General features: G+C 69.0%; 58 protein-coding genes. 29 read left to right on the top strand and 29 right to left on the bottom strand.

Features of this window, described 5'->3' with window-relative positions:
• Nucleotides 1–42 precede the first annotated feature (42 nt).
• The gene (locus PMI14_RS10095; RefSeq protein ID WP_007853558.1) at nt 43–432 is read left to right on the top strand and encodes a hypothetical protein; all 390 of its coding nucleotides are present in this window, start codon (nt 43–45) and stop codon (nt 430–432) included.
• Between the two features lie 71 nt (nt 433–503).
• Here the strand turns inward: PMI14_RS10095 and PMI14_RS10090 are convergent, their stop codons facing one another.
• Nucleotides 504–1,130: an ABC transporter ATP-binding protein gene (locus PMI14_RS10090; RefSeq protein WP_007853551.1), complete on the bottom strand. Its 627-nt coding sequence runs from the start codon at nt 1,128–1,130 to the stop codon at nt 504–506.
• A gap of 101 nt (nt 1,131–1,231) precedes the next feature.
• Here PMI14_RS10090 and PMI14_RS10085 point away from each other — a divergent pair, with 101 nt between their 5' ends.
• From PMI14_RS10085 to PMI14_RS35305, 3 genes are all read left to right on the top strand, one after another.
• Complete coding sequence (locus PMI14_RS10085) at nt 1,232–1,600, top strand: hypothetical protein (RefSeq protein WP_007853544.1); 369 nt, start codon at nt 1,232–1,234, stop codon at nt 1,598–1,600.
• A gap of 316 nt (nt 1,601–1,916) precedes the next feature.
• Entirely contained in the window at nt 1,917–2,825 is a 909-nt protein-coding gene (locus PMI14_RS10080; protein WP_035203162.1) for a transglutaminase family protein, read from the top strand.
• Nucleotides 2,826–2,934: 109 nt separating this feature from the next.
• On the top strand, nt 2,935–3,105 hold the full coding sequence (locus tag PMI14_RS35305; protein WP_007853534.1) for a hypothetical protein: 171 nt from the start codon (nt 2,935–2,937) through the stop codon (nt 3,103–3,105).
• 105 nt (nt 3,106–3,210) lie between these two features.
• Here the strand turns inward: PMI14_RS35305 and PMI14_RS10075 are convergent, their stop codons facing one another.
• Nucleotides 3,211–4,125: a LysR substrate-binding domain-containing protein gene (locus PMI14_RS10075; RefSeq protein ID WP_007853531.1), complete on the bottom strand. Its 915-nt coding sequence runs from the start codon at nt 4,123–4,125 to the stop codon at nt 3,211–3,213.
• Nucleotides 4,126–4,249: 124 nt separating this feature from the next.
• Here PMI14_RS10075 and PMI14_RS10070 point away from each other — a divergent pair, with 124 nt between their 5' ends.
• The 3 genes from PMI14_RS10070 to PMI14_RS10060 all read left to right on the top strand — a co-directional run bounded on the left by PMI14_RS10070 (nt 4,250) and on the right by PMI14_RS10060 (nt 6,908).
• A complete protein-coding gene (locus PMI14_RS10070; RefSeq protein ID WP_007853526.1) occupies nt 4,250–5,248 on the top strand; it encodes a tripartite tricarboxylate transporter substrate binding protein in 999 nt (332 codons plus the stop codon).
• A 5-nt stretch (nt 5,249–5,253) separates the two neighbouring features.
• The gene (locus PMI14_RS10065) at nt 5,254–6,135 is read left to right on the top strand and encodes an N-formylglutamate amidohydrolase (RefSeq protein WP_007853521.1); all 882 of its coding nucleotides are present in this window, start codon (nt 5,254–5,256) and stop codon (nt 6,133–6,135) included.
• An 86-nt stretch (nt 6,136–6,221) separates the two neighbouring features.
• Nucleotides 6,222–6,908 (top strand): glutathione S-transferase family protein, encoded by a 687-nt coding sequence (locus PMI14_RS10060; RefSeq protein ID WP_007853516.1) that lies wholly within the window; start codon nt 6,222–6,224, stop codon nt 6,906–6,908.
• Nucleotides 6,909–6,911: 3 nt separating this feature from the next.
• Here the strand turns inward: PMI14_RS10060 and PMI14_RS10055 are convergent, their stop codons facing one another.
• The 6 genes from PMI14_RS10055 to PMI14_RS10030 form a co-directional block, all read right to left on the bottom strand.
• Nucleotides 6,912–8,318: an FAD-binding oxidoreductase gene (locus PMI14_RS10055; protein ID WP_007853513.1), complete on the bottom strand. Its 1,407-nt coding sequence runs from the start codon at nt 8,316–8,318 to the stop codon at nt 6,912–6,914.
• A 90-nt stretch (nt 8,319–8,408) separates the two neighbouring features.
• Nucleotides 8,409–9,332 carry a LysR family transcriptional regulator gene (locus tag PMI14_RS10050; RefSeq protein WP_007853501.1) on the bottom strand — a complete coding sequence of 308 codons (924 nt, stop codon included), beginning with the start codon at nt 9,330–9,332 and terminating at the stop codon, nt 8,409–8,411.
• 9 nt (nt 9,333–9,341) lie between these two features.
• Nucleotides 9,342–9,674, bottom strand: coding sequence for a DUF202 domain-containing protein (locus PMI14_RS10045; protein ID WP_007853498.1), 333 nt, complete (start codon nt 9,672–9,674; stop codon nt 9,342–9,344).
• Nucleotides 9,659–10,018, bottom strand: a complete 360-nt coding sequence (locus tag PMI14_RS10040) for a YidH family protein (protein ID WP_007853495.1) — start codon at nt 10,016–10,018, stop codon at nt 9,659–9,661. Before PMI14_RS10040 ends, PMI14_RS10045 begins: the two co-directional genes overlap by 16 nt.
• Entirely contained in the window at nt 10,015–11,478 is a 1,464-nt protein-coding gene (locus PMI14_RS10035; RefSeq protein WP_007853492.1) for a sulfatase-like hydrolase/transferase, read from the bottom strand. Before PMI14_RS10035 ends, PMI14_RS10040 begins: the two co-directional genes overlap by 4 nt.
• Nucleotides 11,479–11,500: 22 nt before the next feature.
• Nucleotides 11,501–12,475: a tripartite tricarboxylate transporter substrate binding protein gene (locus tag PMI14_RS10030; protein WP_007853488.1), complete on the bottom strand. Its 975-nt coding sequence runs from the start codon at nt 12,473–12,475 to the stop codon at nt 11,501–11,503.
• Nucleotides 12,476–12,828: 353 nt separating this feature from the next.
• On the opposite strand from PMI14_RS10030, the gene hppD reads away from it, so the two are divergent.
• The 4 genes from hppD to PMI14_RS10010 are packed head-to-tail and all read left to right on the top strand — an operon-like array spanning nt 12,829 to nt 15,713.
• Nucleotides 12,829–13,935: a 4-hydroxyphenylpyruvate dioxygenase gene (gene hppD, locus PMI14_RS10025; RefSeq protein WP_007853486.1), complete on the top strand. Its 1,107-nt coding sequence runs from the start codon at nt 12,829–12,831 to the stop codon at nt 13,933–13,935.
• The gene (locus PMI14_RS10020) at nt 13,932–14,231 is read left to right on the top strand and encodes a 4a-hydroxytetrahydrobiopterin dehydratase (protein WP_007853484.1); all 300 of its coding nucleotides are present in this window, start codon (nt 13,932–13,934) and stop codon (nt 14,229–14,231) included. Before hppD ends, PMI14_RS10020 begins: the two co-directional genes overlap by 4 nt.
• Before the next feature lie 18 nt (nt 14,232–14,249).
• Nucleotides 14,250–15,149 carry a phenylalanine 4-monooxygenase gene (phhA, locus tag PMI14_RS10015; protein ID WP_007853479.1) on the top strand — a complete coding sequence of 300 codons (900 nt, stop codon included), beginning with the start codon at nt 14,250–14,252 and terminating at the stop codon, nt 15,147–15,149.
• A 60-nt stretch (nt 15,150–15,209) separates the two neighbouring features.
• A complete protein-coding gene (locus tag PMI14_RS10010; RefSeq protein ID WP_007853477.1) occupies nt 15,210–15,713 on the top strand; it encodes a low molecular weight protein-tyrosine-phosphatase in 504 nt (167 codons plus the stop codon).
• A gap of 8 nt (nt 15,714–15,721) precedes the next feature.
• On the opposite strand, the gene PMI14_RS10005 is transcribed toward PMI14_RS10010, so the two are convergent.
• Genes PMI14_RS10005 through PMI14_RS09975 form a run of 7 tightly spaced genes read right to left on the bottom strand, consistent with a single transcriptional unit; the run spans nt 15,722 to nt 23,411 of the window.
• Nucleotides 15,722–16,798, bottom strand: coding sequence for an XdhC family protein (locus PMI14_RS10005; protein WP_007853476.1), 1,077 nt, complete (start codon nt 16,796–16,798; stop codon nt 15,722–15,724).
• 58 nt (nt 16,799–16,856) lie between these two features.
• Nucleotides 16,857–17,540: a CoxG family protein gene (locus PMI14_RS10000; RefSeq protein ID WP_007853470.1), complete on the bottom strand. Its 684-nt coding sequence runs from the start codon at nt 17,538–17,540 to the stop codon at nt 16,857–16,859.
• A gap of 39 nt (nt 17,541–17,579) precedes the next feature.
• Entirely contained in the window at nt 17,580–18,797 is a 1,218-nt protein-coding gene (locus tag PMI14_RS09995; protein WP_007853468.1) for a VWA domain-containing protein, read from the bottom strand.
• A gap of 1 nt (nt 18,798) precedes the next feature.
• Nucleotides 18,799–19,707, bottom strand: a complete 909-nt coding sequence (locus PMI14_RS09990) for a MoxR family ATPase (RefSeq protein WP_007853465.1) — start codon at nt 19,705–19,707, stop codon at nt 18,799–18,801.
• Between the two features lie 4 nt (nt 19,708–19,711).
• Nucleotides 19,712–20,503, bottom strand: coding sequence for a xanthine dehydrogenase family protein subunit M (locus PMI14_RS09985; RefSeq protein ID WP_007853463.1), 792 nt, complete (start codon nt 20,501–20,503; stop codon nt 19,712–19,714).
• 12 nt (nt 20,504–20,515) lie between these two features.
• A complete protein-coding gene (locus PMI14_RS09980) occupies nt 20,516–22,903 on the bottom strand; it encodes a xanthine dehydrogenase family protein molybdopterin-binding subunit (RefSeq protein ID WP_007853460.1) in 2,388 nt (795 codons plus the stop codon).
• A gap of 37 nt (nt 22,904–22,940) precedes the next feature.
• Nucleotides 22,941–23,411 (bottom strand): (2Fe-2S)-binding protein, encoded by a 471-nt coding sequence (locus PMI14_RS09975; protein WP_007853458.1) that lies wholly within the window; start codon nt 23,409–23,411, stop codon nt 22,941–22,943.
• Between the two features lie 219 nt (nt 23,412–23,630).
• Here PMI14_RS09975 and PMI14_RS09970 point away from each other — a divergent pair, with 219 nt between their 5' ends.
• Nucleotides 23,631–24,782: a helix-turn-helix domain-containing protein gene (locus PMI14_RS09970; RefSeq protein ID WP_007853456.1), complete on the top strand. Its 1,152-nt coding sequence runs from the start codon at nt 23,631–23,633 to the stop codon at nt 24,780–24,782.
• Nucleotides 24,783–24,789: 7 nt separating this feature from the next.
• Here the strand turns inward: PMI14_RS09970 and PMI14_RS09965 are convergent, their stop codons facing one another.
• Complete coding sequence (locus PMI14_RS09965) at nt 24,790–25,569, bottom strand: TOBE domain-containing protein (protein WP_007853454.1); 780 nt, start codon at nt 25,567–25,569, stop codon at nt 24,790–24,792.
• An 18-nt stretch (nt 25,570–25,587) separates the two neighbouring features.
• A complete protein-coding gene (locus tag PMI14_RS09960) occupies nt 25,588–26,223 on the bottom strand; it encodes a LysE family translocator (protein ID WP_007853452.1) in 636 nt (211 codons plus the stop codon).
• Between the two features lie 128 nt (nt 26,224–26,351).
• Between PMI14_RS09960 and modA the strand changes: the two genes are divergently transcribed.
• The 7 genes from modA (at nt 26,352) to PMI14_RS09925 (ending at nt 32,780) form a co-directional block, all read left to right on the top strand.
• The gene (gene modA, locus PMI14_RS09955) at nt 26,352–27,110 is read left to right on the top strand and encodes a molybdate ABC transporter substrate-binding protein (protein WP_007853451.1); all 759 of its coding nucleotides are present in this window, start codon (nt 26,352–26,354) and stop codon (nt 27,108–27,110) included.
• A 31-nt stretch (nt 27,111–27,141) separates the two neighbouring features.
• Nucleotides 27,142–27,822 (top strand): molybdate ABC transporter permease subunit, encoded by a 681-nt coding sequence (modB, locus tag PMI14_RS09950; protein WP_007853449.1) that lies wholly within the window; start codon nt 27,142–27,144, stop codon nt 27,820–27,822.
• Complete coding sequence (gene modC / locus PMI14_RS09945; RefSeq protein WP_007853448.1) at nt 27,822–28,916, top strand: molybdenum ABC transporter ATP-binding protein; 1,095 nt, start codon at nt 27,822–27,824, stop codon at nt 28,914–28,916. The genes modB and modC overlap by 1 nt, the downstream gene beginning before the upstream one ends.
• Nucleotides 28,917–29,090: 174 nt before the next feature.
• Complete coding sequence (locus PMI14_RS09940; RefSeq protein ID WP_007853446.1) at nt 29,091–30,803, top strand: EAL domain-containing protein; 1,713 nt, start codon at nt 29,091–29,093, stop codon at nt 30,801–30,803.
• Nucleotides 30,800–31,936: a saccharopine dehydrogenase NADP-binding domain-containing protein gene (locus PMI14_RS09935; protein ID WP_007853444.1), complete on the top strand. Its 1,137-nt coding sequence runs from the start codon at nt 30,800–30,802 to the stop codon at nt 31,934–31,936. Before PMI14_RS09940 ends, PMI14_RS09935 begins: the two co-directional genes overlap by 4 nt.
• A complete protein-coding gene (locus PMI14_RS09930; RefSeq protein WP_007853442.1) occupies nt 31,933–32,304 on the top strand; it encodes a DoxX-like family protein in 372 nt (123 codons plus the stop codon). The genes PMI14_RS09935 and PMI14_RS09930 overlap by 4 nt, the downstream gene beginning before the upstream one ends.
• The gene (locus PMI14_RS09925; protein ID WP_007853439.1) at nt 32,301–32,780 is read left to right on the top strand and encodes a DUF2269 domain-containing protein; all 480 of its coding nucleotides are present in this window, start codon (nt 32,301–32,303) and stop codon (nt 32,778–32,780) included. Before PMI14_RS09930 ends, PMI14_RS09925 begins: the two co-directional genes overlap by 4 nt.
• A gap of 7 nt (nt 32,781–32,787) precedes the next feature.
• Here PMI14_RS09925 and PMI14_RS09920 read toward each other — a convergent pair whose 3' ends face one another.
• From PMI14_RS09920 to PMI14_RS09905, 4 genes are read right to left on the bottom strand one after another with little or no spacing between them, the layout of a single operon-like run.
• Entirely contained in the window at nt 32,788–33,609 is an 822-nt protein-coding gene (locus PMI14_RS09920; protein WP_007853437.1) for a molybdate ABC transporter substrate-binding protein, read from the bottom strand.
• A 15-nt stretch (nt 33,610–33,624) separates the two neighbouring features.
• Nucleotides 33,625–34,458: an extracellular solute-binding protein gene (locus tag PMI14_RS09915; protein ID WP_007853433.1), complete on the bottom strand. Its 834-nt coding sequence runs from the start codon at nt 34,456–34,458 to the stop codon at nt 33,625–33,627.
• A complete protein-coding gene (locus PMI14_RS09910) occupies nt 34,455–35,171 on the bottom strand; it encodes a phosphate ABC transporter ATP-binding protein (protein WP_193353619.1) in 717 nt (238 codons plus the stop codon). The genes PMI14_RS09915 and PMI14_RS09910 overlap by 4 nt, the downstream gene beginning before the upstream one ends.
• A gap of 38 nt (nt 35,172–35,209) precedes the next feature.
• Entirely contained in the window at nt 35,210–35,947 is a 738-nt protein-coding gene (locus PMI14_RS09905) for an ABC transporter permease (protein ID WP_007853426.1), read from the bottom strand.
• Nucleotides 35,948–35,996: 49 nt separating this feature from the next.
• Between PMI14_RS09905 and PMI14_RS09900 the strand changes: the two genes are divergently transcribed.
• From PMI14_RS09900 to PMI14_RS09885, 4 genes are all read left to right on the top strand, one after another.
• Entirely contained in the window at nt 35,997–37,109 is a 1,113-nt protein-coding gene (locus PMI14_RS09900) for a substrate-binding domain-containing protein (RefSeq protein ID WP_007853424.1), read from the top strand.
• A 192-nt stretch (nt 37,110–37,301) separates the two neighbouring features.
• The gene (locus tag PMI14_RS09895; RefSeq protein WP_007853420.1) at nt 37,302–37,841 is read left to right on the top strand and encodes a TRAP transporter small permease subunit; all 540 of its coding nucleotides are present in this window, start codon (nt 37,302–37,304) and stop codon (nt 37,839–37,841) included.
• 118 nt (nt 37,842–37,959) lie between these two features.
• On the top strand, nt 37,960–39,501 hold the full coding sequence (locus tag PMI14_RS09890; protein ID WP_007853416.1) for a TRAP transporter large permease subunit: 1,542 nt from the start codon (nt 37,960–37,962) through the stop codon (nt 39,499–39,501).
• A 23-nt stretch (nt 39,502–39,524) separates the two neighbouring features.
• Nucleotides 39,525–40,019, top strand: a complete 495-nt coding sequence (locus PMI14_RS09885) for a hypothetical protein (RefSeq protein WP_007853414.1) — start codon at nt 39,525–39,527, stop codon at nt 40,017–40,019.
• A 44-nt stretch (nt 40,020–40,063) separates the two neighbouring features.
• Here PMI14_RS09885 and PMI14_RS09880 read toward each other — a convergent pair whose 3' ends face one another.
• Complete coding sequence (locus PMI14_RS09880) at nt 40,064–40,516, bottom strand: helix-turn-helix domain-containing protein (RefSeq protein WP_007853411.1); 453 nt, start codon at nt 40,514–40,516, stop codon at nt 40,064–40,066.
• A gap of 118 nt (nt 40,517–40,634) precedes the next feature.
• On the opposite strand from PMI14_RS09880, the gene PMI14_RS09875 reads away from it, so the two are divergent.
• The gene (locus PMI14_RS09875; RefSeq protein ID WP_007853409.1) at nt 40,635–41,840 is read left to right on the top strand and encodes an MFS transporter; all 1,206 of its coding nucleotides are present in this window, start codon (nt 40,635–40,637) and stop codon (nt 41,838–41,840) included.
• A gap of 52 nt (nt 41,841–41,892) precedes the next feature.
• On the opposite strand, the gene PMI14_RS09870 is transcribed toward PMI14_RS09875, so the two are convergent.
• From PMI14_RS09870 to xseB, 5 genes are all read right to left on the bottom strand, one after another.
• Nucleotides 41,893–42,975, bottom strand: coding sequence for a TRAP transporter substrate-binding protein (locus PMI14_RS09870; protein ID WP_007853407.1), 1,083 nt, complete (start codon nt 42,973–42,975; stop codon nt 41,893–41,895).
• A 282-nt stretch (nt 42,976–43,257) separates the two neighbouring features.
• Nucleotides 43,258–44,340: a TRAP transporter substrate-binding protein gene (locus tag PMI14_RS09865; protein ID WP_007853405.1), complete on the bottom strand. Its 1,083-nt coding sequence runs from the start codon at nt 44,338–44,340 to the stop codon at nt 43,258–43,260.
• Nucleotides 44,341–44,512: 172 nt separating this feature from the next.
• Nucleotides 44,513–46,396 carry a 1-deoxy-D-xylulose-5-phosphate synthase gene (dxs, locus tag PMI14_RS09860; RefSeq protein ID WP_007853402.1) on the bottom strand — a complete coding sequence of 628 codons (1,884 nt, stop codon included), beginning with the start codon at nt 46,394–46,396 and terminating at the stop codon, nt 44,513–44,515.
• Between the two features lie 112 nt (nt 46,397–46,508).
• On the bottom strand, nt 46,509–47,453 hold the full coding sequence (locus tag PMI14_RS09855; RefSeq protein WP_007853401.1) for a polyprenyl synthetase family protein: 945 nt from the start codon (nt 47,451–47,453) through the stop codon (nt 46,509–46,511).
• Nucleotides 47,450–47,692, bottom strand: a complete 243-nt coding sequence (xseB, locus tag PMI14_RS09850) for an exodeoxyribonuclease VII small subunit (RefSeq protein ID WP_007853400.1) — start codon at nt 47,690–47,692, stop codon at nt 47,450–47,452. The genes PMI14_RS09855 and xseB overlap by 4 nt, the downstream gene beginning before the upstream one ends.
• A 359-nt stretch (nt 47,693–48,051) precedes the next feature.
• Here xseB and PMI14_RS09845 point away from each other — a divergent pair, with 359 nt between their 5' ends.
• The 5 genes from PMI14_RS09845 to flhC all read left to right on the top strand — a co-directional run bounded on the left by PMI14_RS09845 (nt 48,052) and on the right by flhC (nt 52,639).
• Nucleotides 48,052–49,191, top strand: coding sequence for an aromatic ring-hydroxylating dioxygenase subunit alpha (locus PMI14_RS09845; protein WP_007853398.1), 1,140 nt, complete (start codon nt 48,052–48,054; stop codon nt 49,189–49,191).
• 119 nt (nt 49,192–49,310) lie between these two features.
• Complete coding sequence (locus tag PMI14_RS09840; protein ID WP_007853396.1) at nt 49,311–50,222, top strand: DMT family transporter; 912 nt, start codon at nt 49,311–49,313, stop codon at nt 50,220–50,222.
• Between the two features lie 323 nt (nt 50,223–50,545).
• Nucleotides 50,546–51,448: a sulfurtransferase gene (locus PMI14_RS09835; protein ID WP_007853393.1), complete on the top strand. Its 903-nt coding sequence runs from the start codon at nt 50,546–50,548 to the stop codon at nt 51,446–51,448.
• Nucleotides 51,449–51,696: 248 nt separating this feature from the next.
• Nucleotides 51,697–52,023, top strand: coding sequence for a flagellar transcriptional regulator FlhD (gene flhD, locus PMI14_RS09830; RefSeq protein ID WP_007853391.1), 327 nt, complete (start codon nt 51,697–51,699; stop codon nt 52,021–52,023).
• A 58-nt stretch (nt 52,024–52,081) separates the two neighbouring features.
• Nucleotides 52,082–52,639 carry a flagellar transcriptional regulator FlhC gene (gene flhC / locus PMI14_RS09825; RefSeq protein WP_007853388.1) on the top strand — a complete coding sequence of 186 codons (558 nt, stop codon included), beginning with the start codon at nt 52,082–52,084 and terminating at the stop codon, nt 52,637–52,639.
• A 99-nt stretch (nt 52,640–52,738) separates the two neighbouring features.
• Here flhC and PMI14_RS09820 read toward each other — a convergent pair whose 3' ends face one another.
• Both PMI14_RS09820 and PMI14_RS09815 read right to left on the bottom strand, forming a co-directional pair.
• On the bottom strand, nt 52,739–53,305 hold the full coding sequence (locus PMI14_RS09820; protein ID WP_007853386.1) for a FlgO family outer membrane protein: 567 nt from the start codon (nt 53,303–53,305) through the stop codon (nt 52,739–52,741).
• Nucleotides 53,302–54,081, bottom strand: a complete 780-nt coding sequence (locus PMI14_RS09815; protein ID WP_007853383.1) for a hypothetical protein — start codon at nt 54,079–54,081, stop codon at nt 53,302–53,304. Before PMI14_RS09815 ends, PMI14_RS09820 begins: the two co-directional genes overlap by 4 nt.
• Nucleotides 54,082–54,368: the final 287 nt, after the last annotated feature.

The raw sequence follows: 54,368 nt of genomic DNA, 5'->3' as shown, positions 1-54,368 counted from the left end.
GCCAGCCAGCCATCCTTGCCCTGCCCTGCCCACCGACAAGCCATGCCATTTCCCGAGCCAACGCTTCGCACCGCCGCCCCCACCTGGCTGGCGCCCGTTTTGTTCTGCTGCGCCATCGGCCTTCTGCACGCCCCGGCTTTTGCCCAGGGCGGCGGCGCCAGCAACGCAGCGAAATGCGACCAGGCCGCCCCGGCCATCGAAAAGGCGATCGTCCGCATCCTCAAGATCCCGAAGGCCCGCCTGCAACCCGGCCTGCGCCTGGTGGAAGACCTGGGCGCCAGCGACCAGCGCCTGCCCGGCCTCACCATGCATCTCGAAGACGAGTTCCTGGTCGTGCTGCCGGACGAGCTGGCAGACGGCAGCGGCACGACGATGAAGGCCTATGTGGATGCGCTCCACAAGGCACTGGGCTGCGCTGCACGACGGCAGTAGTGCGCGCCGCCACGCGGGCGGGCGGCCCTGGCCGGGCACGGCCATGGCATGCCCGTGTCAGCGCCCAGGCTTCACCGGTCGGGCAGTGCGATGGTGCTTTGCCAGGGCACGCCCGCCAGCGCGTCGTAGTGCGCGACCACGATGGCCCGGTCCGGCTGCTCCGCCAGGGCGGCCAGGGCCTGCTGCAGGTACTGGATGGAGGGCTTGTCCAGCCCTGCCACGGGCTCGTCGATCAGCGTGAGCGCGGCACCCGAGGCCAGGGCTCCAGCCGTCCACACCTTGCGCCGGGTGCCGGTGGACAGCATCAGGAAGCGCTTGGCCAGGTGCTCCTGCAGGTCGAAGCACTCGATGTGCCGGGCCAGCGCGGCCGCATCGAAGCGCGGGTAGCGGGCGGGCAGCGCGGCCAGCCAGTCCTGCACGCCCTGCTCGTCCAGCGCCCCGGAGCGCGGGTCGCCCCAGAAGACCAGGGCGCGGTAGGCGGCCGGCGCCGCCTGCAGGGAAACGCCTTGCAGCACCAGTTCGCCCGCACCAGCGGCCAGCTCCCCGGCCAGCAGGCGCATGAGCGTGGTCTTGCCGCTGCTGTCGGCCCCCAGCACCAGGGTGGCACCAGGCGGTACCTGGGCAGACAGGCCGTCGAACAGCGGGACTTCGGGGTAGGCAAAGCGCAGGCGGTCGATCTGCAGCAGGGGGGTGGGCATGGATTCGGGTTCCGGGCAAGGCAAGGAAAACGCCGATTCTAGGAATTCGCGCGCCCCGCTGAGACAATGCACGCCCTTTCCCGCCCTGCCCCACTGCCGCCATGCCCCTGAACTACCTGGATTTCGACTACAGCGAAGACTACGAAGGCACGGGCACCTTCGATGCGATGGCAGCCGCCAGCCCGGCGCAGCTGCCGGCCGTGCAGGCCGAGGTCGCGCAGGTGCTGGCATGGGCGCATGTACAGTTCCCCGGCACGCAGGGCCCGGCGGACGAGGGCGGTGAATGGGACTACGACCTCTCTGCCGTGCAGGAAGTGGCAACGCCGCTGGCGCTGGCATTCGACAGCGCCAGCGGCACCATTGCGGTGCATGCGGGCACACCGGCCCCAGCGCGCACCACCGTCACCCTGTCCATCAGCGGTGGCAGCGCCTTTTGCGGCGCCCTGCGCGAGGCCTTCGGGGTGGACTGATCGCCTGTTGCCCACCGCGCGTAAGCGCCGGTTGCAGGGGTGACAGGCGGTCTGCCTACATACAAACCCCTGGCAGGCGCCTACTCTGACAGTGGTGCTGCGGTATGCCGGTGTGGCAGGCCGCGAGCCCTTCCAGAGAGACCCCACCATGCTCGCGCAAGCGTCCTCCATCGCAACCCCTTTCAATCCCCTGGCAGCCCGCCTGCCGTTCGTTGCCGCCAATGGCGAAGCCGGCAACCCGCCTCAGCAGCCACAGCCGGGCGTCTCCCTGCACCCGGCATCAGCCGCCCCCCTGCCTGCCACGGCCGCCCCGTTCATGGCCCATACCAAGGTGCGGCTGGAGCTGGAGATCGAGCTGAACTACGAGATCGACCAGTACGGCGCCGACTTCGTGTTCAACATCCACGCGGCCCATACACCGAGCCAGGCGATCAGCAACGAGCGCCTGGTCATCAACCAGGACGTGCCGCAGCAGATCCATACCGACCCCGCCACCGGCAACCGCTACCTGCGCCTGCACGGCGAGCCCGGGCCGCTGAGCGTGGCCTACTCGGCCACGGTGGACATCAGCCACCACTGCACCGATCCCTCGCAACTGGCCGAAGTGCCGGTTCGGCGCCTGCCGCAGGAGGTCATGGGCTACATCTACCCCAGCCGCTATTGCCAGTCCGACCGCTTGCTGCGCCTGGCGCTCAGCGAGTTCGGTGCCCTGTGGCAGGGTCACAGCCGGGTGCAGGCCATCCGCGACTGGGTGCAAAAGCACGTGGCCTTCACGTCCAACACCTCCAACTCCAACACCTCGGCCGTCGACACCCTGGTGGAGAAGGTCGGCGTGTGCCGCGACTTCGCCCACCTGATGATCTCGCTGTGCCGTGCAGTGAACATCCCGGCGCGCTTTACCACCGGCACGGACTACGGCGCCGACCCGAACCTGGGGCCGCCCGATTTCCACGCCTACGTGGAGGCCTACCTGGGCGACCGCTGGTACCTGTTCGACCCCTCGGGCACCGCCATCCCCATGGGGCTGATCCGCTTTGGCACCGGGCGCGACGCGGCCGACGTGGCGTTTGCCACCATTTTTGGCGGCGTGCGGGCCCAACCGCCCGTGATACGCACCAGGGCGGTGGAGGATGCAGGCCGCGGCTTCGTGCTGCCGCACCACTGCCGCGAGGCCCTGTCCACCGACCACGGGGCGGCTTTTGCCACCCGGTTTGCCGGCAAATAAGGCCTGCAACCACCCTGGTGCGGGCCCGGAAAAACCGCAGTTCTGGGCTTTTGTGCCGACCTATGGCCTAATACGCGTTTTTCCACCAATCTTTTTCCAGAGAATTTCCATGGGCAACAAGATCGTTACCGAAGCAGACCGCAAGCGCACCCCCCGCCCCACGCCCGTGGCTGGCTACACACTGCCCACCGGCGGCCGCGGCCAACGCGTGAGCCTGGAGCGCGGCGTTGCCACGCGCAGCAAGAAGAACCCTGGCAAGCGCTCCAAGAAGGGCGGCTGATCGCCAGATCGCCACGGGTCGGCTGCGGCCGGCACCTTGCAAAAAAGCCCTCTCGCGAGGGCTTTTTGCTTTCCGGGCCGGCTTGCGACACACCCTGGACCCCCGTCACGCAGGCATGGCCGCAATGTCCTGCCGTGCCATCTCCAGCAGCCACTGGCGAAAGACCGGCAGGCTGGCTGCCGGGCGGTGCCCGGGCAGGCGGCACAGGAAGTAGCCGCGCTGCAGGCTGATGGGCAGGTCGAACGGCGTGACCAGGCGCCCTGCATCGAGTTCGGCCCGCACCAGGCAGCGCTGCACCAGCGCAACCCCCATGTCGGCCATGGCCGCCTGGACCAGGATGGACACCTGGTCGAACACCGTCGACAGCTCGGGCTCGGCCCCGGTGGCGCCTGCGGCCCGCAACCACTGCGCCCAGTTGCCGGGCGAGGTGGAATGGGCCAGCAGCGGCTCGGCCGCCAAGTCCGCCGGGTGCTGCCAGCGCTGCCTCGCGGCGCGCGCGGGGTGGCACACCGGCACCACCTCACGGCCAATGACGTAGTCGCACTCCCATCCCGGCCACTGCGCCGGACCGAGGCCCGTAAGGATGGCGGCATGCGGCGTGGGACCCGAAAAATCCTCGTCCTTGCGGTAGGGGACGAAGCGCACGCGCACCTCCGGGTGCCGGGCCTGGAAGTCCGGCAGGCGCGGCACCAGCCACACGCTGGCCAGCGTGGGCACCACGGACAGCACCAGGTCGGTGGTGCGTGAGGGCCCCACGCGCAGCGCCTCGCTGGCCGCCTCGATCGCGGCCAGCGGCTCGCGCACGGCCGCCAGCAATTGCTCGCCCGACTCGGTCAGCTGCATCTGCTGCGCGCTGCGCTTGAGCAGCACCTTGCCATAGTGGCCCTCGAGCCGCGCCACGGCCCGGCTGATGGCGCCCTGGGTCACGCACAGCTCGTCAGCGGCGCGCGAAAAGCTGCCCGTGCGCACCACGGTGACGAAGGCGTGCAGCTCGGACATCGACGGCGAATGCAGGCGCATGGTGCAACCAGGTGGGGAGTTGTATGACCAATGGTAATACAGGAATGCCGGAGTGTCGTTTGCCGCGGGCGGCTGTTCGCCAGAGACTTGCCGGCACCCTTTGGTCACCGAGAGAAACCCCACCATGGCAAGCATCCGCCCCCCTTCTTCCCTCCACCGCAGGGCTGCGTTGCTGGCCCTCGCCCTGACACCGCTGGCTGGCGCGGTGCATGCGCAAGCTGCTTTCCCGGACCGCCCGATCAAACTGATCGTGCCTTTTGCACCCAGCGGCTCCACCGACCTGGCGGCGCGGCTGATCGCCGAATTCGCCGGGCGCGAGCTCGGCCAGCCCATCGTGGTGGAGAACAAGGCCGGCGCCGGCGGTTCGCTGGGCATGGAGCAGGTGGCCAAGGCCCGTGCCGACGGCTACACCCTGGGCATGGCCACCATGAGCACGCACGGCTCCAACGCAGCGGCCTACGGCAGCCGCATGAAATACGACCCGGTGAAGGATTTCACCCCGGTCTCCAACGTGGCCACGGTGCCCAGCGTGTTCGCGGTGAATGCCAATTTCCCCGCCAGGACGATGCAGGAGTTCATCGCGCTGGCCCGTGCCAACCCGGGCAAGTACAACTTCGCGTCCCCGGGCACGGGCTCGCTCGGGCATGCCAACGTGGAGCATTTCTCCAGCCTGGCCAAGATCCAGCTGCTGCACATCCCCTACAAGGGCGCGGGTATGGCGCTCAATGACGCGGTGGCGGGCCAGGTCGATGGCATCACCGACAACCTGCCGTCGGCGCTGCCGCACATCAAGGCCGGGCGCCTGCGGGCGCTGGCCGTGCTCTCGGACACCCGCTCGCCCCTGCTGCCCGACGTGCCGACCTACGGCGACCTGGGCTTCAAGGAAATGGGGGCCGGTGGCTGGTTCGGCGTGGTGGCGCCCGCGGGGACGCCCACGCCCGTGGTCAACCGGCTCAACCAGGCGATCCACGCGGCCATGAAGCACCCCGACTTCATCAAGAAGATGGACGAGGCCGGCGCCACGCTGATCCCCGGCACGCCCGCACAGTTCGGTACGCAGATCCGCCAGGCGCTGGACCGCTATGCCCGCGTGGCCAAGGTCGCCAAACTGACTGCGGAATGATGCACATGGACCTGCACAGCGACGCCCCCACCTTCACCTTGCATGCACCAGTGACGCCGGCCATTCCCCTAGTCTGCGACTCGCCGCACAGCGGCACCACCTATCCCACGGACTTCGGCCACGCGGTGCCGCGCGCCCTGCTGCGCGCGGCCGAGGACACGCACGTGGAGGCACTCTGGCAGGCCGCACCCGAGGTCGGCGCCACCCTGCTGGAAGCACACTTCCCGCGCAGCTACATCGATGCCAACCGCACGCTCGACGACCTGGACCCGGCCTTGCTGGACGCGCCATGGCCCACGCCGCTGGCGCCCGGCGAAAAGACCCGCCTGGGCTATGGGCTGATCTGGCGCAACGTGAACGCCGCCACGCCCATCTACGACCGCAGGCTGTCGGTTGCCGAGGTGCAGGCCCGCATAGCGCGCTGCTACCAGCCCTACCATGCGGCGCTGGCGGCCGCCATCGCGCGGGCGCATGCGCGCTTCGGTGCCGTCTGGCACCTGAACCTGCACTCCATGCCCAACAACGCCTACGAGCGCCTGCAGATCCAGAGCGTGCACCCGCTGGCCGACTTCGTGCTGGGCGACCGCGACGGCACCACCTGTGAACCGGCGTTCGTGGAGCTGGTCGAAAAGGAGCTGAAATCCCGCGGCTACACCGTGGCGCGCAACGACCCCTACAAGGGCGTGCAGCTCATCGCCCGCATCGGCCAGCCCGCGCAGCAGCGGCACAGCATGCAGGTGGAGATCCGCAGGCCGGTCTACATGGACGAGGCCAGCCGCGAGCGCAACGCCCACTTCGAGACGGTGCAGCGCGACCTGGCCGGCGTGCTCCAGGCCATCGCCCGTTACCTGCGCGAGCATGTGGACGTTCGGCAACACGCCCACTGAGTGCAGCGGCGGCTGTTTGGCCGCAGCATCGTGCAGGCGACACTGCCGGCATCGAAAAGACAGGGGACAGGCCCTAAGATCCGGCCATGATCACCGTCCACCACCTTGAAACCTCGCGCTCGCAGCGCGTCCTCTGGCTGCTCGAAGAACTGGGCCTGCCCTACGAGCTCAAGATCTACCAGCGCGACAAGGCCACCAAACTGGCCCCGCCCGAGCTCAAGAAGATCCACCCGCTGGGCAAGTCGCCCGTGATCACGGATGGCGACGAGGTGATCGCCGAGTCGGCCGCCATCATCGAATACCTGGTGGAAACCTATGGCGCGCAGGCCACGGGCGAGCTGGCCCACCTGCAGCCCGCACGCGGCACGCCCGAGTACCGCCAGTGCCGCTTCTGGATGCACTACGCCGAGGGCTCGCTGATGAACTGGCTGGTGATGAAGCTGGTGTTCATGACCATCCCGCGCCAGCCCATGCCCTTCTTCGTCAAGCCCATTGCCAAGGCCCTGTGCGGCAAGGTGCTCGACAAGGTGGTGGACCCGAACGTGAACACCGCCATGGACTTCATGGAGGCCCACCTGGGCAAGAACACCTGGTTCGCTGGCGAGCACCTGACGATGGCCGATTTCCAGATGAGCTTTGCGGTCGAGGCCGCCCTGTCGCGCTCCGAAAAGGCCGGCAATTGCCCGAACCTGCAGGCCTACAAGAAGCGCATGGAGGCCCGCCCGGCCTACCAGCGCGGCATCCAGAAGGGCGGCCCGGTCGTCATGGGCTGACGGCTATTCCAGAATGCGGCCGGGGTTCAGGATGCCGGAAGGGTCGAGCAGCGCCTTGAGGCTGTGCATGAGCTCGATCTCCACCGGCGAGCGGCTGTGGGCGAGGAATTCCTTCTTCACCACGCCGATGCCGTGCTCAGCCGAAATGGAGCCGCCCACACGGCCGGTGGCGGCATAGACCACCTCTTCCACGTCGTGCAGGCTGTCCGACGACGCGTGCGGGCCCGAGAGCACGTGCAGGTTGCCATCGCCAATGTGGCCGAAGAACAGGTGCCGCTGCGCCGGAAAGCGGCGCTCGAGTTCCGCCCCCACCGATTCCACGAAGGCGTCCATGGCCGCCATGGGGATGCCCACATCGAAGGCGGCAAACGGCTTGAGCTGGCCCAGCAGCTCGCCGATGGATTCGCGATAGGCCCAGAGCTTCTTGCCGTCTTCCACCGACTGGGCCACCACCACGTCGGAAATCAGGCCCTGTTCCAGGGCCTCGCCCAGTTCGCGTTCCAGCGCCTCGCGGTCGCGCTCGTCGTTGGCACCCAGGGTCTCGACCAGTACATAGACCGGGTGGAGTGCATCGAAGGGCTGGCGCAGCCGGGTCACCTCCATGGCCGCCTCCAGGTAGTCGGCCCACATCACCTCGAAGGCCGACAGCGCGGGCAGCGCGCGGCGCAGGTCGCGCACCAGGCGCGTGGCCGCATCGAACGAGGGCAGCGCGCACAGCGCCGTATTGGCCGCCGTGGCCCGGGGCGAGAGCTTGAGCACCAAGCGCGTGATCACGCCCAGCGTGCCCTCTGCTCCGATGAACAGGTGCTTGAGGTCCACGCCCGTGGTGTTCTTGGTCACGCGGTTGAGCATGGTCATCAGCCGGCCGTCGGGCAGCGCCACCTCCAGCCCCAGCACCAAGTCGCGCATGGTGCCGAAGCGGATCACCCGGTTGCCGCCGGCATTGGTGGCTGCATTGCCGCCCACCTGGCACGAGCCGCGCGCCCCCAGGTCGAGCGGGAAGGACCAGCCCTCTGCTTCCACCCGCTGCTGCAGTTCCTCCAGCACCACGCCGGCCTGCACCACGGCCGTGCCGCCCACGGTGTCGATGTCCTCGATGGCGTTGAGCCTGGCCAGCGATAGGGCCACCTCGACGCCTGCAGGGGTGGCCCCGCCGGCCAGCCCCGTCAGCCCGCCCTGGATGGCCACGGGCTGGCCCAAGCGGCTGCACGCAGCGAGCACACCGGCCACCTCCTGCGGGGTGCGGGGGAACAGCACCACGGCCGGCACGCGGCGCGGCGCCTCGCTCCAGTCGCCCGCATGGCTGGCAGCCACGCCGGGGTCCAGCACGATCTGGGCGGTTGAAAGAATGCCCGACAGGGCATCCACCAAAGCTTGTACCGGCACATCCTGCCGCGATATCGTCTGCATTGCACTTGTCTCCGTTGAAGTCATTGCACTGTACGGAAAGACAAGCACGCGGAGAAATACGCCTTGCACCCACGCACCATCAGATAAACCTCATGGCAGGGCACGGCCCACCAGTTGGCCCTCGCGCACCATCTGGCCGATGAGTTCCAGCATCGCATCGCGCACCAGGTGGCCGGCTGGCGTCAGCGGCTGCTCCATGGACCAGACCACCGACTGGGTACGGCTCAGGACCGGCTCCACGATGCGCCGGGCCACGATGCCGCGCGCCTCGAACGCCGGGAAGGAATTGCGCGGCATGACCGCGAAGGCCAGCCCGCCGCAGACCATGCTGCGCAGCAGGTCGGAGCTGTTCACCTCGTAGCGCACGTTGAGCGGGCGATCGAGCGCCACAGCCGTGCGCTCGATGAGCTTGCGCAGGTCGTGCTCGCGGTCGGGCTCCACCAGCGGGCGGTCGCCAATCTCGCAGAAGGCGATGTCGCCCGTGGCATCGCCCATCTGCTCCCGGGTGCCAAACAGGCAGAAATCCTCCTCGTAGGCGGGCCGGGATTCGAGTTTGGCCATCTCGGACGCCGTGGGCAGCAGGGCCAGGTCCACGCGCCGCGCCTCCACCAGGGTCTGGGCCTCGCGCGACATGGCGGTGGTCAGGTGCAGCTGCACCTCGGGCGCGCGCTCCTCGATCAGCCGGTACAGAGGCACCACCAGCACGGGCGCCACCGACCCGACGATGCAGGCGCGCACCACGCCGCGGAACTCGGAGGCGGCGTCGCGCACGTCCTCGCGCAGGCGCTCCATCTGCCGCAGGATGGAGGCCGCCCGGTCAAACAGGCGCTGCCCCTCCATGGTGAGGCGCACGCCCCGCGCATGGCGCTGCAGCAGCACCACGCCCAGCTCTTCCTCCATCGCCGCGATGTGGTGGCTCAGCGCCGGCTGGGCGATGTGCAGAGTGGCAGCGGCCGTGGTGATGCTGCCGGACCGCGCGATCTCGACGAAGTACTTGAGCTGGCGGGGGGTCATACCCAGACTCTAATGCAGCAGGTGCCAGGCGACACCCGCCGCCCCCGTGGTGCAGGCCAGCAGCACCAACGCAGCCACCCAGACCAGGCCGGCCGGGTGGGGCACCCGGCCCTCGCAGGCCAGCAGCACGCGGCCGCGGTGCACGCCGTAGCCGTACAGCGCGCAGGCCGCCAGCGCCAGCACGGCGCCAGTGGCCAGCAGCATGGCCGACCCGTCGATCCAGGCGCCGCGCAGCGCCACCAGGGCGTTCAGCAGCACGGCCAGGGCCGTGCGCGTCCAGGCCAGGCTGGTGCGCTCGGGCTGCAGGCCCGGATCGCGCGCAGTCCCTAGCGCGAAAGCCACAGCACCAGGCCCAGCAGCAGCACCGCCACCAGGAACAGGCCGGCCGCCAGCACGGCCAGCGCCGCCGTGGCGGGCAGCGCGCCCTTGCGACGCATGGCAATCTCGTTGGCGCGCCAGCGCCGGTAGGCCAGCACACACAGGGCGGCCGCCAGCGCGCACATCAGCAATGCAACCGCCGACACCAGCAGGCGCGGCTGCAGGTGGGTGGCGAACTGCTCGAACAGCACGCCACCCGCCAGCACTGCGAGGGCGGTACGGATCCACGCCAGGAAGGTGCGCTCATTGGCCAGGGTGAAGCGGTAGTCGGGCTCCTCGCCCTCATGCCGCCAGGCAGGCCCCTTCATCGGGCCTCGGCAGCGGCCAGCGCCTCCTGCGGTACGGGTGTGGCGCCCCCCGCCCCCATGCGCGAGGCCACCTGCACGCCGCCCAGGCGCTCGATCATGCGCAACTGGTCGGCCTTGGCGAGCGCGTCCACGGCCTCGGGGTCGCAGATGGCGCGCAATTCGGCCTCCATGGCCCGCAGCACATCGGCATGGGCGGGATCGCCCGCCAGGTCGGCAAGTTCTTCGGGGTCGGCCTGCAGGTCGAACAGCTCTGGCCGGTGGCGCACGTAGTAGTGGAACTTGTAGCGCCCCTTGCGCACCATGAAGCCGGCCGTGTTGCTGCCGGCGGCGTGGTATTCGCTGAAGACCACGCGCTCGGGCTCGGCGGGGCCTTGCGCCAGGTCCAGCAGCGAGCGGCCGGGCCGGTCCTGCATCTCGGGCGCCGGGTCGATGCCCACGCCCTGCAGGATGGTGGGGAACAGGTCGAGCAGGTCGACCGGCGTCTCGCACACCCCGGGCTGCACGCCCGGGCCCGCCACGAGCATGGGCACACGCACACTCTCCTGGTACAGGGTGGACTTGCCCCACAGCCCGCGCGTGCCCAGGTTGTCGCCATGGTCCGAGGTGTAGACCAGGGTGGTGTCGCCCTCCAGCCCCGCGTCGCGCAGGGCCTCGGTGATGCGGCCCACGTTGTGGTCCAAAAAGCTGCACAGCGCGTAGTAGGCGACGAAGGCCTGGCGCCGCTCCTCGGGGCTCTTGAACTCGCCCTCGTTGTCCATGAAGTCCGCATACGCCTGCACCCAGGGGTGGCGCTGGTAGCCGCTGGCGGGCTGCAGCTTGGGTTCGGGCATCACTTCGCTGGAGTACAGCGCGAAGAACTCCTCGGGCGCGACCAGCGGGAAGTGCGGCGCCACCAGGCCCACGTAGAGCACGAAAGGCTCGTCGGGGCGGGTGCCGGCGTCGCGGATCCATTCGACCGCGCGGCCGGTGACCTCACGGTCGTAGGCCGTGTAGTGCGACTCGCCGGCGCCGATGTGCTCGCCCAGCATGCGCTTGCCGCTGGGGCTGGAAATATAGGGGTCGCGGATGGACGCCCACACCATGCCATGGCCGCCCACCACGTGCATGGGGATGTGCTCCTTGTCGAAGCCGGCGGGGTCTTCCTCGGCCCGGTAGTGCAGCTTGCCGATGCTCTCCACGCGCACGCCCTGGCGCTGCAGCACATGGCCCCAGCCGCGCGGGTCGCCCACGTAGGGCATGGCGTTGTCCCAGTGGCGCGTCTGGTGCACGCGCAGCCCGGTGGCAAAGGCCGCGCGCGCGGGCACACAGATGGGGCTGGGGGTGTAGGCGTCGGTGAAGCGCACACCGCGCGCGGCCAGCGCGTCCAGGTGCGGCGTCTTCACGAAGGCATGGCCGGCACAGCCCATGATGCGGGGATCATGTTCGTCGGACATGATCACGATGACGTTGCGGCGTGGCATGGGTTCGTTGTCTCTCTTCAGGTCACGAGTCTTCAGGTGTGTAGCCGGATGCCTTCACGATCTGGCCCCAGCGTGCATGGTCTTCGCGCAGCTGCCGGTCCAGGGCTTCGGTGGTGGCGGTCTGGGGCTGGTATTCAAGCTTGTGCAGAAGCGAGGCGATCTTTTCGGATTGAATGGCCTCCGTGACGCTCTTGTTGAGCTGCGCGACCAGGGGCGCGGGCGTGCCGGCCCGCGCGAACAGGGCGAAGGTCTCGGTGATCGCCAGGTCGCCGTAGCCCAGCGACTTGAAGGTGGGCACGCCGGGTAGCGCGGCCAGCGGCGCCTCGTCGGAGATCGCCAGGATGCGCAGCTTGCCCGACTTGTGCATGGGCAGCAGGTTGGGCAGCGTGGTGACCACGCAGGGCAAAACCCCGCCGATGGCGTCGGTCACCGCGGCAGAGCCCCCACGGTACGCCACGTGCGCCAGCGGCACCTTGGCGGCCTTGCCCAGCAGTTGGCCGATGAAGTGCATGGCCGTACCCGCACCGGGCGTGCCGTAGGCGGCCAGGGCATTGTCCTTGCGCGCAAGGTCCAGGAACTCCTTGAGCGTCTTCGCCGGGCTGTTGGCGCCCACCGCCAGTGCAAAGCTCATGCTGCAGGCCTTGCCCACGCCGACGAACTGCTTGAGCGGGTCGTACGACAGGGACTTGAAGACGTGGGGGTACAGGGTCAGGTTGCCCATGGGCGTCATGAGCAGGGTGGCGCCGTCGGACGGGGCCGCCACCAGGGCCTCGGTGGCCAGCCGGCCACCGGCACCGCCCTTGTTGTCCACCAGCATGTTGAAGCCATGGCCGCGCACGCCTTCGGCCACGGCACGGGCCACGGTGTCGGCAGCGCCGCCCGCGGCGTAGCCCACGAGCACGCGAATGGTCCTGTCCTGCGCGAAGGCAAAGGGGCTGTGGGCGGCCAGGGCCGAGGCGCCCAGCTGGCCCGCGAACTGGCGGCGGGTGGTGTTCATCGCTTGTCTCCTGTTATGGGGCTTGAGTATGGTCAAGGGATGCGGGCGTGAGAAATACCGTTTCAGCGCGCGAGGCATGCAGAAAATCTGATGCATCACACCTGGGCATGCGCCCGCATGCCTGCACTGCCAGGGTGGCTTTGTGTGTTGGCTCAACAGCGCCCCAAAGTGCAGCAAGCCTGCACAATTCGAGTACTTTTAGCCTTTCAAATGCACTGGATTTGGTTTTTCGCACGAATCAAGCGCGCAATGGCTTCTGGCATGTCGAAATTGCAAGATAACTGCGCCCTGAAATCCCTACAGTCTCCCTATCCCCCGGCCTGAGAGCCGCCCACCGATGATGGAGACGATGTATGAGCGATCTGTTTGACAACCCCATGGGCCTGTGCGGCTTCGAGTTCGTGGAATTCTCCTCGCCCAAGCCCGGCCTGCTGGAGCCGATGTTCGAGAAGATGGGCTTTTCGCTGGTGGCCAAGCACCGCTCCAAGAACGTGCTGCTGTACCGCCAGGGCGGCATCAACTTCATCGTCAACAACGAGCCGGGCAACGCGGCCTACTTCGCTGGCGAGCATGGCGCCGCTGCCTGCGGCCTGGCCTTCCGGGTGCGCGATGCACACAAGGCCTACAACCGCGCCCTGGAGCTGGGCGCCCAGCCGGTCGAGATCCCGACTGGCCCGATGGAGCTGCGCCTGCCTGCGATCAAGGGCATCGGCGGCGCGCCGCTGTACCTGATCGACCGCTTCGAAGACGGCAAGTCCATCTACGACATCGACTTCGAGTTCCTGCCCGGCGTGGACCTGCACCCCAAGGGCCACGGCTTCCAGGTGGTGGACCACCTCACGCACAACGTCTACCGTGGCCGCATGGCCTACTGGGCCGACTTCTATACCAAGCTGTTCAACTTCCGCGAGATCCGCTACTTCGACATCTCGGGCGAGTACACCGGCCTGACCTCCAAGGCCATGACGGCGCCGGACGGCCTGATCCGCATCCCGCTGAACGAGGAGTCGCGCCAGGGCGGCGGCCAGATCGAAGAGTTTTTGATGCAGTTCAACGGCGAGGGCATCCAGCACATCGCCTTGCTCACCGACAACCTGCTCGAATCCATCGACCAGTTGCAGATGGCCGGCATCCCGCTGTTGACCGCACCCAACGAGGTCTACTACGAGAACCTGGAAAAGCGCCTGCCCGGCCACGGCCAGCCCGTGGGCGAGCTGCAGGCCCGCGGCATCCTGCTGGACGGCACGACCGAAGGCGGCCAGCCGCGCCTGCTGCTGCAGATCTTCTCCCAGCCCATGCTGGGCCCGGTGTTCTTCGAGTTCATCGAACGCAAGGGCAACTACCGCGAGGGCTTCGGCGAAGGCAACTTCAAGGCGCTGTTCGAGTCGCTGGAGCGCGACCAGATCAACCGCGGCGTGCTGGACGTGGGCGACAAGGCCGTGGCCAAGGAAACGGCATGAAGCTCACGCCCGAGCAGCTGGCGGCGCAGTTGCCCGCCCTGGCCGGCTGGACGCACGGCGCCGAGCGCGGAGGCGTGCTCACCCGCGCATTCCAGTTTGCCGACTTCGTGCAGGCCTTCGGCTTCATGGCCCAGGTGGCCCTGCACGCAGAGCGCATGAACCACCACCCCGAGTGGTCCAACGTCTACCACCGCGTGTCGGTCACGCTGACCACGCACGACGTGGACGGCATCTCGGCCAAGGACATCGAGATGGCCACGCTGATGAACCGCATCGCCGCAGCCTTCACGGCATAGACGGCCCAGGAGACACACATGCTGCAGCAGCTCAAGGAAACCGCCAAGCACGGCCTGGCGGCCGGGGACGCGCACGCCCCCGAACGGCCCGACTGGACCATCGACCAGGGCTGGGCGAATTACACGCAAGAGGAACACGGCGTGTGGCGCACCCTGTTCGAGCGGCAGTCCAAGCTGCTGCCCGGCCGCGCCTGCGACGAGTTCATCCTCGGCATGCAGGACCTGCCGATCGGGCCCGAGCAGATCCCCGACTTCGAGCAGATGTCCAAGGTGCTCAAGAAGCGCACGGGCTGGGAAGTGGTGGCCGTGCCTGGGCTGGTGCCCGACGACGTGTTCTTCGGCCACCTGGCCAACCGGCGCTTTCCGGCCGGCCAGTTCATCCGCAAGCCGCATGAGCTCGACTACCTGGAAGAGCCCGACGTCTTCCACGACGTGTTCGGCCATGTGCCCATGCTCATGAACCCGGTGATCGCCGACTACATCCAGGCCTATGGCGAAGGCGGCCTGCGCGCCAGCCGCCTGGGCGTGCTGGAGAAGCTGGCACGCGTGTACTGGTACACGGTGGAGTTCGGCCTGGTGCAGCAGAGCGACGGCCTGCGCATCTACGGCGCGGGCATCGCCTCGTCGGCCAGCGAGACGCGCTTTTCGGTCGAGAGCGACTCGCCCAACCGCGTGCGCTTCGAACTGGAACGCGTGATGCAGACGAACTACCGCATCGATGATTTCCAGGAAACCTACTTCGTGCTGGGCCACCTGGACGAACTGCTGGAACTGGCCAAGATCGACTTCGCGCCGCTCTACGATCGCTTGAAGGGCGCGCCCGAGCACGAGGCCGGTGCCGTGCTGGCCGGTGACCGCGTGGTGACGCGCGGCACCCTGGCCTACCACGACGCCAAGCGCGAGAAGGTGCACGCCTGATTGCCGTCATGCGACACTCCTGAACGGCCCCCACGGGGCCGTTCTGCATTGAGGGCACACATGGCACCAACAACACCCGGCTATTCGGTCCTTTTTCTCTGCATGGGCAACATCTGCCGCAGCCCCACGGCGCATGGCGTGTTCCGCCACCGCGTGCAGGCGGCGGGCCTGACTGACCGGGTGCGCGTGGACTCGGCCGGCACGCACAACTACCACCCGGGTGAGCCACCGGACCACCGCTCGCAAAAGCACGCCACCCGGCGCGGCTACGACCTGTCGGACCTGAAGGCGCGGCAGATGCTGCTGGCCGACTTCGAAACGCACGACCTGGTTCTCGCCATGGACTGGGACAACCTGGCCATGGCGCAGGACCTGTGCCCGCCCCAGCATGCCCACAAGCTCCGGCGCCTCACGGAGTTCTGCCTGCGCATGGACAGTCCCGTGGTACCCGATCCGTACTACGGCGGCGCCACCGGCTTCGATGACGTGCTGGACCTGGTGGAGGATGCCTGCGAGGGGTTGCTGAAGCATGTGCAGCGGGAGCTGCAGACCCGCAGCCGCTGAAACAACGGTCAGCGGTTCACCGCACAGACCAGCGGCCCGGGATCGTTGTGCGCCACGTCGCGGTCGTTCTTGGCCTGGGCCACTTCCATCACGCGCGGCAGGGCCACGCCGTTCTTCACGGCCAGGATCTCGGCCATCACGCTCACGGCGATCTCGGGCGGTGTCTTGCTGCCAATGTAGATGCCGATGGGCCCGCGCAGACGCGCCAGGCTGGCCTCGGTCTGCTCGAAGTGCTCGATCATGCGCGCACGCCGTGCCTCGTTGTTGCGCCGCGAACCGATGCCGCCGACGTAGAAGGCCTCGCTGGACAGGGCCTCCAGCAGCGCCAGGTCGTCGAGCTTGGGGTCGTGCGTGAGCGCCACCACGCAGCTGCGCCGGTCGGGCTTGAAATCCACCACCACGTCGTCGGGCATGGCGCTCACCAGGGTGGCGCCGGGCACCTTCCAACCGTGGCGGTACTCCTCGCGCGGGTCGCACACGGTCACGGCAAAGCCGTTGAACAAGGCCATGGTTGCCAGGTACTCGGCCATCTGGCCCGCACCGATGATGAGCATGCGGTATTCGGGGCCGAAGGTGTTGGTCAGCTCCTGCCCGTCCACGGCCAGTTCGGCAGGCTCCGTGGCCATGGCCAGGGACACCGCGCCATCGGCCAGGCGCACCGAGCGGCGCACCAGGCGCCCGGCTTCGAGCGCGGCGATCAGCTCGGCCAGGCGCGCGGGGTCGGGGTCGTATTCGAGCAGCAGCTCCAGCGTGCCGCCGCAGGGCAGGCCGAAGCGGTGTGCCTCGTCGGCCGTGATGCCGTACTTGACGAAGGACGGCGGGCCCTGGGGAATGCGGTGTTCGTGCCCCGTGGCCCCGGCGCGCTCCTGCGCGTAGGCGCGGGTGTGGCGGTCGATCAGGTCGTCCTCGATGCAACCGCCCGAGACCGAGCCCACCACCGCACCGTCGTCGCACAGCGCCATGATCGAGCCCACGGGCCGGGGCGAAGACCCCCAGGTGCGCACCACCGTGGCCAGCAGCGCACGCCGCCCTGCCGCACGCCAGCCGTGCAGGGAGCGCAGCACCATCACATCGAGGTTTTCCATCGTCATCGTGCGTAGATTGTGCCCAAGGCCCGGCGGTTCCGTGCGCCGAGGGATACCGCTAGTTCAGCCACCAGGCCAGCGCGACCAGGGCCACGGCGCCGGCGACCCAGACCCAGACGGGGATGCCGCCGCCCTGGGACTCGGGGCCGCCTGCAGGCTGCAGGCCCGCCCGCTGGCTCGGAACAAAGCCGCTTGCAGGCCCGGCGTCCTCGCCCGGCTGGGTGGGGATTTCGGTGGGCACGGTGTCGGGGGGGTCGGCATCGCTCTCCCCCGCGGCAGGCGGATGGCGGCGCTGCATCTCGTTGTCGAAGCGCTTGAAGAAATCCTCGGCCATCCCCTTGGCGGCGCCGTCGATCAGGCGTTGGCCCAGCTGGGCGATCTTGCCGCCCACGGTGGCGTGTACGGTGTAGTGCAGTTCGCAGCGCTCCTGCGCGCCCTCGGGCGGCAGCGCCTCGAGCCGCACCTGGGCGCTGCCCTTGCCAAAGCCGGCCACGCCGCCCGAGCCGTCGAAGGCGATGGTGTAGCTCTCGGGCGGCACGATGTCCGAGAGCGTGATCTTGCCCGCGAACTTGGCCGAGACCGGCCCGATCTTGAGCGCCATGGCCACGCTGAACTGGTTCTCGCCCGTGGGCTCGATCTTCTCGCAGCCGGGGATGCACAGCTTGAGCACCTCGGGGTCGTTGAGCGCTGCCCAGGCCTGGCTCTGGCTGGCGGCAAGGGTGCGGCTGGCTTGCATTTCCATGGTGATTGATTCCTCGGTGATTCAGTCAGGTCGTTGGCGTCACTGCCGCAGCACGGCCGCCAGGCTGCCGGCCAGGTCCTGCAGGCGGCTCAGGTCGTGCACGGCCAGCATGCCGTGCGCCTCGCGGTGCAGCACCGATGCGCCGCGCGCCGTGGGCGCATAGCCGCCAAAGCGCAGCAGCGGGTTGAGCCACAGCAGGCGCGCGCAGTGGCGGCGCAGCCAGGCCAGCTCCTGCGCCAGCAGCTCGGACTCGCCGGTGTCCAGGCCGTCGGTGATGAGCAGCACCAGGGTGCGCCGCCCCACGAGCCGGCGCGCGTGCTGCAGGCGCAGGGCGCGCAGGCTCTCGCCCATGCGCGTGCCGCCGGCAAAGTCGGCGATGGCGTGGCTGGCAGCCTCCAGCATGGCATCGGTGTCGGCCAGGCGAAAGGCCGGGGTGAGGTCGGTCAACCCCGTGCCGAAGGCGAACACGTCGCGCCGCAGCGCCCCCGCCCTGCGCGGCGCGGTGGCGGCGTGCAAAAAGGCCAGCAGCAGGCGCGCATAGCGCTCCATGGAGCCCGACACATCCACCAGCACCAGCAGCGGCAAGGGCTGGCGGCGGCGCTGCAGCAGCGGCACCTGCAAGAATTCGCCGCCCGTGCGCGCTGCCTGGTGCATGGCACCGGGCCAGTGCGGGCGGTTGCCGCGCGCACCGGGGCGGGTGCGGCGCGCGGCAAAGTCGGGCAGCGGCAGCGGAATGTCGCGCGCCAGTTGCTCCACCAACCGGTATTCGCTGGCGGACAGCTGGTTGAAATCCGCATGGCGCAGGCGCCTGAGGTCGCTGGCGGTCATCGCGGCATCGAAGTCGACCTTGTCCTCCTCGCGCGGCGGGGCCTTGCGCGCGGCGCGCACGGGCGCCAGCGCCTCGCTCACGCGCGGGCGGCGCTTCACGGGCTCGGCCTTCGATTCCGCGCTGGGCAGCATCTGGGCCAGCAGCTTCTGCGCCACGTTGGGGTTCTTGAAGTAGGCGTCGAACAGCTCGCGGAACACCAGGCGGTCCTGCTCGCGGCTCACCAGCACGGCCTCCAGCGCGGCGCTGAAGTCCTGGCGCTGCAGGCCGACCAGCAGCACCGCCTGCTGGGCCAGGGCCATGCGCGCGGCGTCCACGCGCACACCGGCGCGGCGCAGGGTGCGGCCAAAACCCGTGAGGTTGTCGGCCAGCTTGCCGGTGCGCGCATCGCCGAGCTGGGAGGCCGTTGCGGCGGAAGGGGTGGCGGCCATGTCAGCCCGCTTCTTCCACCGGCTTGAGGAGTTCGGCCGCCATGTCCCGCGTCAGCGCGGCCACATCCTCGCGCTGCTTGAACAGGATGCCGGCGGTGTCGGAGACGATCTCGGGGTCCACCACCAGGGTGTCGAGCGCCACCAGCGCCTTGGCCCATTCCACGCTCTCGGCGATGCCGGGCGCGCGCTGGAAGGCATTGGCAAAGGGCTGGCTGCGCAGCCGGTGCACGAAGTCGGCCACCTGGGCAGCCAGGGCCTCGCTGGCGCCGGGCACCTGGGCGCGCACGATGGCCAGCTCGCGCTCACGCTCGGGGTAGTCGAGCCAGTGGTACAGGCAGCGGCGCTTGACGGCGTCGTGCAGGTCGCGCGTGCGGTTGCTGGTGAGCAGGGTGACCGGCGTGGCCGTGGCGCGCACCGTGCCGATCTCGGGAATGCTGACCTGGTACTCGCCCAGGTATTCGAGCAGAAAGGCCTCGAAGGGCTCGTCGGCGCGGTCCACCTCGTCCACCAGCAGCACGGCGCCGGGGGCGGGTGCCTGCAGCGCCTGCAGCAGGGGGCGGCGGATCAGGTAGCGCTCCTGGTAGACCTCGGCCTCGATGTCTCTTGCGCCCCCTGGCTCCAGTTCGGCGGCACGCATGTGCAGCAGCTGGGCCGCGTAATTCCACTCGTACAGCGCCTCGCGCTGCTCCAGCCCGTCGTAGCACTGCAGGCGGATCAGGCTGCGCGCCAGCACCCCGGACAGCGCCTTGGCCAGCGCCGTCTTGCCCACGCCGGGCTCGCCTTCAAGCAGCAGCGGGCGCTGCAACTTGAGCGCCAGGAACACGGCGGTCGCCAGGCGCCGGTCGGCAAAATAGCCCACGCGCTGCAGGGCCTGCACCAGGTCGTCGATGGAGGCCAGCTCGGGTGGCAAGGCGTCAACCCAGCATCTGGGCCACGGCCCGCTGCGTCTGCACGCTGATCAGGTTGGCACGGTAGATGGCGCTGGCGTGGATGTCGGTGTTCAGGTCGCTCGCGTCTACCTTCACCGCGGCGGCCGAAGCCACCGAGAAGTCCTGGTTCAACGCCGCCTCCAGCGCCTGCTGGCGGAAGACGCTGCTGGCGGCACCGGTCACGGCCACGCGCACGCCGGCATCGGTCTGCGCCACGAACACGCCCACCAGCGAGAAGCGCGAGGCCGCCTGCTTGAACTTGAGGTAGGCCGCGCGCTTGGGGATCGGGAAGCGGATCGCGGTGATCAGCTCGCCCTCCTGCAGCGCCGTGGTGTACATGCCCACGAAGAAGTCGTCCGCTGCGATCTCGCGCTGGTCGGTGATGACGGTGGCGTTCAGCCCCAGCACGGCGCTGGGGTAGCAGGCCGCGGGGTCGTTGTTGGCCACCGAGCCGCCCAGCGTGCCGCGGGCACGCACCTGGCGGTCGCCGATGTGCGCGGCCAGGTCGGCCAGGGCCGGGATGGCGGCCTTGACCTCCGCGCTCGCGGCCACGTCCATATGCCGGGTCATCGCGCCGATCACCAGGGCATTGCCTTCGCGGCGGATGCCGGCCAGCTCGGGGATGCCATTGAGGTCCACCACCTGGCCGGGGTTGGCCAGGCGCAGGCGCATCGAGGGCAGCAGGCTCTGGCCGCCCGCGATGGGCTTGCCGCCAGCAGCCGCCAGGCGCGCCGCATCGGCCACGCTGGCCGGGGTTTCGTAGGTGAATGCATACATGGTGTGCTCTCCTCATGCCTTGGCGGATTGGATGGCTTCCCACACGCGGTGGGGCGATGCGGGCATGTCGAATTCCTTCACGCCCAGCGGGCGCAGGGCGTCGAGCAAGGCATTGATCACCGCGGGCGGCGAGCCGATGGCGCCGGCCTCGCCGCAGCCCTTGGTACCGAGCGGGTTGTGCGTGCAGGGCGTGCAGACATGGCCCAGCTTGAACTCGGGGAAATCATCGGCACGCGGCATGGCGTAGTCCATGAAGCTGCCGGTGAGCAGCTGGCCGGTTTCGCGGTCGTACACGCAGTTCTCCATCAACGCCTGGCCGATGCCCTGCACCAGCCCGCCATGCACCTGGCCCTCGACGATCATGGGGTTGATGATGGTGCCGAAGTCGTCCACCGCAGTGAAGCGGTCCACCCGGGTGGAGCCGGTCATCGGGTCCACCTCCACCTCGCAGATGTAGGTGCCGGCCGGGAAGGTGAAGTTGGTCGGGTCGTAGAAGGCCGTTTCGTTGAGCCCCGGTTCGAGCTTGTCAAGCGGGTAGTTGTGCGGCACGTAGGCCGTGAGCGCCACCTGGCCGAAGGGGATTTTCTTGTCCGTGCCGCGCACGCTGAACTCGCCGCCGCTGAAGTCGATGTCGGCGTCGCTGGCTTCCATCAGGTGGGCCGCGATCTTCTTGGCCTTGGCCTCGATCTTGTCCAGTGCCTTCATGATGGCCGCCCCGCCCACGCTGATGGAGCGCGAGCCGTAGGTGCCCATGCCGAAGGGCACGCGGCCGGTGTCGCCGTGCACGATGTCCACGTTCTCCACCGGAATGCCCAGGCGCGCCGCCACCACCTGGGCAAAGGTGGTCTCGTGCCCCTGGCCGTGGCTGTGCGAGCCGGTGAACACCGTCACGCTGCCCGTGGGGTGCACGCGCACCTCGCCGCATTCGAACAGGCCGGCACGCGCGCCCAGGGCGCCGGCGATGTTCGACGGCGCGATGCCGCAGGCCTCGATGTAGCTGCTGTAGCCCACGCCGCGCAGCAGGCCCTTGGCGGCGCTGGCGCTCTTGCGCGCCTCGAAGCCGGCCACGTCGGCCAGCTCCTGGGCCTGGGTCATGCAGGCGTGGTAGTCGCCCACGTCGTACTGCAGCGCCACCGGCGTCTGGTAGGGAAAGGTGGTGATGAAGTTGCGCTTGCGGATCTCGTCCTGCGACAGGCCCAGGTCCCAGGCGCAGCGCGTGACCAGGCGTTCGAGCAGGTAGGTGGCCTCGGGCCGGCCCGCACCGCGGTAGGCATCGACCGGCGCGGTGTTGGTGAACCAGGCGTCCACCTCCACATAGACCTGGGGCGTGGTGTACTGCCCGGCCAGCAAGGTGGCGTAGAGGATGGTGGGCACGGCCGTGGCGAAGGTCGACAGGTAGGCACCCAGGTTGGCGTCGGTGTGCACGCGCATGGCCAGGAACTTGCCGTCCTTGTCCATGGCCATCTCGGCATGGCTCACGTGGTCGCGGCCATGGGCATCCGAGAGGAAGGCCTCGCTGCGGTCGGCCACCCACTTGATGTTGCGGTTGAGCTTCTTGGCGGCCCAGGTCAGGCACACGTCCTCGGCGTACAGGAAGATCTTGGAGCCGAAGCCACCGCCCACGTCGGGCGCGATCACGCGCACCTTGTGCTCGGGCAGGCCCATCACGAAGGCGGTCATCAACAGGCGCTCGACGTGCGGGTTCTGGTTGCTCACGTAGAGCGTGTATTCGTCGTTGGCCCGGCTGTAGGAGCCGATGGCCGTGCGCGGCTCCATCGCGTTGGGAATCAGGCGGTTGTTGACCAGGTCGAGTTTCGTCACGTGCGCGGCGCTGGCGAACACCGAGTCCACCGCCCCCTTGTCGCCGATGGCCCATTTGTAGCAATGGTTGTCGTCGGCGATGTCATGCAGGCCGGCACCAGCCACCTTGCCGGCGGCGGCATCGGCCACATGGACCACGGCGGGCAGCACGTCGTAGTCCACCTCCACCAGCTCGGCCGCATCGCGCGCCTGCTGCTGCGTGAGCGCCACGACCATGGCCACGTGGTCGCCCACGTAGCGCACCTTGCCCTGCGCCAGGATGGGGTGCGGCGGCTCCTTCATGGGCTGGCCGTCGGTGCTGGTGATGAGCCAGCCACAGGGCAGGCCGTTGATGCTGTCGGCCGCCACGTCGGTGCCCACGAACACGCCCAGCACGCCGGGTGCGGCCTTCGCGGCGTCGGTGTTGATGCTGTTGATGCGCGCATGCGCATGCGGCGATCGCACGAACACGGCGTGGCTCTGCGCGGCCAGCACCACGTCGTCGGTGTACTGGCCCGCGCCAGTGAGGAATCGGTAGTCTTCCTTGCGGCGAAGCGATTCACCGATGTGCGGCAGCTTGGAAAAGTCGGAAGCACCCATGGTCTTGTCTCCTGGTGTGTGAGTTCTGGACGGGGGCTCAGGCCGACGCCATGGCCTTCTGGCCGTGCTGGACGGCACGCACGATGTTCTGGTAGCCGGTGCAGCGGCAGATGTTGCCCTCCAGCAACTCGCGGATCTCGCCCTCGTCCGCCTTGGGGTGGTGGGTGCACAGGTCCACCGCGCTCATCACCATGCCCGGGGTGCAGAAGCCGCACTGCAGGCCATGGCATTCCTTGAAGGCCGCCTGCATGGGATGCATGGTGCCGTCGGCCGCGGCCAGGCCCTCGATGGTCTGCACCTCGGCGCCCTGGGCCTGCACGGCCAGCATGGCGCAGGATTTCACCGCGCGGCCGTTGACGTGCACGGTGCACGCGCCGCACTGGCTGGTGTCGCAGCCCACGTGCGTGCCGGTGAGCATCAGGTGCTCTCGCAGCGCGTGGACCAGCAGGGTGTTGGGGGGGACATCAACGCTGGCCGCACGGCCGTTGACGGTGAACTGGACTTGCATCTGGCTGTCTCCTCGGGAGGGTGTTGGCTGGATCTGCAAGCCGCATCTTGGGCCGGGCGCGGGGCCGGATTCCTAGGGTCAACCCTAGCTTGGCGGCGCGCGGCGGCGGATATTCTCAAAATGAAACATGTTGCAGTGCACCGCCCGCGCATCATGCGCACTGCACACCGAAGCACCCCGCAGTGGGTGCACCGGCCCGCCACCCCACGGGAGTCCGCCATGCTGTCCGCCGCTGCTGCCGTCACGCCACCGCCCGACGAGCGCCAGGCCCTGATCGCCCGCGCCCGCACCGCCCTGTTCAGCCAGGGCCAGGTGCCGGCCGCGCTGGGCATCGAGCCCTGGATCGTGCGCTCGTGGCAGCGCTGCCTGGCTCAGGGCCAGTCGCCGCGCCAGCGCGTGGCCTTCGACCAGGTGAGCGCCGCCATGCTGCGCGGCGTGGCCGAACAGCACCGCCACCTGCTGCAGGCCGCACGCCCGGTGCTCGGCCACCTTACGCGCGCCATTGCCGGCATGCACTACTTCGCGGTGCTCACCGATGCGCGCGGCGTGGTGGTGGACGTGCAGGGCGCCATCGACCACCGCGACGCGCGCGTGCATGCCATCGGCCGCGTGGGCATCGACCTGTCGGAAGCGGCCGTGGGCACCACCGCCATCGGCGCCGCCCTGGCCGAGCTGCAGCCCGTGTGGCTGCACCGGGGCGAGCACTTCTTCGATGACAACACCCATTACAGCTGCGCCGGTGCGCCGCTGTTCGACCCCGAGGGCCGCTGCGCCGGCATGCTGGACCTGACGGGCGTGGACGTGCCCGAGCGGCCCGAACTGCGCCACCTGGTGGACCGCTCGGCCCGCGCCATCGAAGACGCCCTGCTGCTGCAGCGGCCCCATGCACTGCTGCTGCGCCTGAACTGGCCCGGCAGCACGCTGGGCGGCGAAGGCGATGGCCTGATGCTGCTGGACGCCGATGGCTACATACAGGGCAGCAACCGCACGGCGCGCCAGCTGGTGCCCCAGCCGCTGCGCACGCCGGGCACCCGCGCCCATGCCAGCGAGCTGCTGGCCCTGCCCTGGGCCCTGCTGTTCGATGCTGCGCAGCGCCAGAATGCGGGCGCCGCGCCGCTGGACCTGCCACTGTGGTCGGGCCTGCGCCTGCAGGGCCTGGCGCTGGCGCCCCGGCAGGGCAGTATCCTGCGGCCCCTGCTGCCCCCCACGCCGGCGCCTGCCGTGGCGGCGGCACCGCTGCGCGCGGCGGAAACCGCGCTCATCCGCCAGGCGGTGCAGGAGGCGCGCGGCAATGTGGCCGAGGCGGCGCGCGCCCTGGGCATCAGCCGGGCCACGGTGTACCGCAAGTTGGGAGCCCCGAAGGGGCATTGAGTCGCGCTCAGCCCTGGGCCAGCGCGATCACCACAGCGTTGTCTTCCACGACCAGCAGCACCCGGCTGCCGGCACGCAGGCCGCTGTCGGGGGCAGCAAAGCCCACCATCTGGATGCCCCCGTCCAGCTCCGCAGACACTTCATCCCCCGACTCCCCCCGCACCACGCGCACTGCCCTGGCGGGCAGGCGGCAGATGCCGGGTTCGGCCGGCAGCATGTCTTTGCCGGCGCGCTCGACACGCACCGCCGTGGCCTTGCACAGGGCCTGCACCGCCAGGCCGGGCGCAAGGCCCAGCAGTTCGACACTCTCCAGCGTGATGCGGGCGCTGAGGAAGGCCACCTCCTCACCCTCGGCCCGCCCCAGGTGCACGCGCACGATCTGGCCCAGAGGCTCCAACCGCTGCACCGTGCAGGGCCACTGGTTGCGCATGCTGGTGCGCACCGACAGGCGCGCCGCCGCCGGGCCGGCGCGGCCTTCCCAGCGGGCCAGCACGGCGCTGCGCGCTTCGGCCATGGCGTCGGCGGCGGCCAGCAACTGGTGTCCGGCATCGGTCAGTTGGGCACCGCCACCGCCGGCACCGCCCACGGCACGGTCCACCAGGGGCGTGCCGGCCAGGTTGGTGAGGGTGTCGAGCGCCTGCCAGGCGGCCTTGTAGCTCACGCCGACGGCGCGCGCCGCCTGCGAGATCGAGCCGCCCGCGCCGATCTCGCGCAGGATGGCGATGCGCTTGTCGGCCATGTCATGGCTGAGCGCGCCCGCAAAGGAAACGGGAGGGGTACCGGGCATCGGGGCGCGGTGCCTTGCCTAGCGCCGGTTGCCCAGTGCCAGCACCGAAATGCCCGAGGCGATGAAGGTGACGCCCGCGCCGGTATTGAGCCACTTCGTGGCACGCGGGCGGCGCGCCAGCCAGCCCGAGAGCTGCGCCGCGCAACTGCCCAGCACCGAGAAGATGAGCGCCGTGAGCACCGCGAAGATGGCGCCGTACACCAGCATCTGCGTGGCCACGGGGCCGCGCGATGCATCGACGAACTGCGGGATGAAGGCCAGCACGAACAGCCCCGGCTTGGGGTTGAGCACGTTGGAGAACAGGCCCACGCCGAACACCTTGGCCAGTGGCTGGCGCGCGGCCGGCGCGAACGAGATCAGGTTGCCCGAGGTCAGCGCCTTGTACCCCAGGTACAGCAGGTAGGCCGCGCCGGCGATCTTCACGGCCCAGAAGGCCAGCGGCGAGGCCTGCACGATGAGCGTGAGCCCCAGCGTGGCGGCCACTGTGTGCACCATGATGCCCAGGCCCGCACCGATGGAGGACAGCACCGCCGCCAGGCGCCCCTGGCTCAGGCCGCGGCTGATGGCCAGGATGTTGTCCGGCCCCGGCGCAAAGACCACGACCATCACGGCAACAAGGTAGGCGGCAAGGATTTCAGGAGGGAACATCAGCATGGTGGACACAGTGTAGGGGATGCGGCCCGAATACCGCCACGCGCCACAAGGGCTGCCAGCGCGCCACGGCGCCTGCTTTTATACTTTCGCTATTCCATCAATGAACAGCGCTTGCGCGCCCTACCGCCATGCAGATGCCCACCACCCGCCTTCTCTCCGTTCTCAGCCTGGCCCTGGCTGCCGCCGCCACGGCCCATGCCGAGCAGGTGTCGGTGGCCGTGGCCGCCAACTTCACCGCGCCCATGCAGAAGATCGCGGCCGCCTTCGAGGCCGACACCGGCCACAAGGCCGAGCTGTCGTTCGGCGCCACGGGCAAGTTCTATGCGCAGATCACCAACGGCGCGCCGTTCCAGATCCTGCTGTCGGCCGACGACACCACGCCGGCCAAGCTCGAGCGCGAAGGCAAGGTGGTGGCCAACTCGCGCTTCACCTACGCCATCGGCACGCTGGTGCTGTGGAGCGCCAAGGACGGCTATGTGGACGCCAAGGGCGCCGTGCTCAAGACTGGCGACTTCAAGCACCTCGCCATCGCCAACCCCAAGCTGGCCCCTTACGGCCTGGCCGCCACGCAGGTGATGGACAAGCTCGGGCTCACCGCCACGCTGCAGCCGCGCTTCGTGCAGGGCGAGAACATTGCGCAGACCTACCAGTTCGTGGCCACGGGCAATGCGCAACTGGGCTTCGTGGCGCTGTCGCAGGTGATGGTGGACGGCAAGATCGCCCAGGGCTCGGCCTGGCAGGTGCCGGCAGACATGCACGAGCCGATCCGCCAGGATGCGGCGCTGCTGGAGACCGGCAAGGGCAATGCGGCGGCGACGGCGCTGATGCAGTACCTGAAAGGCGGCAAGGCCAAGGGCATCATCAAGTCTTACGGATATAGTTTCTAACTAGTTCCCGCACGCTCCCTCGCTACTGTCCATGCCCTTTTCCAGCGCCGACCTTGCGGCCATCGGCCTCACGCTTCGGCTCGCGGGCACCACCATGGCACTGCTACTGGTGCTGTGCACGCCGCTGGCCTGGTGGCTGGCGCACACGCCCTCGCGCTGGCGCGGGCCGGTGTCGGCCGTGGTGGCGCTGCCGCTGGTGCTGCCGCCCACGGTGATCGGTTTTTACCTGCTGGTCACCATGGGCCCCAACGGGCCCATCGGGCAGTTCACGCAGTGGCTGGGCGTGGGCGCCCTGCCCTTCACCTTCTGGGGGCTGGTGGCGGGCTCGCTGATCTATTCGCTGCCGTTCGCGGTGCAGCCGCTGCAGGCGGCGTTCGAGGCCATCGGCACCCGGCCGCTCGAGGCGGCAGCGACGCTGGGCGCCGGGCCGCTGGACCGGTTCTTCACCGTGGTACTGCCGCTGGCGCGCCCGGGCTTCATCACCGCGGCCATCCTGAGCTTTGCCCACACGGTGGGCGAGTTCGGCGTGGTGCTCATGCTGGGCGGCAACATCCCGGGCGTGACGCGCGTGGTCTCGGTGCAGATCTACGACCATGTGGAAGCCCTCGAATACACCCAGGCCCACTGGCTGGCGGGCGGCATGGTGGCCTTCTCCTTCCTGGTGCTGCTGGGCCTGAACCTCACACGCCGCCGCGCGTCCATGGTGTCCTGATGGCTGCAGACGACCAGATCTCCGCCCGCCTGGTGCTCGCCCGCCCCGGCGGCTTCACGCTCGACGTGGACCTCACGCTGCCCGGGCGCGGCGTCACCGCCCTGTTCGGCCCCTCGGGCTGCGGCAAGACCACCAGCCTGCGTGCCCTCGCGGGGCTGGCGCGGGCCGAGCCGGGCCGCGTGGTGGTCAACGGCGAGGTCTGGCAGGACGATGGCCAGCGCATCTGGCGGCCCACGCACCAGCGCGCGCTGGGCTATGTGTTCCAGGAGGCCAGCCTGTTCGAGCACCTGAGCGTGCGCGGCAACATCGACTACGGCCGCAAGCGCACTCCCCGGGAGCGGCAGCACACCGTGGCGCTGGACCAGGCGGTGGACCTGCTGGGCATCGCCCACCTGATGGACCGCAAGCCCCATGCCCTCTCGGGCGGCGAGCGCCAGCGCGTGGCCATGGCCCGCGCCCTGGCCACGGGCCCGCGCGTGCTGCTGATGGACGAGCCCCTGGCCGCGCTGGACGCCCAGCGCAAGGCCGAGGTGCTGCCCTACCTGGAACGGCTGCACCAGGCGCTGGAGATACCCGTGCTCTACGTGAGCCACGCCATCGACGAGGTGGCGCGCCTGGCCGCGCACATGGTGCTGATGCAGGACGGCCGGGTGCTGGCCAGCGGGCGCACCGAGGACATGCTGGTGCGCCTGGACCTGCCGCTGGCGCACGGCGATGCAGCGGCTTCGGTGGTGGAGGGCACGGTGCTGCGCCATGACGCGCACGACCACATCACCAGCGTGCAGTTCGCCGGCGGCCAGCTGCTGCTGGCCAGCCCCACGGAGCGGCCGGCCGGCACGCCGGTGCGCCTGCGCATCCAGGCGCGCGATGTGAGCCTGACCCTGGCCGAGCAGGTGGACACCAGCATCCTCAACATCCTGGCCGCCACGGTGGTGCAGGTCGACGCCGACAGCCCCGGGCAGTGCATGGTGGCGCTCGATGCCGGCCCCACGCGGCTGCTGGCGCGGGTGACGCAGCGCTCGGCCCAGGCCCTGGCACTGGCGCCGGGCAAGGCCGTCTTCGCCCAGGTCAAGGGCGTCGCCATCGTCAATTGATGCCTCCTGTGGCACCGCGCAGCAGCACTGGCTTGGGCCGTGCCAGTTTCGCGGCTCGGGCATGGCGTGCAGCGCCATGGAGCGCTGAAATGGCGGCCCAGTTCCTGGGTCCAGCCTCCCCGACATGGGCAGGTCGTATGATGACTGCACAAGATTTTGGGGGGAAGGGTCAGGATGTTTTCAATCGGGCATGACGCCACGCAGGTGTTCGCGGTGGGCTTTCCGCCGCTGCTGCACAGCCTGCTGTTCTGGATCTTCGCCTCGCTGGTCGTGCACGTGTGCCAGCGGCTCGTGGAGCACACGGCCTTTGCCATCGACCCGTCGAGCCGGCGCATCAGCGCATCCCATGCCGCCCTGTGCATCGGCTGCGTCGTGTGGGCGCTGGACGTGGTGGGCATGCTCATGTATGCCGAGCTGGCCGGCCACATGCTGGGCCTGGTGCCCGCGCTCACGGGGCTGGTCATCATGGCGCTGAGCGCGCGGCTGACGGTCCCCACGCTGAGCACCAGCACCAGCAAGGCACGCATCCTGCTGGCCGGGACCGGGCTGTCGCTGGGCATGCTGGCCGCACACTTCACCATCTCCGAAGACTACGTATCGAGCTATGCGCGGGTGAACGGTCTGGCCGTCGTGCTGGCCCTGGCCACGGCCATCGGCATCGCCGCCTACACCTCCATACGCCACCGCGCGGCCAAGATGAAGGCCCTGACGCGCATCTACATTCCCCAGAAATGGCAGGACAAGCTCCTGGCCGGCGCCGCCATCCTGGTGCTGCACTGGCTGCTGGTGAACACCTTTCCCCTGGAATGGCCCGACAGCGCCGCGCCCACCGACGGGGTGGCGCTGCTGGTGATCGTGCTGCTGTTCGGCATGGCCATCGCCACCGAGCAGCTGAGCAACATGCGCTTCGACCAGGCGCGCCAGCAGCTGCTGCGCCGCGGCCTGTCGCTGATGCGCACCTCCAGCTACGAAGTGCAGGCGCCCGAGGGAGACATCCAGCTGTCGCTGATCGCGGACCAGCTGCCGCAGCTGCTGCTGCCCGAGCAACTGGTCCTGCACTTCCAGCCGATTGCCGACCTGGACAGCGGCGAGGTGCAGTTCGAGGCGCTGCTGCGGGTGCGCAGCGAGCTCCTGGGGCCCATCCATCCCGAGGCCTTCCTGCTGGTCTGCGAACTGCAGGGCAAGACGCCCCTGGTGGACCGGTTGATCCTGACCAACGCCATGGCCTGGGCCTGCCAATGGCGCAGCGCTGGCATGGCGGCGGCGAAGTTCAGCGTGAACGTGGCACCGGCCACCCTGCTCGAAGAGGATTTCGCGCACTGGCTGCAGGCCGAGCTCGCGCGCCGTGCCCTGCCCGGCAGCGCCCTCAAGCTGGAGCTGACCGAGCACGCACTGATCGCCAGCGGCCCGCGCATGCTCGAATCCATCCGCCGACTGCAGGCCATCGGCGTGGGCGTGCTGATGGACGACTTCGGCGCCGGGTACTCCTCGCTGGGCATGCTGGCCGACCTGCCGATTGCCGGCATCAAGTGCGACCGCCTGTTCATGCGCCAGCTGGCCCAGGACCCTCGGCGCCAGTCGCTGCTGCGGCACGTGGGCGCGCTGGCCAGCGAGTTCGGCCTGTCGGTGGTGGTGGAAGGGGTCGAGACCCCGGCCGAGCTGCAGACCCTGGCGGCCTGTGGCCTGCCCACCATCCAGGGCTATGTCTTTTGCAGGCCCATGCCGGCTGCCGACGTGCCCTGCTGGAACCAGGCCCAGTGGCCCCAGCACCTGGCCACACTGCGGGCCCAGGCGGGCACGACCGACTCCCCGGAATCCCCCGAACCCCACGCCTCCCCTGCGGCGGCTGCCGCCTGGATGCAGCAGCCCCAAGGGGCCCGCCGATGAGCACTGCTGCACTGACCACCCTGGTGCTTGGGGGCTATGGCAACTTCGGCGCCCGCGTCTGCCGCGCACTGGCCGGCGACCCGAGCATCCACCTGCTGGTGGCCGGCCGCAGCGCCGCCCAGGCCCAGGCCCTGGCAGCCACGCTGGGCCCGGGTGCCCAGGGCGTCGCGCTGGACCACAGCGCGCCCGGCCTGGCGCAGACCTTGAAGGCGCTCGGCGTGGGCCTGGTGGTCCACACGGCGGGGCCGTTCCAGGCGCAGGGCTATGCGGTGGCCGAGGCGGCCGCCGAAGCCGGTGCGCACTACATCGACCTGGCCGACGGGCGCCGCTTCGTCTGCGACTTCCCGGCGGCCCTGAACGCCCGGTTCACGGCGGCGGGGCGCACGGCGGTCTGCGGCGCCAGCACGGTGCCGGCCCTGTCCTCGGCGGTGGTGGACCAGCTGTGCGCCGGCTGGCAGCGCATCGACAGCATCGACATCTGCATCGCCCCGGCCCAGCGCGCGCCGCGCGGCCAGGCCACCCTGGCAGCCGTGCTCAGCTACTGCGGCGAGGCCATCCCCGTGTGGGAGGACGGCCGCTGGCAGAACCGGCTCGGCTGGGCGGCGCCCACCCTGGTGCGGTTCCAGCGCCTGCGCCCGCGCCGGGCGGCGGTCTGCGACATCCCCGACCTGGAGCTGCTGCCGGCCCATTACCGCGTCACGCAGCGGGTGGACTTTCGCGCCGCACTCGAAGTGGGTCTGGCCCAGCGCGCCTTCGCTGCCATCGCCGCGCTGCGCGCCTGGGGCGTGCTGCGGCGCCCCGAGCGCCTGGCCGGGCTCATGCACCGCACGGGCGGGGTCTTCGACTTCCTTGGCACGCCGCTGGGCGGCATGGTGGTGCGCGTGGCCGGTGCCGATGCACAGGGCGCACCGCGGCGCCGCGCCTGGCACATCGCCGCCGACAACGACCACGGCCCCGAGATCCCCTGCATGGCCGCCATCCTGCTGGCGCGCCAGCTCGCGCGAGACCATGCCGTCCTTCCGGTCGGCGCCCACACCTGCACCAGCCTGCTGCCGCTGGCGGCCTTTGCGCCCGAGTTCACGAAATGGGGCATGGTGACGGACGTGGTGGAAGAAGAGGCCCCAGCACCATGAGCGACGCCCACCGCCGCCTGCTGCGCTACAGCCTGGTCTTCGTCTGGCTCGCCACGGCGGTCGTCAGCGTCTGGGAGCTCGACGGCCAAAGCCGCCAGCTGCTGGCCACCCTGCCCTTCAACAGCCCACAGGTCGTCACCGCCCTGGTGCTGGCCGGCGCCGCCGCCGACGCCGTGGTGGGCCTGTGGATCGCTCTGTGGCCCGGCCGCGTGGCCTATGCCGCTGCGCTGCTGCTGATGGGGGTGATGACGCTGCTGGCCACCGCCATCGAGCCCGGGTGGTGGCTGCACCCCTTCGGCCCGCTGACCAAGAACCTGCCCATCGCCGCCATCCTGGTGGTGCTGCTGCGCGACGACCCCCGACCATGAGCCTGTACCTGACCCTCAAGTGGATCCACATCGTCTCCAGCGTGCTGCTGGTGGGCACGGGCCTGGGCTCGGCCTACTACATGTTCTTTGCCAACCGCAGCGGCAACCTGCAGGCCCAGGCCGTGGTGGCGCGGCTGGTGGTGCGGGCGGACTGGTGGTTCACCACGCCCACGGTGTTCATCCAGCCCGCCACGGGGCTGGCCATGGCGCACATGGCAGGCCTGCCCCTGTCCACGCCCTGGCTCGCCGTCTCGCTCGCGCTGTACGTGCTGGCCGGCCTGTGCTGGCTGCCCGTGGTGTGGCTGCAGCTGCGCATGCGCGCACTGGCCCAGCAGGCGGCCGACGCCGGCAGCGACGCCCTGCCCCCCACCTACTGGCGCTACGCCCGCTGGTGGGAGGCGCTGGGCTACCCGGCCTTCGTGGCCATGGTGGTGGTGTTCTACCTCATGGTGGCCAAGCCTTCTCTGGAATTCTGAACACCGGTCAGGGCGCCGCAAAGCCCATCCGCTTGAACACCGCCTGGGCGGATTCCGAGAGCAGTGCGCGCACGAATGCATGCGCTGCAGGCGGAGCCCCCGAACGCACCGACACGCCGTAGGCGGCGCCCACCTGCAGCGCGGGCGGCACCTGTACCACCTGCAGGCGCGGCAGCTCCCGCTGGCTGGCAATGGCGTTGGTGCAGTAGGTCAGGAAGACATCGGCCTGCCCCTGCTCCATGACCCAGGCATAGGTGCCGCGCCCGGCGGGTGGCTTGGGCGAGCTGGCACCGCCGGTGAGCTGCAATGCCTTGGCCTCCAGCACCGCGAAGGCCCCCGGTTGCACCGCCTCGGCACGGCGGAACAGCTCCCAGGCATAGTCGCCCGAGGGGTCGGCGAGCGGCGTGGAAGTACCCAGCCGGATATCGGGCCGCAGCAGGGTGGCCAGCAGGGTCGCGGGGGTGGTGCGGACCTGCTCGGCGGCCAGGGCGCACAGGCCGTTGCGCACGAACACCACGGGCGCCTGCCAGCCGCCCCGGGCCGCCAGGCGTGCCGGGTGCTGCGTATCCGCCGACGCGAACACCTGGGCCGGCGCACCCTGCTCGATGCGCTCGCGCAGCAGTCCCGATGCGCCGAAGCTCAGTTCCACCGGCTGGCCCGTGCGCGCCTGGTGCGCGGCGGCCACCTCGGTGAACACCTCGCGCAGGCTGCCGGCAGCATAGACCTGCAGCGCCGCGGGCGCAGCGGCCGGCTCGGCCGGCGGGCTAGCGCAGCCCGCCATGGCCAGCATGGCCCCCGCCGCCAGGGCCCTGGGCATCCAGCGGTGCATGGCGCGGGCCCACCCCTACTTGCCGGCGTTGGGGAAGAACAGCTGCTCGCCGCCGATCTTGTAGGCGGCGATGCTGGCCTGCCCACCGGGCGAGACCACCCAGTCCACGAACTTCTGGGCGTCCTGCACCTTGATCTGCGGGTGCTTGGCCGGGTTGACCACCATCACCCCGTACTGGTTGAACAGGCGCGTGTCGCCCTCGACCAGCACCACCATGTCGGCGCGGTTCTTGAAGTTGAGCCAGGTGCCCCGGTCGGCCAGCACGTAGGCGCCGCTGGAGGCAGCGATGTTCAGCGCCGGGCCCATGCCGCAGCCGCATTCCTTGTAGCCGCCGCCCTTGGCCGCCTCGGCGCCCGCGAGCTTCCAGTAGCGCAGCTCGGCGGCGTGTGTGCCGCTCTTGTCACCACGCGAGATGAACGGGGCGCTGCCGGCCGCCAGCTTCTTCAGGGCCTCGACGATGTCCTTGCCCTGCGTACCCGCCGGGTCGGCCTTGGGGCCCACGAGGATGAAGTCGTTGTACATCACCGGGTAGCGCTTGACGCCCCAGCCATCGGCCACGAACTTCTCCTCGGCCACCTGGTCGTGCACGAAGAGCACGTCGGCATCGCCGCGGCGCGCCATGTCCAGCGCCTGGCCGGTGCCCAGGGCCACCACCTTGATGTCGATGCCACTGGCTTTCTTGAACTCCGGCAGCAGGTGGCCGAACAGGCCCGACTGCTCGGTGGAGGTGGTCGATGCCATGGTGATCGTGGCCTGCGCAAATGCCGCGCCATGCGACAGGGCCAGGGCCAGTGCGACCGCAGAGGGAACCAAGAGCAGGTGGCGGCGGGCCATCGTGGGTTGTCTCATCCTATTTCTCCTTTGACGAACAAACGCGCGGCCTCCGGCAGGGGGCCGTTGAAAAAGTCGTGCACCGGCAGGGCGGCCACGATGCGGCCCTGCTCCAGGTAGACCACGCGGCTGGCCAGGCGCTTGACCTGGCCCAGGTTGTGGCTGCTGAACAGCATGGTCACCGCCTGGGTGCTTCCGTCCGGCTGCACCGCGCTGCCTGCCAGGTCGGCCATCAGGCCCTCGACCTCGCGCTTGGCATGCGGGTCCAGGCTGGCCGTGGGCTCATCGAGCAGCAGCACGCCGGGCCGCAGGCCCCAGGCGCGCGCCAGCGCCACGCGCTGCTGCTGGCCGCCCGACAGGGTGCGCGCGTTCTGCGCGGCAATGGCCTCGAGCCCCACGCGCTGCAGCGCTGCCAGGGCCTGGGCCCGGGCCTCGCGCCAGCGCGTGCCGCGCAGCCACAGCGCCAGCGCCACATTGTTCTGGGCACTGGTGCGCAGCATGTGCGGGCGCTGGAACAGCATGGCCTGGCGCTGCGCCGCGTCGCACCGCACCTGGCCGGCACTGGGCGGCACCAGGCCGTGCAGCACGCGCAACAGGGTGCTCTTGCCGCTGCCGTTGGCCCCCACCAGGGCCACGCGCTCACCCGGGGCAATGCGCAGGTCGATGTCGGCCAGCGCCTGCACACGGCCGTAGCGCACGGCCACGCCCTGCAATTCGATCAGCGGGGACAGGACGGGCGGCATGGCCACGGGCTGGGGCTCGGGATGCCTCATGCCGCCACCCCCGCCAGGACGTCGGAGGCACCGCCATCGACCCGCTCGCGCCAGCGGCGCAGCAGCGCGATCAGCACGTTCAGGGCCAGCACCACGCCCAGCAGCACCAGGCCCAGCGCCAGCGCCAGCGGCAGGTCGCCCTTGCTGGTCTCGAGGGCGATGGCCGTGGTCATGACGCGGGTGAAGCCATCGATGTTGCCGCCCACGACCATCACCGCGCCGACTTCGGAGATGGCGCGGCCGAACGCGGCGATCAGCACCGTGAGCAGCGCATAGCGCTCGTCCCAGGCCAGCAGCAGGCTGCGCAGCAGCGGGCCGGCTCCCAGCGAACGCAGCTGCTCGCCATGGGCGCGCTCGGCGTCTTCCACCACCTGGCGCGTGAGCGCGGTGACCACCGGCAGCACCAGGATGGTCTGGGCCAGCACCATGGCCTTGAAGCTGAACAGCCAGCCCAGCGCACCGAACGGGCCGCTGCGCGACAGCAGCAGGTAGACCACCAGCCCCACCACCACCGAGGGCACGGCGAGCAGGGTGTTGAGCACCGCCAGCACCGCCCCCCGGCCGGCGAACCGGGCCACGCCCAGCCAGGCCCCGAGCACCAGGCCCGCGGCGCAGGCCAGCGCACAGGCCGTGGCGCTGACCGACAGGGAGCGGCCGACGATGGTCCACAGCGCCGGGTCCCCTGACAAGGTCAGTTCGAGGGCGGTGATGGCGCTTTGCGTCAGGGTGGACATGCTTGGGCTATCGTATGGACCTCCTTCTTCTCCAGCGATATGAACGGCCGTGCATAAGGTCCAACTTCACTACACGCTCAGCCGCGATGCGGGCGACACCCAGATCCGCAACCCCCTGCCCGAACTGCTGCAGGCGGTGGCCGAACAGGGCTCCATCTCCGGCGCGGCGCGTGCGCTGAAGCTGTCCTACCGCCATGTCTGGGGCGCCCTCAAGCGCTGGGAGGAGCAGCTGGGCGGTGAATTGATCATCTGGGGCAAGGGGCAGTCCGCGCAGCTCAGCGAGTTCGGCGCCAAGCTGCTGTGGGCCGAACGCCAGGCCCAGGCCCGGCTGGCGCCGCAGATCGCCGCCCTGCATGCCGACCTGGAGCGGGCCTTCGCCGTGGCCTTCGACGACCAGGCGCATGTGCTGACCATGTATGCCAGCCATGACGATGCGCTGGCGGCGCTGCGTGCCTATGCGGCCACGCCGGGCGAAACCGGCGCGCTGCATCTGGACATCCGCTTCACCGGCAGCGTGGACGCGATCCGCGCGCTCAACGAAGGCCGGTGCACGATTGCCGGCTTCCATACGCGGGAGACACCCGCCGCCGATTCGCTGGCCGCCCGCACCTACAAGCCGCTGCTGCGACCGGGGCGCCACAAGATCATCGGGTTTGCCCAGCGCACCCAGGGGCTGATCGTCGCGCGCGGCAACCCACTGGGCCTGCAGACGCTGGCCGACGTGGCCCGCCCGGGCGTGCGCTTCGTGAACCGGCCCCTGGGCACCGGCACGCGCGTGCTGCTGGACGACCTGCTGGCGCAAGCGGGTCTCGGCCCTGGCGACCTGCAGGGCTATGAGCGCCACGAACCCTCGCACACGGCCGTGGCCCAGGCGGTGGCGGCCGGCGCGGCCGACGTGGGCATGGGCATCGAGCTGGCGGCCCACGCCCGGGGCCTGGGCTTCGTGCCCCTGGCGCAGGAGCGCTACCACCTGGCCTGCCTCAAATCCACGCTGGAGCAGCCGGCCACCCAGGCGCTGCGCGACCTGCTGCAGACCACGGCCTGGCAGGCGCAGATGGCGGCCCTGCCCGGCTATGCGCCCATGCACTGCGGCGAGGTGCTGTCCATGAGCGCCGTGCTGCCCTGGTGGCAGTTTGCCCGGCCCAAGCCTGCACGGACCTGACGCCGCAAAGCCGGGCGCCCAGGCGGCAAGGCCCGCGCTGGCACGGGGCCGGTGGGGGGAGCCTGAGGAAAACCCTATCCCCGCGCGTCAGGCTTTCTTCAGCGCCCAGGGGGTACCATCCGCGTTACTTTCAGACACCCGGCAGCGCTTCGGGTGCGTCTGCGCTCTTTTCAAAACCCCAGGAGACACAAGGTGTCAGCACTTCTCAAATTGGCTTTGGGCATGGACTGGATCTCCAGCCAGCTCAGCAAGGTGGCAACATGGACCGTGCTTGCGGCGGCCATGATCTCGGCGGGCAATGCCTTCGTCCGCTACGGCCTGGACTACAGCTCCAACGCCTGGCTGGAGATCCAGTGGTACCTGTTCGCCGCCACGGTGATGATGGGCGCACCCTTCGTGCTGTACATGAACGAGCATGTGCGCGTGGACATCATCTACGGCAAGCTGCGCGGCAACAAGCAGGTCTACGTGGACATCATGGGCCTGGCGCTGTTCCTGCTGCCGGCCATGGGCCTGATCGCCTACCTGAGCTGGCCCTTCTTCCTGCGTGGCTTCGTTTCGGGCGAGATGTCGGGCAACTCGGGCGGCCTGATCCGCTGGCCCGCGCTGCTGCTGCTGCCGGTGGGCTTTGGCCTGATGTTCCTGCAGGGTGTCTCCGAGATCGTCAAGCGGGTGGCCCATCTGCAAGGCATCTACCAGATGAACACCCACTATGAAAAGCCGGTGCAATAACCAGGGCCGATGAACACCCCATCGTGACACAGCAGTCCTCCCTGCGCAGCCCGCCGGCCCGCCCCGCCCGCTAGCGCACCGACTGCGCCCCCATTCCCGGATACTCAGGAACAACAAAATGCATATGGAAAACTTTGCCCCGATCATGTTCGCGGGGCTGGTGCTGGTGATGCTGATCGGCTTCCCCGTCGCCTTCTCCCTGGCCGCCCTCGGGCTGGCCTCGGGCTTCTTCGCCATCGAGATGGGCTGGTTCCCGGCCGTCTTCATGTCCAACCTGCCGATCAACATCTTCGGCATCCTGAGCAACGAGCTGCTGCTCGCCATCCCGTTCTTCACCTTCATGGGCGCCATCCTCGAGAAGTGCGGCCTGGCGGAGGACATGCTCGACTCCATGGGCCAGCTGTTCGGCACCGTGCGCGGCGGCCTGGGCTACTCGGTCATCATCGTGGGCTTCATCCTCGGCGCCATCACCGGCACCGTGGCCGGCCAGGTGATCGCCATGGCCCTGATCTCGCTGCCCGTGATGGTGCGCTATGGCTACAACATGCGCTACGCCACCGGCGTGCTGGCCGCCTCGGGCACCATCACCCAGCTGGTGCCGCCCTCGCTGGTGCTGATCGTCATGGCCGACCAGCTCGGCCGCTCGGTGGGCGACATGTACCGCGGCGCCTGGGGCCCCTCCATCCTGCAGGTGCTGATCTTCGCGGGCTACACCTTCATGTTGGGCGTGTTCAAGCCCCACTACATCCCCGGCATCCCGAAGGAAGCGCGCACCATGTCCGGCGCCAAGCTGTGGCTCAAGTGCCTGCGCGGCATCATTCCCTCGGCGCTGCTGATCTTCGCCGTGCTGGGTTCCATGGGCGGCCTGCCGGGCATCGACACCGCCATCGCCACACCGACCGAAGCCGGCGCCATGGGCGTGGTGGGCGCCATGATCCTGGCCGCCATCCACAAGCGCCTGACCTGGGCCCTGATGTGGGAGGCCATGCAGGGCACCATGCGCCTGACGGCCATGGTGGTGTTCATCCTGATCGGTGCGCGCGTGTTCTCGATGGTGTTCCAGGGCGTGGACGGCGCCAAGTGGGTCGAGCACATGCTGTCGGGCCTGCCCGGCGGGCAGATCGGCTTCCTGATCGCGGTGAACCTGTTCATCTTCTTCCTGGCGTTCTTCCTCGACTTCTTCGAGATCGCCTTCATCATCCTGCCCATGCTCGGCCCGGTGGCCGACAAGCTCGGCATCGACCTGATCTGGTTTGGCGTGCTGCTGTGCGTGAACATGCAGACCAGCTTCATGCACCCGCCCTTCGGCTTCGCGCTGTTCTACCTGCGCGGCATCTCCAACACCCTGTTCAAGGAGGGGCGCATTCCCAAGCCCATCCTGTCGAGCGACATCTACATGGGCGCCATCCCCTGGGTGATCATGCAGCTGCTGCTGGTGACCATCGTGATCTTCGTGCCCCAGACGGTGACCATGTTCCTGCCCAAGGCCGAGGTCATCGACACCGACAAGGTGCAGATCGAGGTGCCCGCCGACGACCTGATGAACTCCGACTCCAACTCCTCGGGCGCGGGTGAGAACCCGTTCGGTGACCCCGCTCCGGCGGCCTCGGATGCCGCACCGGCTGCCGCGGCGCCTGCGGGCTCCGACGCCAAGCAGTGAGAACGCAAGTGGCAGCCCTGTCCATGCTGAACCAGACCCCCATGTCCATGCCGGAGCCCTTTCGCTTCACCCCCGAAGGGGGCGAGGTGGCAGGCTCGGCGTTCTCGCCGACCTTCCGGGCATTGGCCACGGTGATCGTGGGCGGCTGCGCCCTCTGGTTCGCCCAGCTGTGGTCGCGCGGCGCCCTGGGTTCCAGCACGGGGGTGAGCAACGGCGCGGGCTGGTTCATCGCCGGCCTGGTGCTCATGGCCTGGACCTGGTGGAGCATCATGGTCAGCCGCACGCGCATCAGCAAGGACGGCCTGCACCAGCGCTGGGTCTGGGACAAGGCCCTGCCCTTCGACGACCTGGCCTACGCCAAGCTGATCCGCGTGCGCGGCCTGGGCTGGCTGATCGCACCGCGCCTGTACGTGCGCACGCTGGCCGGCAAGTTCACCGTGTTCTACGGCGCCACGCCCGCGCTGATCCAGGAGTTCGAGCGCGTCAGCGCCGAGCTCAAGGCCTTCCGCAGCTTCTGAGCTCCTCCCCCATCCCCTCGAAACCGCGCCCTGGCGCGGTTTTTTCATGGGGCGGTAGGTTTGCGCACCACCGCCTGCCAGGCGCCGAGCACCTGGCCATCGGCGCCGCGCGGCTGCATGGGAGCAAGCTCCTGCCCCGTGGCCCGCTCCAGCAGCTGCGAACGGGCCTCGCCCGGCTGGAAGAGCTGCTGCTCACCCCACTGGCGCAGGGCCACCACCACCGCAAACAGCTGCTCGCCGCGGGGCGTGAGCACGTACTCCTGGTAGGAGGTGCCGTCGGATGCCGGCTGCACGGCCAGGATGCCCTCTTCTACCAATCTGCGCAGGCGTTCGGCCAGGATGCTGCGGGCCACGCCGAGGCCGCGCTGGAAGTCACCGAAACGGCGCGTTCCGTCGAAGGCGTCGCGCACGATCAGCAGGCTCCAGCGGTCGCCGACCAGGTCGACCGAACGCGCCACGGGACAGGTTTCGGCGACGGCATGCTTGCGCTGGGACATGGTGACTCCTCGGTGATGGCACTGCCCGCAGGGGTGTTTTTGCGAGAACAGGTTTCATTTTAAGACTGGTTTGCCTAGAATCAAACTGGTCTTTATTTGAAACTAGATTGCTTGATCCATGCCCCAACCCCTGTCCACAGCGGCCACCATGCCCCGTGTCCTGGTGGCGCTGTTCGCCTGCGCCAGCGGGCTCTGTGTCGCCAATGTCTACTACGCCCAGCCCCTGCTCGATGCGCTGGCGGCCGACTTCGGGATCCGCCCTGCCGCCATCGGCGCGGTGGTGGCGGCCACACAGGCGGGCTGCGCCCTGGCCCTGGTGCTGCTGGTATCCCTTGGTGACCGCATGGACCGGCGGCGCCTGATGCTGTGGCAGTGCGCCGCCCTGGTCGCAGCGCTGTTCGGCACGGCCGCGGCCACCTCTGCCGCAGCCTTGCTGGCGGGCATGCTGTGCCTGGGCCTGTTGGGCACGGCCATGACCCAGGGGCTGATCGCCTTCGCGGCCACCGCCGCGGCGCCGCAGGAGCGGGGCCACGTAGTAGGTGCCGCCCAGGGCGGCGTGGTCATCGGCCTGCTGCTGGCGCGGGTGGCGTCAGGCCTGCTGGCCGACCTGGTGGGCTGGCGCGGGGTCTACACCGCCGCGGCGCTGGCCATGCTGGCCCTCATGGCCCTGCTCTGGCGCGCGCTGCCTCCCGCGCCGTCGTCCGCAGGCGGGCTCGCCTACCCGGCCCTGGTCGGCTCCATGCTGACCCTGCTGCGCACCGACCGGGTGCTGCAGATCCGCGGCACGCTCGCCCTGCTGATGTTCGCGGCCTTCAGCATCTTCTGGAGCGCCATGGTGCTGCCCTTGCGCGGGGCGCCCCATGCGCTGTCGCACACGGCCATCGGCGCCTTCGGCCTGGTGGGGGCCCTCGGGGCGCTGGCCGCCACGCGTGCCGGGCGCTGGGCCGACCGGGGCCTGGCCCAGCGTGCCACCGCAGGCGCGCTGGCGCTGCTGCTCGCGGCCTGGCTGCCGCTGTGGCTCATGCCGCATTCACTGGGGTGGCTGGTGCTGGGCGTGGTGGCACTGGACCTGGGCGGCCAGGCCATCCACGTGACCAACCAGGCCCTCGTCCTGCGCGGCGACGCGGGCCTGCATGGACGGCTGGTGGGCTGCTACATGCTGTTCTATGTCGCGGGCAGCGGGCTCGGTGCCGCAGCCTCCCCCGCCGTCTTTGCAGCCTGGGGCTGGAGCGGGGTGTGCGCGCTGGGCGCGGCCGTCAGCGCGTCGGCAGGCGTCTTCTGGGCGGCCAGCCTGCCGTACATGCCGCATGAAAATGGCGCATAAAAAAACCGCGCCGAGGCGCGGTTTTTGGCAGCAATGACAGGCCGGGACCGTATCAGAGCTTGACGGTCTGCATGTAGCTGTCGAAACGGCTTTCGGCCACGCGGAACCATGCCACCTGGTCGCGCTGGAAGGCGCGGAAGTCGGCAAAGATCTTCTTCCACTCGGGGCTCTTGGCGTCGTTCTCGGCGTACACCTCTTGCGATGCCTTGAACGAGGCGTCGAGCACGTCCTTGGTGAAGGGCAGGAGCTTGATCTTGGCGCCGATCAGCTGCTTCAAGGCCACGGGGTTGCGGGCGTCGTACTTGGCCAGCATGTCGGATGCAGCCTGTGCCGATGCGGCAGCCACGATGGCCTTGTTTTCGGGCGTGAGTGCGTCGAAGGCCTTCTTGTTGATGTAGAAGTCCACTTCAGGACCGCCTTCCCACCAGCCGGGGTAGTAGTAGTGGGGCGCGACCTTGTTGAAGCCCAGCTTCTGGTCGTCGTAAGGACCCACCCACTCGGCGGCGTCGATGGTGCCCTTTTCGAGCGCCTGGTAGATTTCGCCGCCAGGAAGGCTCTGGGGCACCACGCCCATCTTGGTCATCACGTCACCGACCAGACCGCCACCCAGGCGCATCTTCAGGCCCTTGAGGTCGGCGACCGACTTGATTTCCTTGCGGAACCAGCCACCCATCTGGGTGCCCGTGTTGCCACCGGCAAAGCTCAGCATGCCGTAGCCGGCATAGAACTCGTCCATCAGCTTGCGGCCATTGCCGTGCATCATCCAGGCATTCATCTGGCGTGCGTTCATGCCGAAGGGAATGGCCGAGCCGATGGCGAACGCGGGGTTCTTGCCGTAGAAGTAGTAAGGCACGGTGTGGCAGGCTTCCACGGAGCCTTGCTGCACGCCGTCCACCACGCCGAAGGCGGGCATCAGCTCGCCGCCGGCATGCACGGAGATTTCGAACTTGCCGCCGGACATGGCCTTGACCGCGTTGGCAAACACTTCGGCACCGCCGTAGATGGTGTCCAGGGGCTTGGGGAAGCTCGATGCCAGGCGCCAGCGCACGGCAGCCTGCGCATGCACGGCCGGTGCGACACCGGCGGCGAGGACACCGGCAATACCGGCATGCTTGATGATTGAACGACGATCCATGAGTTCTCTCCGAATACTTGTGATTGCACACCCTGGCATGCAGGCGGGTCGCCCGCGGCCAAGGACCTTCTAGCCCGATTGATTGTAGGAACATGCCCCCCCGTGGATTTGCGGGTTTTCCCGTGAAAGCCCGCCCCCTGCGCGAGGGCTTCAGGGTTCTGCAAGCATCCGCTGACGGTGCTGGAAACTGGCGCGCCCAAGCCAGGGCAGCCGAGGAAGGGCCGCCGCGCACCGAGGGCTGCTTCCCCCTTGGGGGCATGGCGCGAAGCGACTCAGGGCGTTTCAGATCTTCTGTGCCGACATGAACGTGTCGTAGCGCGCCTCGGCAAAGCGGAACCAGAGGATCTGGTCACGCTGGAAGTTGCGCATGTCGGCGTAGATCTTCTTCCACTCGGGGCTTCTGGCATCGTTGTGCGCAAAGGCCTCCATCGATGCACGGAACGCGGCGTCCAGGATGACCTGCGAGTACGGCAGCACCTTGGTCTTGGCAGCCACCAGCTGCTTGAGCGCGTTGGGGTTGAGCGCATCGTAGCGGGCCAGCATGTCGGCATGCGCATAGGAGGCCGCGGCTTCGATGATGAAGCGGTAGTCGGGCGTGAGGGCGTCGTAGGCCTTCTTGTTCACGAACAGGTCCACCTCGGGCCCGCCCTCCCACCAGCCAGGGTAATAGTAGAACGGCGCCACCTTGTTGAAGCCCAGCTTCTGGTCGTCGTAGGGCCCGATCCATTCGGCCGCATCGATGCTGCCCTTTTGCAGGGCCTGGTAGATCTCGCCGCCCGGCAGGCTCTGGGGAATGGCACCCAGCCGCTGCATGACCTCGGCCACCAGGCCGCCGCCCACGCGGATCTTGAGGCCCTTGAAGTCCGCCGGGGTCTTGACCTCGCGCAGGAACCAGCCGCCCATCTGCGTGCCGGTGTTGCCGCAGGCAAAGCTCACCATGTTGAAGCCGGCATAGAACTCGTTCATGAGCCGGCGCCCGTTGCCGTGCAGCATCCAGGCACTCATCTGGCGCGCATTGAAGCCGAAGGGCACGGCACAACCGAGCGCAAACGCCGGGTTCTTGCTGTAGAAGTAGTAGGGCACGGCATGGCACATCTCCACCGTGCCGCTCTGCACGCCATCCACCACGTCAAAGGGCGGCATCAGCTCGCCACCGGGGTGCACGGAAATCTCGAACTTGCCATTGGACAGGGTGCGCACCGCCTTGGCAAACACCTGGGCGCCACCAAAGATGTTGTCCGAGGTGCGGGGAAAGCTCGATGCAATGCGCCACCGCAGCGTGGCCTGGGCATGCACGGCCGGCGCGACGCCAGAGGCCAGTACACCCGCCAGGCCGGTGTGCTTGATGAGCGAACGGCGATGCATACGACTTCTCTCCTGTTTCCGCGGGGGGTGGATGCGGCAGCGATGCGTGCTGCGCAGGGGCGCGCGTGCAGATCAATGCAGCGCGCCTGCATTGTAGGAGGAGCCCCGCCAGGGTGCTGTGCGGGTTTTCGACAGCCCCTGCGCGCCGCGAAGCCGCGCCGGAGAAGCCGACTCAGCCGAGGAACCGGGCCCGCACCGCACGCTCGATGCCCGCGGCATCGAGCCCCTGCAGCGACAGCAGCTTGGCCGGGTCGCCATGCTCGATGAACGCGTCGGGCAGGCCCAGCTGCAGCACCGGGCGCACGATGCCGGCCGCGTTCAGCGCCTCGGTCACGGCACTGCCGGCACCGCCCATGGTGGCGCCTTCTTCCACCGTGACCAGCACGTCGTGGCGCTCGGCCACATCGCGCAGCAGTTCCACGTCGACGGGCTTGGCCCAGCGCATGTTGGCCACGGTGGCATCCAGGGCCTCGCCCGCCTCGAGCGCAGGGTACAGCAGGGTGCCGAAGGCCAGGATGGCGATGCGCGGACCGGCCTCGCCAGCAGCGGCCTTGCGCTCGCGGCGGATCTCGCCCTTGCCGAAGGGCAGGCCTTCCAGCCCGGCCAGCGGCGCCACGCCGGCCCCGCTGCCACGCGGGTAGCGCACGGCCACGGGGTGGTCCTGCTCGAAGGCGGTGGACAGCAACTGGCGGCACTCGCGCTCATCGGCCGGGCAGGCCATGCTCATGTTGGGGATGCAGCGCACGAAGGGAATGTCGTAGGCGCCCGCATGCGTGGCGCCATCGGCCCCCACCAGGCCCGCACGGTCGAGCGCGAACACCACGGGCAGGTTCTGCAGCGCCACGTCGTGGATCAGCTGGTCGTAGCCGCGCTGCAGGAAGGTCGAGTAGATCGCCACCACGGGCTTGAGGCCCTCGCAGGCCATGCCGGCCGCGAAGGTGACGGCATGCTGCTCGGCAATGCCCACATCGTAGTAGCGCTCGGGAAAGCGCTTTTCGAACTCCACCATGCCCGAGCCTTCGCGCATGGCCGGGGTGATGCCCACCAGGCGCTGGTCGTGCGCCCCCATGTCGCACAGCCACTGGCCGAAGACCTGGGTGAAGGTCTGCTTGGGGCTGGCCGTGCCCTTGACCAGGCCCACGGCCGGGTCGAACTTGCCGGGGCCGTGGTAGGCCACGGGGTCGGCCTCGGCCAGCTTGTAGCCCTGGCCCTTCTTGGTGACCACGTGCAGGAACTGCGGGCCCTTGAGGCTCTTGATGTTCTCAAGCGTGGGGATCAGCGAGTCGAGGTCGTGCCCGTCAATGGGCCCGATGTAGTTGAAGCCGAATTTCTCGAACAGCGTGGCCGGCACGACCATGCCCTTGGCCTGCTGCTCGAAGCGCTTGGCCAGCTCCAGCAGCGGTGGCACCGGGCGCAGCACGGTCTTGCCCACGTTCTTGGCGGCCGCGTAGAACTGGCCGCTCATGAGCTGGGCCAGGTAGCGGTTGAGCGCACCCACGGGCGGGCTGATGCTCATGTCGTTGTCGTTGAGCACAACCAGCAGGTTGGCATCGGCCACGCCGCCGTTGTTCAGCGCCTCGAAGGCCATGCCGGCCGTCATCGCGCCGTCGCCGATGATGGCCACGGCATGGCGGTTCTCGCCCTTGACCTTGGCGGCCAGCGCCATGCCCAGCGCGGCCGAGATGCTGGTGCTCGAATGCGCCGTGCCGAAGGTGTCGTAGGGGCTCTCGGCGCGCTGCGGAAAGCCCGAGATGCCGCCCATCTGGCGCAGCGTGTTCATGCGGTCGCGCCGGCCGGTCAGGATCTTGTGCGGGTAGGTCTGGTGGCCCACGTCCCACACCAGCCGGTCCTCGGGCGTGTTGAACACATGGTGCAGGGCCACGGTGAGCTCCACCGTGCCCAGGTTGGAGCTCAGGTGCCCGCCCGTCTGCGACACGCTTTCGAGCACGAAGGCGCGCAGCTCGGTGGCCAGGGCCTTGAGGTCGGCCCGCGGCATGGCGCGCAGGTCCGCCGGGTCGTTCACGGTCTGCAGCAGGGGATAGGAGGTCGTGGACATTTGCTATTCTTTTTGGAGTCGATCAGTGCTCACGAGGCAAGCGCCATGCGCCAGCGGGCGCCTGCGTCTTCATGCATCGTACCAATGGGCCGGGAGAGCCTTGCCAGAGCCATCAATGCGTCCTGTCCACCACCATGTCGGCGAGGGCGGCCAGAGCGCGGGTGTCGGCCAGGCCGCTGCGCGCCAGGGCGGCGTGGGCCTGCACCTGCAGCTCGCGGGCATAGGCCTGCGCGGGTGCCAGGCCGAGCAGGGACACATAGGTCGGCTTGTCGCTCGCGGCATCCTTGCCGGCGGTCTTGCCCAGCGTGGCGGAATCGGCCACCACGTCGAGGATGTCGTCCACCACCTGGAAGGCCAGGCCCATCACGGCGCCGTAGTCGGACAGGGCTTCGTGCGCCCGCGCGTCCGCCGGGCCACAGGCCACGCCCATCATCACGCTGCCCTGCAGCAGTGCGCCGGTCTTCAGGCGGTGCATGTGGCGCAACTGGTCCTCGGTCAGGGCCAGGCCCACGCTGGCCAGGTCGATGGCCTGGCCGCCGGCCATGCCGGCCGAGCCGGCCGCGCGCGCCAGCAGACGGCACAGGGTGGCCTGCATCGCGGCGGGCACGCTGCCGTCGTCGGGCGTGAGCAGTTCAAAGGCAAAGGCCTGCAGCGCATCGCCGGCCAGGAGAGCCTGGGCCTCGCCGAACTGCACGTGCACCGTGGGCTTGCCCCGGCGCAGCACGTCGTTGTCCATGCACGGCATGTCGTCGTGCACCAGGGAATAGGCATGGATCAGCTCGACGGCACAGGCGGCGCGCAGCGCCGCCCCATCGGACACGGCATGCGCCGAAGCCGCGATGTCGGCACCGCTGCACACCGCCTCCTCGGCCGCCAGCACCAGCAGCGGGCGCAGGCGCTTGCCGCCGTCGAGCACCGCATAGCGCATGGCCTCACCGAGGCCGGCGGGCGCGCCCTCGCCCACCCAGCGGGACAGGGCTTCCTCGACGCGGGAGAGGTGGCGCTGGCTCCAGGAAGCCAGGTCGATGGGGGAATTCACCACGGGCGCCGCGCTCATTCGGGCGTCCAGGCGTGCAGGCCGCCTTCGTCCAGCACCTTGATCTGGTCCTGCACGGCGTCCAGGCGCTTGCGGCAGAAGGCCAGCAGCGCGGCGCCACGCTGGTAGCCCGCGAGCATCTGGTCCAGGGGCAACTGGCCCGACTCGATCCGGCCCACAAGTTGCTCCAGCTCTTCCAGCGCCGCTTCATAGCTGGCGGGTTCTGCAGGGGGCGCGGCGGTGGCAGGGGCCTTGGGCATGGGTGGAGGCGGTGGACAAGCACCGCGAATGGAAAAACCGCTGATTTTAGGCCCAGCGCATGGCGCCCCTGCCCACAGGTCCCCGGTTTGGCGGGCGCAGCCGGTCCGGACGGCGACCGCCCGGCCGCAACCACCCCGCCAGGGCGCGGGCCGGCCGAACCCCTGCCTGCCCCATCCGGGCGCGGGCCGCAGCCCGCTTGCCAATACACGCAGGGGGGGTGCGGGAATGGGGCGGCGGAATAACCCCATTGGCTATAATCCCATTCTCGTCCAGCCGGCCTATGCGCCGGTTTCTTTTTTTCCTCCAGATGTGCCCCCTGGCACACCTCCCTGTGGGGAGTCTTTAGGTCAGGTCACCCATGTCTGATTTAAGTCTTCAACTGCAGCAGGCCGCAAGCCAACTACCAGTTTCAAGCTACTTTGACCCAGCGCTGTTCCAGCGCGAGCTGGACACCATCTTCCAGCGCGGGCCCCGCTATGTGGGGCACCAATTGGCCGTGCCCCATGCGGGCGACTACCACACCCTGCCCCACGAGGCCGGGGGCCGTGCCCTGGTGCGCAATGCCCAGGGCGGGGTGGAGCTCGTCTCCAACGTCTGCCGCCACCGCCAGGCCGTGATGCTCAAGGGCCGCGGCTCGCTGCACACCCAGCAAAAGGGCAGCGCGGGCGGCAACATCGTGTGCCCGCTGCACCGCTGGACCTACAACGCCAAGGGTGAACTGCTGGGTGCGCCGCACTTTGCCGACGACCCTTGCCTGAACCTCAACAACTACCCCCTGCGCGAGTGGAACGGCCTTTTGTTCGAGGACAACGGCTATGACGTGGCCGCCGATCTCGATGCCATGGGCCCGCGCGCCGACCTCGACTTCGAGGGCTACGTGCTCGACCATGTGGAATTGCACGAGTGCAACTACAACTGGAAGACCTTCATCGAGGTCTACCTCGAGGACTACCACGTCGGCCCCTTCCACCCGGGCCTGGGCAGCTTCGTGACCTGCGACGACCTGCGCTGGGAGTTCGGCAAGAACTACTCGGTGCAGACCGTGGGCGTGGCCAACCGCCTGGGCAAGGCCGGCAGCCCCGTGTACGAGCGCTGGCACGAGGCCCTGCTGGCCTACCGCCAGGGCAAGCCGCCCAAGCACGGCGCCATCTGGCTCACGCTGTACCCGCACATCATGGTGGAGTGGTACCCGCACGTGCTCACCGTGTCCACGCTGCACCCCATCAGCCCGACGAAGACGCTGAACATGGTGGAGTTCTACTACCCCGAGGAGATCGCCGCCTTCGAGCGCGAGTTCGTCGAAGCGCAGAAGGCCGCCTACATGGAGACCTGCATCGAGGACGACGAGATCGGCGAGCGCATGGACGCCGGCCGCAAGGCCCTGCTGGCACGCGGCGACAACGAAGTGGGTCCTTACCAGAGCCCGATGGAAGATGGCATGCAGCATTTCCACGAGTGGTACAGGGCTGCGATGGGCGAGGCTGTACCGAAGCGCTGAACAGCGTCGCAAACCTCCCCGAGTATTCGGGTTCAGCCGGAATGCTCTCATTACAATAGCTGCCAGTGCTTGCGTTCCAAGCACGGCAGCTATTTTCATTTTCGAGTCCTGATTTCCCCATGCAAGCCCTCTGGATGGTGTTGGCCGCGTTCCTCTTTGCGAGCATGGGGGTGTGCGTGAAGATCGCCTCGGCCCATTTCAACGCGGCCGAGCTGGTCTGCTACCGGGGCCTCATCGGCATGGGCATCCTGTGGCTGCTGGCACGCTCGCAGAAGGTCTCGCTGGGCACCGCCTACCCGGGCATGCACGCCTGGCGCAGCTCGGTGGGCGTGGTCTCGCTGGGGGCCTGGTTCTATGCCATCGCCCACCTGCCGCTGGCCACGGCCATGACCCTGAACTACATGAGCAGCGTGTGGATCGCCGCCTTCCTGGTCGGCGGCACGCTGCTGGCCTGGCGCCCCTCGGCCGCCACGCCGCGCCCGGCACTGCAGGGCACGCTGATCGTCACCGTGCTCACCGGCTTCGTCGGCGTGGTGATGATGCTGCGTCCCAGCCTGGACCAGAACCAGGCCTTCGCCGGCATGATCGGGCTGATGTCGGGCCTGTCGGCCGCGTTTGCCTACATGCAGGTGGTGGCCCTGTCGCGCCTGGGCGAGCCCGAGTCGCGCACGGTGTTCTATTTCGCGCTGGGCTCGGCAGTGGCCGGCGGCGTGGCCCTGCTGTTCACCGGCACCTCGGCGTGGCCGGGCTGGCAGGCCCTGTGGCTGCTGCCCATCGGCATCCTGGCCGCCGGCGGCCAGCTGTGCATGACCAAGGCCTATGCCAGCGCCAAGACACAGCGCGGCACCCTGGTGGTGGCCAACCTGCAGTATTCGGGCATCGTCTTCGCCGCCATCTACAGCGTGACGCTGTTCGGCGACGTGCTGCCGCCCATCGCCTGGGCCGGCATGGTGCTCATCGTGGGCAGCGGCATCGCGGCCACCGTGCTGCGCGCCCGCGCCGCCCCTGGAACCCCCGCGGAAGAACATTGACATGAAGCACCCCCTGAGTCGCTTCGCGCCTCCGTGCGTCCGCCAAAGACGGCCGCTCTTCGGGCACGTCCAAGCCTGCGCAAGCAGGCTCGGAGCCGCGGCCCTCAGCCCCTCTCTCGTCTCGCTGCGCGAGTCGGGAGGGGGACGCCCCCGGTGCGGCGGGGCGGCCCTTGCACGGGGGCACTGGCATTGGCCCTGCCAGTTTCACGCGATGTGGGCTGCGCATGGCGCCCCACAGCAATCAAAGGCGTGAACAATTGATACGTTTGTGAACGCCGACCATTGACACAATGCAGGGCTCAGCTCTCAACCGTCCCGCTGCCATGACCTACACCACCCTGATCTCCGCTACCGAACTGCAATCGCTGGCCGCCAGCGGCACCCCCCTGATGGTGTTCGACTGCAGCTTCGACCTGACGCAGTCCACCGCCGGTGCGCAGCAATACGCCCAGGCCCATATCCCCGGCGCGGTGTATGCGGACCTGAACGAGAACCTGAGCGCCAAGCACGGCGTGCCCGGCGCATCGGGCGCCGTGGTCACCGCCCAGGAGGCGGACAAGCCCGCATCGGGCGGCCGCCACCCGCTGCCCAGCCGCGAACGCTTTGCGATCTGGCTGTCCAGCGTGGGCTTTGCCAACGGTATGCAGGCCGTGGTGTACGACCGCCAGGGCGCCAACTACTGTGGCCGCCTGTGGTGGATGCTCAAGTGGGCCGGGCACGACGCCGTGGCCGTGCTCGACGGCGGCCTGCAGGCCTGGCAGGCCGCGGGCGGTGCAGTCGCCAGCGGTGAAGAGCCCGCGCACTTCCAGTCCAACTTCGAACTCAAGGAACCCCTGCGCCGCCTGGCCACGGCCAGCGACGTGCTGGCCCACCTGCAGCAGCCCGGCCAGACGGTGGTGGATGCGCGCGCCGCCCCGCGCTACCGCGGCGAGGTGGAGCCGCTGGACCCGGTGGCCGGCCACATTCCCGGCGCCCTGAACCGCCCCTTCGTGGACAACATCGGCCCTGACGGCAAGTTCAAGCCCGCCGCCGTGCTGCGCGCCGAGTTCGACACCCTGCTGCAGGGGCGCGATCCGGCCAGCGTGGTGCACCAGTGCGGCAGCGGCGTGAGCGCCCTGCCCAATCTGATCGCCATGGAGGTCGCCGGGCTCGGGAAAACCGCGCTTTTTGCCGGCAGCTGGAGCGAATGGGTGAGCGATTCTTCACGCCCGGTGGAACGCGGCTGAGCCGGTTGCTGGCGGCCTGAGCGCCTTGCGGCAGCAGGCCGTGGCGCTCTGTGGGGTAGTACCGGACCTTCGGCGTCTGTAAGGCAAATTCCTACACGGACTACCCCTGAACCAGACACGCTGCACAGAGCAACGCCGACTTAATTTTTGATTGGCCTGGTTTCACAATCCATTTCACCGGATCACGCAAAACATGCAAACAGCATGGCAAGGCGAAGCCCCGGAACTGGAACAAAGGAACCACCGCCATGACCAACGAACAACTGCTCGCCGAGATCCGCGAAGCCAACCTGACCTACCTGATGCTGGCGCAGAACCTGATTCGCCACGACAAGGCAGAAGCAGTGTTCCGCCTGGGCATGAACGAAGACGCTGCCGATATTCTGGCATCGCTGTCGGCCGCCCAAGTGCTGAAACTGGCCTCCAGAAACACGCTTCTTTGCAGCTTCCGCGTGGACGACAACCTGGTCTGGAGCTTGCTGACCAACCACACGGCCAAGAAGGTGGGCAACGAAGCCACCAACACCCTGCACGCCAACATCCTGATGGCCAGCCGCGTGTCGGAAGTGCTCTGAGCACCGCGCCTCCCTGCAGCCCGCCCCGCTTGTTCACCGCCTCCTTCGAAAGCCTGCCATGACCACGACTGCCGCCGCCAAAGCCCCAGCCAAGAGCGTACTCAACGAATCCAAGCAGATCGAACGCGCTGCGATGCTGATCGGCATGGGCGCCCGCATGCAGGTGCTGGAGTCGGAAACCACGCTGTCGTATGAACGCCTGATCCGCCTGTACAAGGAGATCGCCGGCAAGTCGCCATCCAAGGGCCAACTGCCCTTCTCGACCGACTGGTTCCTGACCTGGCAGGAAAACATCCACAGCTCGCTGTTCCTGAACATCTACGAATACCTGTCCAAGGGCGTGGACCTGGACTCGGTGGAACTGCTGACCAAGGCCTACCGCCTGTACAACGAGCAGGTCACCACCGCCGAGATCGAACCCCTGCTGTCCTTCACCCGCGCCTGGCGCCTGGTGAAGTTCGTGGACGCCGGCATGCTCACCCGCACCCAGTGCGCCGACTGCAAGGGCCACTTCGTGACCGAGCTCTACGAAAACCGCCACTACACCTGCGGCCTGTGCAACCCGCCCGCCCGCGCCGGCAAGAGCAAGAACGCTGGCGCCCTGATGTTGCACTGACCCGCTGCCCGGCGATGCCGGGCCGCCCACAAATACCAAAGCCCCGCCGGCCGTGCCGTGCGGGGCTTTTTGCTGGAGGAAGGTTTCCTGGCGCGCGATCTACCGCGCGGCCAGCAGCGAACGCACGTTCTCGTCGACGGGCATCGCATAGTCGTGCGCCGCCACCACGGTGTTGCCCACCGGGTTCACGATCTTGAGGCTGATGAACAGCGTGGTGGTCGAGACGGCGTAGGTGCCCACCACCACGGCCTGCGCATCGTGCGCGCGGCTCACCTCGCGCACCTCGCGCGAGAGCAGCAACTCGCCGGTGCCGCGCTGCATGGCCACGTTCTCGCGCAGCTTGAGCTCGGTCACGCGCAGGCCGCGCTGCACCAGGCGCGAGCCGATTTGCTCGGAAAAAATGCGCCCCAGGCGCGAGGACTCGTTCAGGCGGTCCACATTCACCAGCGTGGCCACCAGCACGGCGTGCTGCGGGTCCAGCGGCGCCTGCAACAGCAGCGCATCGGCTGCGCGGTGGTTGCGCTCGATGGTCGTGGGGGTGATCAGGTCCATGAGCCCGCCACCACTGCCACCGGCCTTGTCGCCGTAGTAGTAGGAGGCGCAGCCCGACAGGGCCAGCACCGGCAGCAGCGCCCCGGCGGCGCGCAACAGGCTGCGCCGCATCATGGCGCCACCACCATCATCGGCGGGCTCACCACCTGCCAGGTCTTGACCGGGGTCGGCGGTGGCGGCGGGGGCGGCGGAGGTGGCGGCTGCTGCACTTGGTAGAGCACGGCGTCGTCCTGTTCGATGTAGTACACGTCGGAGGTGCGCGCCAGGTAGCGGTCGCCGCTTTCCAGCGAGGTCGTGATGAGCACCTCGGTGCGCGTCGGGCCGCCCGCGGCGGGGCCGTCGGTGGTGTACTGCGCGGCATCGGCCAGGGCCCCGATCGCGGTCATCCCGGCGACGATGGAGGTGGCGCTGGGCGCGCGGTGGACCCAGTCGCGCGCCACGCCCACGCCCAGGGCCAGCCGGGTCAGGGGCATGGGCAGGCTGTTGGAGACACGGCCCGGGTGCTGCACCAGTTGGGTCTCGAACGCCAGGGTCACGGCCGAGGGCTGGTTGGTGAGCACCACGCCGCGGTCCAGCAGCCGGGTGATCAGCAGCTTGCGAAAGCCATTGTTGAAGCTGGTGTCGCCCGAGGCGGACACGTAGATCGGGTGCTCTCCCGCCGGCCAGTTGCGGATCTTGTCGGAGATGCGCGTGGCCACGTCGTCAGCCAGCACGTCCCAGTGGTGCACGGCACGTGCCTTCTTCTGGTTCGATGCCGGGTAGTTGTCGGCCCGCGGCACGTCGAGCGACGAGCAGCCCGCGGCCAGCAGCGAGGCCACGGCCAGCAGCGGCACGACCACACGGTGCACGACGGGCCGGGCGCGGGCATTGCCCTGCGTGGGTGCGGCCATGCCGGACTGCCCGGCGGGCAGTCGTCGTTCGGAGGGGCCCTGCGGCTGGCCGCCAGGCAATGGTTCAACTTGCATGCAGCCATGCTAGCGGCCCGGCGTCGCCCCCATCGCGCGAATAGCGAGGCAATTGCGTTGCATTTGCGCGGCAGGCGCCTGCCGGCTGTTGCGTTGGCGCGGGCACCTACACAACATTTGCTCACAGTGCGTGACAATCCCCAGCATGACCGCCGCGCCCGCCCCCGCAAGCCCCCCTGTCCCATCCCCCGACCTGCCGCCGCCGGTGCCAC

The organism is Acidovorax sp. CF316 (assembly GCF_000276605.1).
Lineage (GTDB): Bacteria > Pseudomonadota > Gammaproteobacteria > Burkholderiales > Burkholderiaceae_C > Acidovorax.
The sequence above is the reverse complement of the archived record's forward strand: the minus strand, read 5'-3'. Positions and strand labels throughout refer to the sequence as shown.

Coding starts and splice junctions, on each gene's coding strand:
- PMI14_RS09995 (WP_007853468.1), bottom strand. CDS start 18,797: ATGGCCGCCACCCCTTCCGCCGCAACGGCCTCCCAGCTCGGCGATGCG.
- PMI14_RS09985 (WP_007853463.1), bottom strand. CDS start 20,503: ATGTATGCATTCACCTACGAAACCCCGGCCAGCGTGGCCGATGCGGCG.
- PMI14_RS09885 (WP_007853414.1), top strand. CDS start 39,525: ATGCTGAACCAGACCCCCATGTCCATGCCGGAGCCCTTTCGCTTCACC.
- PMI14_RS10000 (WP_007853470.1), bottom strand. CDS start 17,540: ATGGAAATGCAAGCCAGCCGCACCCTTGCCGCCAGCCAGAGCCAGGCC.
- PMI14_RS09875 (WP_007853409.1), top strand. CDS start 40,635: ATGCCCCAACCCCTGTCCACAGCGGCCACCATGCCCCGTGTCCTGGTG.
- PMI14_RS09935 (WP_007853444.1), top strand. CDS start 30,800: ATGAGCACTGCTGCACTGACCACCCTGGTGCTTGGGGGCTATGGCAAC.
- PMI14_RS09915 (WP_007853433.1), bottom strand. CDS start 34,458: ATGAGACAACCCACGATGGCCCGCCGCCACCTGCTCTTGGTTCCCTCT.
- PMI14_RS10035 (WP_007853492.1), bottom strand. CDS start 11,478: ATGCCACGCCGCAACGTCATCGTGATCATGTCCGACGAACATGATCCC.
- PMI14_RS09965 (WP_007853454.1), bottom strand. CDS start 25,569: ATGCCCGGTACCCCTCCCGTTTCCTTTGCGGGCGCGCTCAGCCATGAC.
- flhD (WP_007853391.1), top strand. CDS start 51,697: ATGACCAACGAACAACTGCTCGCCGAGATCCGCGAAGCCAACCTGACC.
- PMI14_RS10065 (WP_007853521.1), top strand. CDS start 5,254: ATGGACCTGCACAGCGACGCCCCCACCTTCACCTTGCATGCACCAGTG.
- PMI14_RS10030 (WP_007853488.1), bottom strand. CDS start 12,475: ATGAACACCACCCGCCGCCAGTTCGCGGGCCAGCTGGGCGCCTCGGCC.
- PMI14_RS10090 (WP_007853551.1), bottom strand. CDS start 1,130: ATGCCCACCCCCCTGCTGCAGATCGACCGCCTGCGCTTTGCCTACCCC.
- PMI14_RS10060 (WP_007853516.1), top strand. CDS start 6,222: ATGATCACCGTCCACCACCTTGAAACCTCGCGCTCGCAGCGCGTCCTC.
- PMI14_RS10070 (WP_007853526.1), top strand. CDS start 4,250: ATGGCAAGCATCCGCCCCCCTTCTTCCCTCCACCGCAGGGCTGCGTTG.
- modC (WP_007853448.1), top strand. CDS start 27,822: ATGGCTGCAGACGACCAGATCTCCGCCCGCCTGGTGCTCGCCCGCCCC.
- PMI14_RS09870 (WP_007853407.1), bottom strand. CDS start 42,975: ATGGATCGTCGTTCAATCATCAAGCATGCCGGTATTGCCGGTGTCCTC.
- flhC (WP_007853388.1), top strand. CDS start 52,082: ATGACCACGACTGCCGCCGCCAAAGCCCCAGCCAAGAGCGTACTCAAC.
- modA (WP_007853451.1), top strand. CDS start 26,352: ATGCAGATGCCCACCACCCGCCTTCTCTCCGTTCTCAGCCTGGCCCTG.
- PMI14_RS09865 (WP_007853405.1), bottom strand. CDS start 44,340: ATGCATCGCCGTTCGCTCATCAAGCACACCGGCCTGGCGGGTGTACTG.
- PMI14_RS10020 (WP_007853484.1), top strand. CDS start 13,932: ATGAAGCTCACGCCCGAGCAGCTGGCGGCGCAGTTGCCCGCCCTGGCC.
- PMI14_RS10075 (WP_007853531.1), bottom strand. CDS start 4,125: ATGCGCCTGCATTCGCCGTCGATGTCCGAGCTGCACGCCTTCGTCACC.
- PMI14_RS09905 (WP_007853426.1), bottom strand. CDS start 35,947: ATGTCCACCCTGACGCAAAGCGCCATCACCGCCCTCGAACTGACCTTG.
- PMI14_RS09835 (WP_007853393.1), top strand. CDS start 50,546: ATGACCTACACCACCCTGATCTCCGCTACCGAACTGCAATCGCTGGCC.
- PMI14_RS09975 (WP_007853458.1), bottom strand. CDS start 23,411: ATGCAAGTCCAGTTCACCGTCAACGGCCGTGCGGCCAGCGTTGATGTC.
- PMI14_RS09970 (WP_007853456.1), top strand. CDS start 23,631: ATGCTGTCCGCCGCTGCTGCCGTCACGCCACCGCCCGACGAGCGCCAG.
- PMI14_RS09815 (WP_007853383.1), bottom strand. CDS start 54,081: ATGGCCGCACCCACGCAGGGCAATGCCCGCGCCCGGCCCGTCGTGCAC.
- phhA (WP_007853479.1), top strand. CDS start 14,250: ATGCTGCAGCAGCTCAAGGAAACCGCCAAGCACGGCCTGGCGGCCGGG.
- PMI14_RS09980 (WP_007853460.1), bottom strand. CDS start 22,903: ATGGGTGCTTCCGACTTTTCCAAGCTGCCGCACATCGGTGAATCGCTT.
- PMI14_RS09840 (WP_007853396.1), top strand. CDS start 49,311: ATGCAAGCCCTCTGGATGGTGTTGGCCGCGTTCCTCTTTGCGAGCATG.
- xseB (WP_007853400.1), bottom strand. CDS start 47,692: ATGCCCAAGGCCCCTGCCACCGCCGCGCCCCCTGCAGAACCCGCCAGC.
- PMI14_RS09930 (WP_007853442.1), top strand. CDS start 31,933: ATGAGCGACGCCCACCGCCGCCTGCTGCGCTACAGCCTGGTCTTCGTC.
- PMI14_RS10005 (WP_007853476.1), bottom strand. CDS start 16,798: ATGGAAAACCTCGATGTGATGGTGCTGCGCTCCCTGCACGGCTGGCGT.
- PMI14_RS35305 (WP_007853534.1), top strand. CDS start 2,935: ATGGGCAACAAGATCGTTACCGAAGCAGACCGCAAGCGCACCCCCCGC.
- hppD (WP_007853486.1), top strand. CDS start 12,829: ATGAGCGATCTGTTTGACAACCCCATGGGCCTGTGCGGCTTCGAGTTC.
- PMI14_RS09940 (WP_007853446.1), top strand. CDS start 29,091: ATGTTTTCAATCGGGCATGACGCCACGCAGGTGTTCGCGGTGGGCTTT.
- PMI14_RS10085 (WP_007853544.1), top strand. CDS start 1,232: ATGCCCCTGAACTACCTGGATTTCGACTACAGCGAAGACTACGAAGGC.
- PMI14_RS09845 (WP_007853398.1), top strand. CDS start 48,052: ATGTCTGATTTAAGTCTTCAACTGCAGCAGGCCGCAAGCCAACTACCA.
- PMI14_RS10040 (WP_007853495.1), bottom strand. CDS start 10,018: ATGAAGGGGCCTGCCTGGCGGCATGAGGGCGAGGAGCCCGACTACCGC.
- PMI14_RS10010 (WP_007853477.1), top strand. CDS start 15,210: ATGGCACCAACAACACCCGGCTATTCGGTCCTTTTTCTCTGCATGGGC.
- PMI14_RS09920 (WP_007853437.1), bottom strand. CDS start 33,609: ATGCACCGCTGGATGCCCAGGGCCCTGGCGGCGGGGGCCATGCTGGCC.
- PMI14_RS10050 (WP_007853501.1), bottom strand. CDS start 9,332: ATGACCCCCCGCCAGCTCAAGTACTTCGTCGAGATCGCGCGGTCCGGC.
- PMI14_RS10055 (WP_007853513.1), bottom strand. CDS start 8,318: ATGCAGACGATATCGCGGCAGGATGTGCCGGTACAAGCTTTGGTGGAT.
- modB (WP_007853449.1), top strand. CDS start 27,142: ATGCCCTTTTCCAGCGCCGACCTTGCGGCCATCGGCCTCACGCTTCGG.
- PMI14_RS09880 (WP_007853411.1), bottom strand. CDS start 40,516: ATGTCCCAGCGCAAGCATGCCGTCGCCGAAACCTGTCCCGTGGCGCGT.
- PMI14_RS09890 (WP_007853416.1), top strand. CDS start 37,960: ATGCATATGGAAAACTTTGCCCCGATCATGTTCGCGGGGCTGGTGCTG.
- PMI14_RS10095 (WP_007853558.1), top strand. CDS start 43: ATGCCATTTCCCGAGCCAACGCTTCGCACCGCCGCCCCCACCTGGCTG.
- PMI14_RS09925 (WP_007853439.1), top strand. CDS start 32,301: ATGAGCCTGTACCTGACCCTCAAGTGGATCCACATCGTCTCCAGCGTG.
- PMI14_RS09820 (WP_007853386.1), bottom strand. CDS start 53,305: ATGATGCGGCGCAGCCTGTTGCGCGCCGCCGGGGCGCTGCTGCCGGTG.
- PMI14_RS09855 (WP_007853401.1), bottom strand. CDS start 47,453: ATGAGCGCGGCGCCCGTGGTGAATTCCCCCATCGACCTGGCTTCCTGG.
- PMI14_RS09960 (WP_007853452.1), bottom strand. CDS start 26,223: ATGCTGATGTTCCCTCCTGAAATCCTTGCCGCCTACCTTGTTGCCGTG.
- PMI14_RS10080 (WP_035203162.1), top strand. CDS start 1,917: ATGGCCCATACCAAGGTGCGGCTGGAGCTGGAGATCGAGCTGAACTAC.
- dxs (WP_007853402.1), bottom strand. CDS start 46,396: ATGTCCACGACCTCCTATCCCCTGCTGCAGACCGTGAACGACCCGGCG.